Below are 57671 nucleotides of genomic sequence, written 5' to 3'. Positions count from 1 at the left end.
AGCCCTGGCGTTTGTCAGTGAGAAGGGGGAAACCTCCGTGGGCGAGCTGCCCGCTCCCGGCACGCTTTATCACCAGCGTTTTGGTGGTCTGAATATCACATAAGGAGAGGGTATGCCTGTTTATCAAATTGATGGTCTGACGCCGGTCGTGCCTGAAGAGAGCTATGTTCACCCGACCGCGGTGCTGATTGGCGACGTGATCCTCGGCAAAGGCGTTTACGTGGGTCCCAACGCCAGCCTGCGCGGTGATTTTGGCCGGATCGTGGTGAAAGACGGCGCGAACATCCAGGATAACTGCGTGATGCACGGTTTTCCGGAGCAGGACACGGTGGTGGAAGAGGACGGGCATATCGGCCACAGCGCGATCCTGCACGGCTGCATTATCCGCCGTAATGCGCTGGTGGGGATGAATGCGGTCGTGATGGACGGGGCGACGATCGGCGAAAACAGCATCGTTGGGGCGGCGGCGTTTGTGAAGGCCAAAGCGGAAATGCCTGCGAATCACTTAATTCTTGGCAGTCCGGCGAAAGCGATTCGTGAGCTAAGCGCGCAGGAAATAGAGTGGAAAAAGCAGGGCACGCGGGAGTATCAGGTGCTGGTGGACCGTTGTAAGCAGACGCTGCACCAGGTGGAGCCGCTGCGTGAAGAAGAGCCAGGACGCAAACGGCTGGTCTTCGATGAGAATTTACGGCCTAAGTCGGCTGGCCGGGATAAATAAGGCTGTTCGCTCCCGCACGTTGATCAAGGCGTGAAAATGAGCTCAATACGCATCCGGCAGGGGCCGGTCAATCGACACCAGCTTTCCGCGCTTCATGGTGATATATCCCCCGGCTTTAAGATCTGCCAGCACGCGAAAGACATGCGTTCGTGACAGGTTAGTGCGCTTGATGATAAACAGCGCCAGGCCCTCATTCTCTCCCGTGTGGGTCTCCTGCCGATAGAGATAGCGGTACAGCATTGGTTTGATGGTCTGGTAGCTGGTGACCTGCCTGCGTTCATTGTGCAGGTCGATGGTAAATATGGACATGTAGGTCAGTATGGTGGCCAGCGCCTGCATGCGCTCAGGCCCGCCCTGGAAAAATATCTGGTCGAAGTCGACCCAGGATATTCTCACCAGCTTCACCTTCGCACTGCTGCGATATTCATACTTCGCCAGTGGACAATACCTTTCCATTAACCCTATCGGCATATACTCGATAGTATTGCCAATATTAAGGCCATCATCAGGCATTAATATCGTCAGCGACCCTTCAGTGCAAAAATAGATATAGCCAGGCTCGACGGTGAGTTTTTTATTTGCGGCAACGGTTAAGGCCTCGCCTTTACAAAGCATGTGCGGAAAAAATTGCCCAATATTGAGTTGCTGATAATAGGTATGGATATCCTGAAAATTCACGCTAAGCCTCTCCCCGCAACGTTTGCCGTGGTAGCGAGTATAGCAGCAATAGGCCCCGAATTGCGAACCCATAAATAACCAGTCCCATATGGGACTATGATGGAAAGGTATTCTGTTTAGAATGGTCGTCAATGAGTTCGCATTAAAATTATCCGCCAACAGTAAATATCCAGGCGGCGCAATTAATCTATGAGGCCATTCAATGAAATTAACCCTAATTGCTAAACATCTGGCGCTTGCCGGTGTGTTGACGTCGCTGTCGCTTTCCGCGTTTGCGGAAGTGCAGCCGCAGGATGCCACTGCCACGACCCGGCAGGTAAATAACGCCCTGTATAACAAATTACCGTTTGCCGATAAAACCGACTTTGAGAACGCCCATAAAGGTTTTATCGCCCCGCTGCCACAAAACATGATTAAAGGCGAGCAGGGGAACGTTATCTGGAACCCGGCGAAATATGATTTCGTGAAAGAGGGTGAGAAAGCCCCGGATACGGTAAACCCGAGCCTGTGGCGTCAGTCACAGTTGATCAACATTGGCGGGCTGTTTAAGGTCACCGACGGCGTGTATCAGATCCGTAATCTCGATCTCTCCAACATGACCATCATTGAGGGCGAGAAGGGCATTACCGTTATCGACCCGCTGTTAAGCGCTGAACCGGCGAAAGAAGCGCTGGATCTCTACTATGCAAACCGCGGCAAGAAACCGGTCGTCGCTGTGGTGATCACCCACAGCCACGTTGACCACTATGGCGGCCTGCGCGGCGTGGTTGACGAAGCTGACGTCAAGTCTGGCAAAGTGAAAATCTACGCGCCGGATGGCTTTATGAAAGAGGCGGTTTCCGAAAACATTATGGCCGGAAACGCGATGAGCCGCCGTGCGAGCTATATGTACGGCAACCTGCTGAAGCCGAATGCAAAAGGCCAGGTGGGTGCAGGCCTTGGCACCACCACCTCTGCGGGTACTGTCACCCTCATCCCGCCGACCGACTACATTACCCATACCGGTCAGGAAGAAGTGATCGACGGTTTGACCTACGACTTTATGATGGCGCCGGGTTCAGAAGCTCCGTCGGAGATGCTGTGGTATGTCAAAGAGAAGAAAATGATCGAGGCCGCAGAGGACGTGACCCATACTCTGCACAACACCTACTCCCTGCGCGGCGCGAAAATCCGCGACCCGCTGGCCTGGTCTAAGTACATTAACGCCGCCATTGAGCGCTGGGGCGCGGACGCGGAAGTGATTATTGCGCAGCACCACTGGCCGACCTGGGGTAACGAGAATATCGTCAAGCTGATGAAAGGCCAGCGCGATATGTACCGCTACATCAACGACCAGACCCTTCGTATGGCAAACAAGGGGCTGACCCGCGACGAGATCGCCGCCGAGTTTAAACTGCCGGAATCGCTGGAAAAACAGTGGGCAAGCCGCGGTTACTACGGCTCCGTTAGCCACGACGTCAAAGCCACCTACGTGTTTTATCTCGGCTGGTTCGACGGCAACCCGGCAACCCTCGACGAGCTGCCGCCTGAACTGGCTGCGAAGAAGTTCGTGCAGTACATGGGCGGCGCTGATGCCATCATGCAGAAAGCCAAAGCGGATTATCAGCAGGGTAATTACCGTTGGGTTGCTCAGGTGGTAAGCAAAGTGGTCTTTGCCGATCCTAACAACCAGGCTGCCCGTAATCTGGAAGCCGACGCGCTGGAGCAGTTAGGTTACCAGGCGGAAGCGGGCACCTGGCGTAACTTCTACCTGACCGGCGCGCAAGAACTGCGTAATGGCGTGAAGAAGCTACCGACGCCGAACACCGCCAGCCCGGATACCGTGCGGGCGATGACCCCGGAAATGTTCTTCGACTACCTGGGTGTGCACATCAACGGGGTGCGGGCCGGTAACGCGAAGGCGGTCTTCAATGTCGATCTCGGTAAGGATGGCGGCAAATACAAGCTGGAGCTGGAAAACGGCGTGCTGAACCATACCGCCAACGCGCAGGCGAAGGATGCTGACGCAACCATCACGCTGGACCGTACCACGCTGAACAACATCATCCTTAAGAAAGAGACGCTGAAGCAGGCGATGGATAAGGGTGACGTGAAGGTGAGCGGAAACGGGGCGAAGCTGGAAGAGATGCTGAGCTACATGGACACATTTGACTTCTGGTTCAATATTGTGACGCCATAAGTTTAGCGTTCATCCTGGTTAATCCTGGCGCCTTGTTGCGATAAGGCGCCATTTTTTTATTCACGCATTGCCAGCGCGCTGGCGCTTGCCGGATCGAACAGCGAAATACTCTCGATCTGATCCAGCATGATCACTTTGCGAAAATCCATGGCGCTTTTGGGCTCTGAATCGAGCGTAATATCATGCTCGGCATACCATTTGCTGTAGTTATGTTCGATACAGAGCTGCATGTTTTTCCCGTCACGGTAGCCGCTCAGCATCGGAATAAGCACGATATTGGCCGTTTTTTCATACTCCAGCGTGGCGGTATGGATCATCCCAATATAGATCCGCCGCGATTTCAGCGTGACGTGCGCCAGTTCACCTTCCTCCATGCACTGATAGAGCAGCTGTTCAATCCCGCTCGATTGCGCCAGCCGCTTGTAGAGCTTTTTTCGGCCTTCGCCGTCCAGCCGCGCGCTCCCGGCCCAGTTCGAGCGGTAGAGACAGAACAGGATCGCGAAGGTCAGCATTTCCACCACCGGGGCCTGAATCCCCAGGAAGCTCCAGTTCATAAAATCAATTTGCCAGTCGGCATATTTTGCAGACGTGAAATGGAACGTGTTGTCGGCGGCGGAGAGGGCGAACAACAACAGCCAGAGCAGGCCGGTGGCGATCACGCCCTGTAAAACGAAAATGCAGCCATACAGCGCCACAAGGAAATAGACGTCCCAGCCGAATGAACGCTTAATTTTGAACCGGGTTGAGAGATCGCGGCTGGTGTACCAATAGCCGCATACCATCAATACCATGAATATTGCCGTACCCATTTCAGGCCCTCTTCAGCGCGTTGACATGGCGCAGAAAGTCCTGCCGCACCTCGTGGCTTTTGTAGTTAACCGAGGCGTTTCCATCCTGATCGATGATGATGCGGTCGCCATCCTCTACGGCTTCGATAATTTCCTGGTGACTCATGACCTGCAACAAGGATTCCGGGCTGGAAAAGAGCGTCATCAGTAAATGTTTCATCGCGTGACATCCTTATGAATTAAAAGGATAAGTCTGGAAGATAAATGGCACCTTTGCCTTAAGGTTATCCCTAAAAAAACGGCAGCCTGGCGGCGAAATTCAACTTTATGCTCAAAATGGTTGCGCGAGGTAACATTTCAGGTCTTTGAAAAATAATAAGAATAAAAAATATATCTGCGCAAACTTGGACAAATAACGTTAATTGTGTAAGTTTAAATTATGCGATTTCGCTACGTTGTTTACACCCAGGATGTGACCCATGAGCACGTTGCCGTCCGTCATCAGTCGGTTCGTTGAGTACTACGCCACGCTGGATACCCAGCCACCTTCGGCGCTGGCGGGGATTTATCGCGCCGATGCCACGCTTATCGATCCCTTTGGCGAACATAGCGGGGTGTTCGCGATCCAGCGCTATTTCACCCACTTGCTGGCTAACGTCCAGCACTGTCGCTTTACCGTTGATGCGCCGTTGCAGCAGGGCGATCGCTTTGTGGTCACCTGGATAATGCACTGGTCGCACCCGCGTATTGCCCGGGGTGCAGTGCGACAGCTGCCGGGCTGCTCCGTGGTAGACATGCGCGACGATCGCATTGTTCGCCAGCGGGATTACTACGATGCCGGAGAGATGATTTACGAACATCTCCCGATACTCGGCTGGGCCGTACGCGGCGTGAAGCGGAGAGTGAAATCATGAAAACGGTTCTGATCACCGGCGCAAGCTCGGGCATCGGGGCGGGGCTGGCGAAATCTTTTGCCGACGATGGTTACCGGGTGATTGCCTGCGGGCGCGATGCGCAACGTCTGGCCGCTGTGCATCAGCACAGCCCCAACATCACGGTGCGCCTGTTCGATATGACAGACAGGGACGCCTGTCGCCAGGCGCTGGCGGACTGTGCTGCCGACACGGTGATTCTCTGCGCCGGAACCTGCGAGTATCTCGACCGCGGCGAGGTGGATGCCGAGCTGGTGGCGCGGGTCATGACCACCAATTTCATGGGGCCGGTAAACTGCCTTGCGGCGTTGCAGCCGCAGCTGGTATCCGGCAACCGCGTGGTGCTGGTCAGTTCGATGGCGCACTGGCTTCACTTCCCGCGAGCCGAAGCCTATGGGGCCTCTAAAGCGGCATTAACCTGGTTTGCCGACACGCTGCGCCTCGACTGGGAACCGAAAGGGATTGCCGTCACGGTCGTTTCACCCGGTTTTGTCGACACGCCGCTGACCCGCAAAAACGATTTCCCGATGCCGGGCCGGGTCAGCGTGGGGGACGCCGTCCACGCCATTCGTCGCGGTCTGGCAAAAGGGAAGGATCACATCGCGTTTCCCGCCGGGTTCAGCCTGGCGCTGCGCCTGCTTTCCGGCCTGCCCGATGTACTTCAGCGCGCTTTGCTGCGCGGGATGGTGCGACCATGAAAATCGCAATTATCGGCAGCGGCATCGCCGGGTTAACCTGTGCCTGGCGGCTCGCCGGACATCATCAGATCACGGTGTTTGAGGCGCAGGCCACCCCGGGCGGCCATACCGCAACGGTGGATGTCGACACGCCCCAGGGCACCTTTGCCATCGATACCGGTTTTATCGTCTACAACGACCGCACCTATCCGCGCTTCATGGGGCTGCTCAGCGAACTGGGCATCAGCGGGCAAAAAACGCAGATGAGCTTTTCGGTGCACAACCCGCAGAGCGGGCTGGAGTATAACGGGCACACGCTGACGTCGCTGTTCGCCCAGCGTCGTAATCTGCTGAACCCTGCCTTCTGGACGCTACTGAAGGAGATAGTGCGCTTTAACCGGCTGGCGAAACAGACGCTCCGGGGCGAAGTCGATGGATCCGCCACGCTGGAAACATTCCTGCGCCAGCACCGCTTTACGCCCTTTTTTGCGCGCCACTACATCCTGCCAATGGGAGCGGCTATCTGGTCGTCGTCGCTACAGGAGATGAAACGCTTTCCGCTGCCGCTCTTTTTACGCTTTTTTGAAAACCACGGTCTGCTGGACATTACCCATCGTCCGCAGTGGTACGTCGTGCCAGGCGGCTCCCGGGAGTATATCCGCGCGATGATGGACATGCTTGGCGATCGCCTGACGCTGCACCTCAACGCGCCGGTTCAGAAGGTTGTTCGCCACGATCGTGGCGTCGATATTGAGCGGGAAGGCGTCACTCATACCTTCGATCAGGTGATCTTCGCCTGTCACTCTGCTCAGGCGCTGGCGATGCTCGCCAGCCCAACGCAGGCTGAACGTGAGGTGCTGGGTGATATCGGCTGGCAGCGTAACGAGGTGGTGCTTCACAGCGATCCGCGCTGGCTGCCGGTGCGCAAGCGCGCGTGGGCGAGCTGGAACTACCGCCTCAGCGAGCAGGATCGGGCTAGCGCCTGCGTCACCTACAACATGAATATCTTGCAGGGACTGCCGCCGGGTAGCCCGCTGTTTTGCGTCACCCTCAACCCGGAAACGCCGGTGGAGGAACGCTTTGTGCTGCGCCGCTTTGTCTATGAGCATCCGCTTTTTAACCCGCAAAGCTGGCAAGCCCAGGCCCGACGCGGAGAAATAAACGGTCGCCAGCGGAGCTGGTTCTGCGGCGCGTACTGGTACAACGGCTTCCACGAAGATGGCGTACGCAGTGCGCTGGATGTGGTAAACGCTATCGCGGCCGGGGAGGGCAACTGAGATGAACAGCTGCCTTTACCACGGTACATTGCGCCATCGTCGGCTTGCGCCGAAAGCGCACCATTTTACCTATAGCGTGTTTATGGCGTGGCTCGATCTCGATGAGCTGGACGCGCTGCCCTCTGTCGGCGTGCGTCGTAACCGCGTTGCGCCCGCGGCATTTTATGATGCGGACTACCCGCTGGGCACGCCGCTCAAAGAGCGCGTCCTTGAGCGTCTGGAAAAGCTGACCGGCGAGCGTCCGGCGGGGCGGGTCATGCTTCTGACTCAGCTGCGCTATTTCGGTTTTCATTTCAACCCGGTCAATTTTTACTACTGCTATGACGGCGAAGACACTCTGCGCTGGGTTCTCGCCGAAGTGCGTAACACGCCGTGGAATGAACGACATTACTACGCGGTAGCGGGGCGGGACGCCCCGCCGACGCAGAAAGCGTTTCACGTCTCGCCCTTTAATCCGATGGATATGGTTTACCACTGGCGCTTCAACAGCCCGGACAGCACGCTGCGCATGCATATCGAAAACCATCAGGAGACGAAGGTGTTTGATGCCACCCTGACGCTGCGCCGGGCGCCGCTGACGCGCGCAGCGCTGCGTTCGCTGCTGGCGCGGATCCCGTTGATGACCCTCAAAACCGTTTTCGCCATTTACTGGCAGGCGCTCAGGCTGTGGCTGAAGCGCGTGCCGCTGCATAACCATCCCCTCAGCAGGAGTGAACGCTCATGACCGATCCCGTCTTTGCGCTTGAACCCGATATCCCGCGCAACGTCCGCGTCGCGCGATGGTTGCTCTTCCGCCTGCTGAACGGTCTGCGCGGTGGCTCGCTGACGCTGCGTGAAGGCGCGCAGACGTTCCAGTTCGGCGACGCCTCCGCCGCGCTTCATGCTGAGGTGCAGGTACTTGCTCCGGGCGTCTACTGGCGCATTTTAACCGGGGGCAGCCTCGCCGCGGCACAAGCGTGGATGGATGGCGACTGGGAGACGCCCCACCTGACGCCGCTGCTGGAGCTGATTGCACGTAATAGCCAAATCCTCGGGCAACTGGAAAAAGGGTTTCGCCTGCTCGGGAAACCGGTGGAGCGGCTACGGCACTGGATGCGGCGCAACTCCCGCGCTCAGGCGCGTGAAAATATTGCCGCCCATTACGATCTGGGCAACGCCTTCTACGCCCATTTCCTTGATGAAGACCTGCTGTACTCCAGCGCGCTGTTTAACGGGGACGAGCAGGATTTGAACGCGGCTCAGCAGGCGAAAATGGCCAGGCTGTGCGACCAGCTGGCGCTCACGGCAAACGATCATCTGCTGGAGATTGGCACCGGCTGGGGGGCGATGGCGGAGTACGCCGCCCGTCACTACGGCTGTCGGGTGACCACCACCACGCTGTCGCAGGAGCAGTACCACTGGGCCACCGCGCGGATCGCCCGGGCAGGGTTGCAGGATCGCGTTGAGGTGCTGCTTTGCGACTACCGCGATCTGACCGGGGTTTACGACAAACTGGTCTCGGTTGAGATGATCGAAGCCGTCGGCCAACGCTACCTGCCAACGTTTTTCCGTACCTGTCAGGCGCGTCTGCGTCCAGGTGGGCGGATGGCGATTCAGGCCATCACCATTCAGGATCAGCGCTATCGCGACTACAGCAAAAGCGTCGATTTTATTCAGCGCTACATCTTCCCCGGCGGCTTTTTGCCCAGCATCACCGCCATGAATGAACTGATGACCCGCCATACCGATTTTGTGGTGCGTAACCTCTTCGATATGGGGCCGGACTACGCCCGCACGTTGGCGCACTGGCGTCAGCGTTTCGTTCACGCCTGGCAGGAGATTGAAAAGCTCGGGTTTGATGACCGTTTCCGGCGGATGTGGCTGTACTACCTCGGCTACTGTGAAGCCGGGTTTAATGCCCGCACCATCAGCGTGGTGCAGTTGACTGCGGAACGCGTATGAAGCGCTACGGGCAGGTATTTCTGTTGGCCATCGGTTTTGATCTCTACTGGACGCTGGTGGTGCTGTTTCGCGAGCAGGGGCTGGTCATCTGGATCGCGCTGGCGGTGCTTGCCTGGCTGTTATTACCGCCATCACACCGGGTATACGCCCTTGTGCTGGCGGCGTCGGGTGCGTTGCTGGACGCCCTCTGGGCGCTGACGGGGCTGATTGCGTTCACGGGCGCGTCCCTGATGCCGCTATGGATGGTGGCGCTGTGGCTAATGTTTGCCACCGTCTGGACGCACCTGACCCGCACGACCACCTTGCCAGGATGGTTGCTAACGGTGCTGGCGACTCTGGGCGGACCGGTAGCCTACCTGATCGGCGAGCATCTTGGGGCCATTACGTTTCAGGAGCCGACCTTTATCGTCGTCAGCTGGATGTTCCCCGGCTGGCTGGTGCTAATGCTGTTTTTCCACCTGTTGATGGGGAGACAACAATGAGAAATCTGGTACTGATGCTCGCGTTATCCGTCTTCACCTATACCGTGCAGGCGGCAGACTGGCTGAGCTGGCGCAAGGTGGGTGACGCCACCCTCACCTGGGGGCCGTTTACCGTCTATACCTCTCAGCTTCTGACGCCCGACGGCAGCTATACAGGATTAGACGGCGATAATGCGCTGATTATCACCTATGCCCGGGACATCGATGGTGACGACCTGGTCGAGGCGACCCGTGACCAATGGCAGGCGCAGGGCATTTTGCAGCAGGAGCCGCAGAGTGAAGCCTGGCTGCGGATGCTAAAAGCGCTCTGGCCCGACGTCACGCCCGGCACGCAGCTCGCGTTTGTGGTTAATAACGGCCAGGGACAATTCTGGTATCGCCCCACGGCGTCGCAGAAAAAATTTACGCCACTCGGGCCACGCCAGACGGCAGCGTTTAGCTCACGCTTTCTGGCGATATGGCTCGATCCCCGCACCGAATATCCTGAACTGCGTCAGCAGTTAACTGGAGGAGCACAATGAAACGTTTCCTGCTAGTGGCGCTTGCCCTGACGATGCTGGTGGCCGGATGTAGCACCGAGGTGACAGAGTATCGTCAGCAGCAGCCACGGCTTGATATTTTTACTTACTTCCAGGGGAAAACCGAGGCGTGGGGGATGGTGCAGGATCGCAGCGGTAAGCAGATCCGCCGTTTTCAAGTCGAGATCGCCGGGGATGTTATCGGCGATACGCTGACCCTGAACGAGCATTTTGTCTACGATGACGGCGAAAAGCAGCAGCGCGTCTGGCATATCCGCCGCGTTGGGCAGAATCGCTATGAAGGCACGGCGGGTGACATAGAAGGTGTCGCGACAGGCCAGGCGGCGGGCAATGCCCTTAACTGGCGCTACAGCATGAACGTGAAGGCGGACGGCAAAACCTGGCTGCTGCACTTTGATGACTGGATGTATTTGCAGGACAGCACCCGTCTGTTCAATAAAACGGAGATGAAGAAATTTGGCGTCACCGTCGCCACGGTGACGCTGTTCTTTACCCGCAAAGAGGGCGGTTAATCCTCTTCGGGCTGAGGTTTACTGCTTGAGTAGATGAAGAAGAGCGCAATACTCAGGCAGACGACGGCCCCGAAACGGCTCACTGAAAACGGAATGGCTTCATTGTTCAGCCAGCCAAAGTTATCAATTAGCATGCTCATGGCCAGCTGGCCCAGGATAACCGCTACTGTGGCAACAGCGGTCCCGATGCGCTGCACCGCGAGCACCATAATCACGATATAGGGCACGCCGCAGAGGGCGCCCAGAAGCTGCCATTTGGGTACATCCATCAGGCTGACCGCCTGTTTCGGCTCAAAAAAGAAGATCAGCAGGGCGGTCACCAGCGCGCCGACGGAAAACGTCAGAAACGCGCTTTTGAATACCCCCACGCTGCTGCCTAATTGCCCGTTAATGGCAGCCTGAATGCTCAGCGTTGCGCCGCCAATCACCGCCAGAATAATCATAATCACTGTCATAACGTTACCCCTGCGCCACGAGAATGAGCGCGGCGATGATAAATCCCAGCGCAATAATGCGTTTTGTATCGATCCTGCGGTGCGGCGTACCCAGCAGGCCATAGTGGTCAATAATCAGGCTTTTAAAAACCTGGCCTGCCAGAATGCCGATCATCGTCATGGCAATGCCGATCGCAGGCGTGGCAATGGTGAGAATGATGACATAAACCGGGCCGAGCACGCCGCCTAACAGGTGCCATGAAGGCTGCGCAAAAAATGAGGGACTGTTGCGGGGGCTGAAAAACAGCATCAGCAGAAACGTCAGCCCCGTTCCCACGCTGAATATGCTGAACGCCGCCCACAGGTCGCCCACCTCTGCGCCCAGCGGCCCCAGCAGCCCGGCTTCCACGGACAGCCCCATGCCACCGGCGATCACCAGTAAAATTAAAATAATGTGCATAACGCTTTTTCTCCTTTTTCCAGGCGGAGAAGATTACGTCTGAACATCATTGAGAAAAATGCCATAATGCAGAAAACACCTGTGCAGGAAATGCATTAATGATGGATGCCGGACATATCAGCATTCGCGCGCTGCTGATCTTCATCGACGTTTATGAAACGCAGAATTTCTCCGTGGTGGCGAGGCGGGAAGGGATTTCTGCGTCGCAGGTCTCACGCGTGATCCACCAGCTTGAGGACGCCCTCGGGCAACAGCTTTTCTACCGCAACACGCGGGCAATTATGCCCACAGAGAGCGGGCATCTTTTTGTGCGCTATGCCAGGGCGATGGCCGGGAATATGGAGGACGCGCGACGCGAGCTGGATGAACGCGCCCGCGAGCCGTCGGGCACGCTGCGTATCAATGGCCCGGTCTTTTTCGGACAGAGGCACATCGCGCCGGGCCTGCCGGGGCTTCTGGCGCGTTACCCGCGCCTCTCCATTGAACTGACCCTCACCGACGATTTTATCGATCCGCACCGTGACGCCGCGGACGTTATCTTCCGCATCGGCGCGCTGACGGACTCCTCGTTTCACGCCCGGGTGTTCGGGCAGCAGTTCTACCATCTGGCGGCCTCGCCGGACTATCTGCAAAAACATGGCGCGCCCGAGGGGCCGGACGATCTCAGCCGTCACCACTGTCTGGTTTACCGCGGCTCGTCCGGGCCTAACCGCTGGCTGATCCGACAGCCGGGCGAGGCGTGGGTTCACTATCCCATCGTACCGCTGATGACTTCCAATAACGCGGAAACGCTCCTGATTGCGGCGCTGGGCGGTATGGGCGTTGTGCTTTTCCCGGACTGGATGGTGAGCGAACGACTCAAAAGCGGTGAGCTGGTGGCACTGCTGCCGGAAATGGAGTGTTCAATTAATACGGAGCCATTGACGATTGCGGCGATTTACCCGAACGCGCGTCATCCGCCCCTGAACGTCAGGGCGGTGATTGATTACTATATTGAGCGATTCGGTACGCCGCTGTACTGGCAAACCTGAAGGTTAGCGGGCAAGCTCGCGACGGATAATGTCAGCCCCGGCGCTTAACGCCTTCAGCTTACCGTTGGCGACCTGGCGGGAAAGGGGAGCCATACCGCAGTTGGTGGACGGATAGAGCTTATCTGCATCAACAAACTGCAACGCCTTGCGCAGCGTATCGGCGACCTCTTCAGGCGTTTCGATGGTCTGGGTGGCGACGTCAATTGCCCCGACCATCACTTTTTTACCACGGATAAGCTCCAGCAGATCCATCGGCACGCGCGAGTTGTGGCACTCCAGCGAGATAATATCGATCTTTGAGGTCTGCAACTTAGGAAACGCCTCTTCATACTGGCGCCACTCGGAGCCGAGCGTCTTTTTCCAGTCCGTATTGGCTTTGATGCCGTACCCGTAACAGATATGTACCGCGGTTTCGCATTTCAGTCCTTCAATGGCGCGCTCCAGCGCGGCAATGCCCCAGTCATTCACCTCGTCGAAAAAGACGTTAAAGGCAGGTTCATCGAACTGAATAATGTCGACACCGGCCGCCTCCAGCTCGCGGGCTTCCTGATTAAGGATTTTTGCGAACTCCCAGGCCAGCTTTTCACGGCTTTTATAGTGAGCATCGTATAGCGTGTCGATCATGGTCATCGGGCCGGGCAGCGCCCACTTGATCGGCTTGTCCGTCAGCTGGCGCAGGTATTTCGCGTCGTCAACAAACACCGGTTTCTGACGCGCCACCGCGTCTACCACGGTCGGCACGCTCGCATCGTAACGGTTACGGATGCGTACCGTCTGACGGTTCTCAAAATCCACGCCGCTGAGATGTTCAATAAAGGTGGTGACGAAATGCTGGCGAGTTTGTTCCCCGTCGCTGACGATATCAATCCCGGCGCGAATCTGTTCATCCAGAGACAAACGTAGCGCATCCTGTTTCCCTGCAAGTAATTCCTCGTCCTGGAGTTTCCACGGCGACCAGAGCGTTTCCGGCTGCGCAAGCCAGGTGGGTTTCGGCAGGCTGCCAGCCGTCGATGTCGGGAGCAATGTTTTCATGAGAAGAACCTTTTATCCGTATTAAATGAAAGCGTGAAGTGATGAGACCACTGCTCAAGAAGGGTTTTGTAGGGTTTGATAAACCGCTCTTCGGTATATTTCCCCTGTTCAATGGCCAGCCGGCTGCGCTCTTCACGGTCATAGACGATTTTTGTTAATGAGTGATCCTGCTGATTCAGGTCGGGCTGATAGCACTGTCCCGCAGCGGAATTGGCATTGTAAATTTCCGGTCGATAGATCTTCTGGAACGTCTCCATGGTGCTGATGGTGCCGATCAGCTCCAGATTGGTGTAATCACGCAGTAAATCGCCGGTGAAGAAGAAGGCGAAAGGCGCGACGCTGTTTTCCGGCATGAAATAGCGAACCTTCAGGCCCATCTTCGCGAAGTACTGTTCCGTTAGCGACTCGCCGTCCGGCTGGTACTCATACCCCAGCACCGGGTGGTGGTTACCGGTACGACGATAGGTGTCTTTGCTGGAGACGCTCAGGCAGATCACCGGCGCTTTTTTGAAGTTCGCCTGATATTCCGCAGAATGAACAAAGCTTTTAAAGATATTGCCGTGCAGCTCGCCAAAATTCTCGGGGAGGGTAAAACGGGGTTGATCTTTATTATGCTCCAGCAGCAGGACGCTGAAATCATAGTCACGAACATACGATGAGAAGTTATTTCCGACGATGCCTTCGATGCGCTCGTGGGTTTTTTTATCCACGATTGTCGTTTGCAGAATTTCGATGGCCGGGAAAGTAAAATCGCCGCCGATATTCATATCGACTGAAATAATCTCCAGCTCGACGGCATAGCGGTCAGCTTTCGGGTTATCCCAGCTCGCCAGCGCGTTAAAGCGGTTGTTGATCATCACCAGCGTGTTGCGCAGGTTCTCCTGACGCTTCTCGCCACGCGCCAGGTTGGCGAAGTTGGTGGTGGTACGCGTGTTTTCTGACGGGTTATAATTTTCATCAAAGCAACTGCGCTTAAGGGTAAATGTGAAAGCCTGACTCATTTGGTTATGCATCCTAAGTTCATGTTGCCGGAACGTTATCAATGCATAATTTATGCCTGAGCCCCTGGCGCAGGGGAAGTGACTTAATTTCACTGCAACATGAGGGTTCTTCATGAACTGCGCGATTCAGGTATAATCCCCCGACATTTCCAACCGGTTTAAACGAACATGACAAAACTCACCCTACAAGAGCAGATGCTGAAAGCGGGCTTAGTCAGCAGTAAAAAGATGGCGAAGGTCCAGCGCACGGCGAAAAAATCCCGCGTCCAGGCTCGCGAGGCGAGAGAGGCTGTTGAAGAGAACAAGAAAGCCCAGCTGGAGCGTGATAAGCAGCTGAGCGAACAGCAAAAACAGGCGGTGCTGGCAAAAGAGTTCAGGGCGCAGGTGAAGCAGCTGATTGAGATGAACCGCATCACCGTGGCGAAGGGCAACATTACCTTTAACTTTACCGACGGCAACCTGATCAAAAAAATCGAGGTCGATAAGCAGACGCAAACCCAGCTGATCAACGGCCGTCTGGCGATTGCCCGACTGGTGATTAATGCGAAGGGCGACTGTGATTACGCGATTATCCCGGCGGTGGTGGCGGATAAAATTGCCCAGCGCGATGCGGACAGCATTGTGCTTAACAGCGCGCTGAGTCAGGAAGAGCAGGACGAAGACGATCCGTACGCAGACTTTAAAATCCCTGACGATTTAATGTGGTAATCCCCGCTCAGAATGGCGCGGCGTGACGGGCGTTTATCGTCTCGCCGCTCAGCGGATGAATAAAATTCAGAACGCTGGCATGCAGCATTAGCCGGGGCGTTTCTTCCGCGCCCGGCCATTCCAGACCACCATACAGATCGCACCCCAGAATAGGGTGGCCTAACTGCTGGCAGTGAATGCGCAGCTGGTGGGTGCGACCGGTCTCCGGGGTAAGCTCTACCCGCGTCAATGGCATTGTCGTATCCTGATAAATACGTTCCATCACCCGATAGCGAGAGCGAGCGGGCTTACCGGTGCGGGCACAGATCGTCATCAGCGGAAACAGTGCCGGATCTTTGGCAATCGGGGCATCCACGGTCCCTTCGTCCTGTTCCACATGTCCGCACAACAGGGCGGTGTAAACCTTGCTCACGGCGCGCTGGCTGAACTGGTGACAAAGCGCGGCGTTAATCGCCTTGTTACGCGCAATGACCATCAGGCCCGAGGTGCCAAAATCAAGGCGATGCACCAGCGTGCAGCCGGGAAAGGTTTGCACCAGACGATGGTGAACGGAATCACGGTTTTGCGGATTTTTTCCCGAGAGGCTAAGCAGGCCGGAAGGTTTGTTGATCAGCAGCAGATGCTCGTCCTGCCAGAGGATCTCAATGTCGTCGTGACAGGGTGGTGCAATAAACGTATCGATTATGACAGACATCAGGCCGCCCGGCTGGAGAGTGGGTGCGGATGATAACGAAATATGCAGGAAAAGAAAAACCCTCCCACCGGGCGGTGAGAGGGGGAGATCTTAGGCAGCGACCAGGCTGTCGATAGCGGCTTTCGCGTCGGACTGAGCTTTGGTAGCCACTTCCGGGCCGTAAGCGATACCTTCAGCGAACACAAAGTTCACGTCGGTAATGCCGATGAAGCCGAGGAACAGCGTCATGTACGGCGCCACCAGGTCGGTTGGGGTATCTTTGTGAATACCGCCGCGGCTGGTCAGGACGATAGCGCGTTTACCTTTTACCAGACCTTCCGGGCCGTTCTCGGTGTAACGGAAGGTTACGCCAGCGCGCGCCACCAGGTCGAAGTAGTTCTTCAGCTGGGTAGGAATGTTGAAGTTGTACATTGGGGCGTTGATCACGATAACGTCGTGCGCCTGCAACTCAGCAATCAGCTCGTCGGAGAGCGCCAGGGCTTCCTGCTGACGCGGGGTAAGAGGCGCATCGCTCGGACGCAGCGCGCCAACCAGCTCGCCGTCCAGCACAGGAATTGGGTTTGCCGCCAGGTCACGCACGGTGATTTCATCCGCGCTGTGCTGTTCACGCCACTGTTCAACGAAATAGTCAGACAGCTGACCAGACTGTGAATACCCTGCCAGAATACTGGATTTCAACACTAATACTTTGCTCATGGGAAATTCCTGTTTTGTATTTGATTGAGGGGGTTGCCCCGTTGCTTGTTGACACTTTATTCACAATCCTGCCACAGGGATAGCGCAATATATCGAAGCCTATGTTCGAATTTTTTGAATAAGGCGAGAAAAGCGCTGATGTGGTACTCTATAGCAATCATTAAAAAGAGATTTTATCCGGCAGTGCACTGCCCGTTAACGCTATGACAGAACACCAAAAATTGACCTTCTCCATGCTGATGCAAAAGCTTGATTCACTGATGCTGCGCGATAAACAGCGGTTTGCGCGCCGTCTGCATGGCGTTAAGAAGGTTAAAAATCCTGATGCACAACAGGCCATTTACCAGGAAATGGCCAAAGAGATTGAACAGGCGGCAGGGAAAGTTGTGCTGCGTGAAGCCGCACGTCCGGAGATTACCTATCCGGAAAACCTGCCCGTCAGCCAGAAGAAACAGGACATTCTTGAGGCCGTACGCGACCACCAGGTGGTGATCGTCGCGGGGGAAACCGGTTCAGGTAAAACCACCCAGCTGCCGAAAATCTGCATGGAGCTGGGCCGCGGGTTGAAAGGGCTGATCGGTCACACCCAGCCGCGTCGTCTGGCGGCGCGCACCGTGGCGAACCGTATTGCGGAAGAGCTGCAAACGGAGCCGGGCGGCTGCATCGGCTACAAGGTGCGATTCAGCGACCACGTCAGCGATAACACCATGGTTAAGCTGATGACCGACGGTATCCTGCTGGCGGAAATCCAGCAGGATCGTCTGCTGATGCAGTACGACACCATCATCATCGATGAAGCGCACGAGCGCAGCCTGAACATCGACTTCCTGCTCGGCTACCTGAAAGAGCTGCTGCCCCGGCGTCCGGATCTGAAAATCATCATCACCTCTGCGACCATTGACCCGGAGCGTTTCTCAAAACATTTCAACAATGCGCCGATTATTGAAGTCTCAGGCCGAACCTACCCGGTTGAAGTGCGCTATCGCCCGATTGTGGAAGAGGCGGACGATACCGAGCGCGACCAGCTTCAGGCCATCTTCGATGCCGTCGACGAGCTGGGCAACGAGAGTTCTGGCGACATTCTGATCTTCATGAGCGGCGAGCGCGAGATCCGCGATACCGCCGATGCGCTCAGCAAACGCGATCTGCGCCATACCGAGATCCTGCCGCTGTACGCGCGCCTGTCCAACAGTGAGCAGAACCGCGTGTTCCAGCCGCACAGCGGACGCCGCATCGTGCTGGCGACCAACGTGGCCGAAACCTCGCTCACCGTGCCGGGCATTAAATACGTGATCGACCCGGGTACGGCGCGCATCAGCCGCTACAGCTACCGAACCAAAGTTCAGCGCCTGCCGATTGAGCCGGTTTCCCAGGCGTCGGCTAATCAGCGTAAGGGCCGCTGCGGCCGCGTGTCGGAAGGGATCTGTATTCGTCTTTATTCGGAAGACGATTTCCTGTCGCGCCCGGAGTTTACCGATCCGGAAATTCTGCGGACCAACCTGGCATCCGTTATCCTGCAAATGACCGCGCTGGGGCTGGGCGATATCGCCGCCTTCCCGTTTGTGGAAGCGCCGGATAAACGCAATATTCAGGACGGGGTGCGCCTGCTGGAAGAGCTGGGGGCCATCACCACCGACGAGCAGGCGACGGCCTACAAGCTAACGCCATTGGGCCGCCAGCTTAGCCAGTTGCCGGTCGACCCGCGTCTGGCGCGCATGGTGCTGGAGGCGCAAAAACACGGCTGCGTGCGCGAGGCGATGATCATCACCTCGGCGCTCTCCATTCAGGATCCGCGCGAGCGCCCAATGGACAAGCAGCAGGCGTCGGATGAAAAACACCGTCGCTTCCACGATAAAGAGTCTGATTTTCTGGCCTTTGTGAATCTGTGGAACTACCTGGGCGAGCAGCAAAAAACGCTCTCTTCAAATCAGTTCCGCCGTCAGTGCCGGGTGGATTTCCTCAACTACCTGCGCGTGCGCGAGTGGCAGGATATCTACACCCAACTGCGCCAGGTGGTAAAAGAGCTGGGCATTCCGGTCAACAGTGAACCGGCGGAGTACCGCGAAATTCATATCGCCTTGCTGACCGGCCTGCTGTCCCATATCGGGATGAAGGATGCGGATAAACAGGAATTTACCGGCGCACGCAACGCGCGTTTCTCCATCTTCCCGGGCTCCGGGTTGTTTAAAAAGCCGCCGAAGTGGACCATGGTCGCCGAGCTGGTGGAAACCAGCCGTCTGTGGGGGCGTATCGCCGCGCGTATCGATCCGGAGTGGGTTGAACCGGTGGCGCAGCACCTGCTGAAACGCTCATACAGCGAGCCGCACTGGGAGCGCGGGCAGGGCGCGGTGATGGCGACGGAAAAAGTCACCGTCTATGGCCTGCCGGTGGTCGCTGCGCGTAAGGTTAACTACAGCCAGATCGATCCGGCGCTGAGTCGCGAGCTGTTTATCCGCCATGCGCTGGTGGAGGGCGACTGGCAGACGCGTCATGCGTTCTTCCGCGAAAACCTGAAGCTGCGCGCCGAGGTGGAAGAGCTTGAGCACAAGTCCCGCCGCCGCGACATTCTGGTGGACGACGAGACGCTGTTTGAGTTTTACGACCAGCGCATCAGCCACGATGTGATCTCGGCGCGCCATTTCGACAGCTGGTGGAAGAAAGCCAGCAAAGAGACCCCGGACCTGCTCAACTTCGAAAAGAGCATGCTGATCAAAGAGGGCGCGGAGTCGGTCAGCAAGCTCGACTACCCGAACTTCTGGCATCAGGGCAACCTCAAGCTGCGTCTGACCTATCAGTTTGAGCCAAGGGCCGACGCGGACGGCGTGACCGTTCATATTCCGCTGCCGCTGTTAAACCAGGTCGACGAGAGCGGGTTTGAGTGGCAAATTCCCGGCCTGCGCCGCGAGCTTGTCATTGCATTAATCAAATCCCTGCCTAAACCGGTGCGGCGTAACTTTGTGCCGGCGCCGAACTACGCCGAAGCGTTTTTGGGCCGCGTCACGCCGCTGGAGCTGCCGCTGCTGGACGCGCTGGAGCGTGAGTTCCGACGCATGACCGGGACCACCATCGACCGCGACGACTGGAACTGGGATCAGGTGCCCGATCACCTGAAAATCACCTTCCGCGTGGTGGACGATAAAAACAAAAAGCTGCTGGAAGGCCGCTCGCTTTCGGAACTGAAGGACGCCCTGAAGGGCAAAGTGCAGGAAACCCTGTCTGCCGTGGCGGACGACGGTATCGAGCAGAGCGGGCTGCACATCTGGAGCTTTGGTCAGCTTCCGGAAAGCTATGAGCAGAAGCGCGGGAACTATAAGGTCAAAGCCTGGCCCGCGCTGGTTGATGAGCGCGACAGCGTGGCGATTAAGCTCTTTGACAATCCGCAGGAACAACAGCAGATGATGTGGCGCGGGCTGCGTCGACTGCTTCTGCTTAACATCCCGTCGCCGATTAAGTATCTGCACGAGAAGCTGCCGAACAAAGCCAAGCTGGGGCTCTACTTTAACCCGTACGGTAAGGTGCTGGATCTGATCGACGACTGCATCTCCTGCGGTGTGGATAAGCTGATCCACGAGGCGGGCGGTCCGGTCTGGACGGAAGAGGGCTTTGCTCAGCTTCATGAAAAGGTGCGCGCGGAGCTGAACGACACCGTGGTGGAGATTGCCAAACAGGTCGAGCAGATCCTTACCGCCGTGTTCAATATCAACAAGCGCCTGAAGGGTCGGGTGGATATGACCATGGCCCTGGGGCTGTCGGACGTGAAGGCGCAGATGGCGGGGCTGGTGTATCGCGGCTTTGTCACCGGCAACGGCTTTAAGCGTCTGGGCGATACGCTGCGTTATTTGCAGGCGATTGAGAAGCGTCTGGAGAAAATGGCGGTCGATCCGCATCGCGATCGCGCGCAGATGCTGAAAGTCGAAAACGTGCAGCAGGCGTGGCAGCAGTGGCTCAACAAACTGCCGCCAGCGCGTCGCGATGACGACGACGTGCGGGAGATCCGCTGGATGATCGAGGAGCTGCGCGTCAGCTTCTTTGCCCAGCAGCTCGGTACGCCGTATCCGATTTCGGATAAGCGTATCTTGCAGGCGATGGAGCAGATCTCCGGCTAAAACCGTTGCCCGGTGGCGCTGCGCTTACCGGGCCTACGGGAGAGCATGTGGGCCGGGTAAGGCGCAGCGCCACCCGGCATGTTTTCACGCACTGCTCCAACCGCCGCCCAGCGCTTTATACAAATCAATTTGCGCCAGCAACAGGTTGTTTTTCACCTGTACCACGCTGGTCTGCACCGAGAACAGCGTGCGCTGCGCATCGAGCACATCCAGATAAGAAGAGTACCCGTTGCGGTAGCGGTTTTGCGCAATCCGCAGCGTCTCCTGCGCGACCGCCTGCTGTGCCAGCAGCTCGGTAAGCTGTTCCTGATAGCGGGTGATGGCATCAAGGCTGTCATTCACCTCAGCAAACGCGTTACGCACGGTTTTTTCGTAGCTATACAGAGCCTGATTCCGCTGGGACTGGGAGATATCCACCTGCGCATTCAGCGCCTGACGGTTCAGCAGCGGCGCAAGAATACTGCCGCCCACGCTCCAGAGCTGTAGGGGGTTATCCAGCAATCCCGACAGCGTGCGATCCTGCACCGATCCCGTGGCCGTGAGGTTGATCGACGGCAGCAGGCTGGCGCGCGATGCCGCCAGCGTCGCGTCTGCCGCAATCAGCTGACGTTCCGCCTGAACGATATCCGGGCGCCGGTTGAGTAGTGTCGACGGCAGCTGGGAGGGCAGTTTCAGCGGCGTCAGGGCATCAAAGCTTTCACCGCGCGCAACGTCACCCGGGTTGCTGCCCAGCAGCAGGCTAAGCGCATTTTCCTGCTGTGCAATCTGGTGCTGAAGCAGTGGAACCTGGGCGCGGGTGGCGCGCAGCTCAGAATCCGATTGCATCAGCTCAAGGCGAGAGCTGTATCCCGTCTCAAATTGTCGTTTGGCGAGATTGAACGCCTCTTCACGCGACTTCAGCGTGGATTGGGTAACGCGAAGCTGTTCATCCAGCGACAGCAGGGTGACATACCCGGAGGCCACCGATGATGCGACGGTAAGATCAGCCGCCGCTGCCGCCGCCTTTTGTGCCTCCAGCGATGCTTCAGCGGCACGGGAGGTGCTACGGTTTACGCCCCAGATATCCACGTCGTAGCTGGCGGTCAGGCTGCCTTTGTACAACGTACCGTATACCGGAAGCCCCGTGGCGGCGGACTGCGAGCGCGCGCGCGTCCCGGTCACGCCCGCGTCAAGCGACGGGAACAGACTGCCGTCGGCGGCGAACACCCGGGCCTGGTACTCGTTAATCCGCTCGCGTGCAATCAGCACGTCGCTGTTGTTCTTCAGCGCCTGATCCACATAGCGGTTCAGATTGCTGTCGTGAAAATTTCGCCACCAGAGCTGCTCTGTCGGGCTGGCTGGCCCCGACGTCGCGCGCCATTGGGCCGGTATGTGCAGGGACGATTTGGCGGGCTCAACGTCAACCGACTGGCATCCCGCCAGGATAGCCATCATCAGCAGGCCGGCTATCGGGCGAAGCGTCATTGTTTCGCCTCCCGCGTGTCGATGGTCACCTGCACCGACATGCCAGGGCGCAGCAGCCGGTACGCCTCCGGCTCACCGAGTACTTCAATGCGTACCGGGATGCGCTGGGCGATTTTAACAAAGTTGCCCGTGGCGTTATCCGGGGTGATAGCGCTGAACTCGACGCCTGTGGCCGGGGATATGCTCTCCACGCGGCCCTGATAGGCTTTATCGTTTAAGGCATCGACGGTGAATTTCACCGGCTGTCCGACGCGTAAATTCGCCAGCTGCGTCTCTTTGATATTGGCGATCACCCAGTGCTGCGGCGGGACCAGCGTGGTAAGGTGCGTCCCGGCGGCGACGTACGCCCCCAGACGCACTGCAATCTGCCCGAGCTGACCATCACGCGGCGCGACAATCCGGGTGTTTTGCAGATCGATCTGCGCCAGCTCCAGCGCGGCTTTCGCATTCTCAACGTCGGCCTCCAGCGAACCGCGATTGACGATAACCGTTTGTAAATCCTGACGCGACATCTCAAGCGTTGCTTTCGCCTGGTCGATATCGGCGCTCCCCTGGGCGGCACTGGCCAGTGCCGAATCGCGCTCGCGAATGGAAAGGGAGCCGTCCGCGGTCAGCTCTTTCACGCGTTTCAAATCCGCCTGGGTTTTCAGACTTTGGGCACGGGCGTTTTTCAGCGCCGCCTCGTTTTTGGCAATCACCGCTTCCGCGCTTCTGCGCTGTTGCAGGTTGTTATTAAGAGCTGCAATTTTCATTGCCAGCTGCGCCTCGGCCTGATGGACGCGCTGGCGATAGATACGGTCATCTATCTGCAACAGCAGTTCGCCTTTTTTAACCTGCGCGAAATCCTGAACATGGACCTCGGTAATGTAGCCGTTTACCTGAGGACTGATGAACGTAGTCTGGCCGCGCACGTAGGCGTTATCGGTAAACTGGGCATGACGCGTGAACGGGGGCAGCTGCCAGGCATAAAGGATCACCAGTACCCCGACAATGCCGATAGCCGCGGCGGTGAAAATGGACACGACGCGCACGTTTTTACGGGTGTTGGCCTGCTCTTTGGCGGCATCCTGCTGACTCATAACCTCTCCTGAAAAATAGTCATTACTTGTTGCCAGTGGCGTTCTTAAGGGCCATACGGGCGGTGATGCGCAGGCGCAGCAAGCGCCATAAAATCCAGACCAGCGTGGCAGTGGCAATGCTCGCCGTCAGGAGATAAGTATCGTTGTAAGCCAGAATGTTTGCCTCAAGCGCCGTCACCGTCTGGAGCTGGGTAATGGCCTGGGTTCCCAGCAGGGAACTGTCGCCAATCAGGCTTTTGTACATCTGGGTGTAAAGCTGAATACGTTCGTTCACCAGCGGGTTAAGGGTGGTGAGCTGGTCAGCCAGCAGGCTGGAATGGTACTTCTCGCGCCAGGTCTGGAAGGTGCCGAGGATCGCGGAACCCAGCAGGCCCCCAAGGTTCTGACTCATGCCAAACATCACGGAAAAGCTGACCAGGTTGCGCGGGTCGGCGATCACCCCGCCAATGGCGGCCAGCATCGCAGGCGCGAGGAAGAAAGCGCTGCCGAAGCCCAGCAGGAACTGGCTGAAAATAAGCTGATCCGGCCGGGTCAGGTTGTTGGACTGGCTGTCCAGCAGCGAGGCGACGATCATCAGCACCAGCGAGGTGATTATCGGCCAGGCCAGTTTAGTGGGCTTAATCGTCAGACAGCTGGTGACGATACCGCAGACGATCCCGGCGAAAATAGCCCACGCCAGATGGGTCATCTGTTCATTCTGTAGGCCCACATATTGCAGCCAGCCGATGACGCCCGTGTTCTGTTCCGCCAGTACGATGCGGATCAGCAGCATAATCAGCCCCAGGCGTACGATGCTGCCGCTGGACAGCCAACGGGTATTAAGCAGCGGGTTGCTGCGGTTATGTTCAAACACGATCGCAGAGACAATCAGCACCAGCGAGAGGGCCAGCGCCCAGCCGATCCACGGCGCTTCAAACCACCAGTCCAGACGCCCTAACGACAGAACCGCGCACAGCAGCGCCATGCCGGGCGCAAGCAAAAAAAAGGTAATGAAATCTTTCTTCTCGAAGACTTTGCGCCGATCGCCCGGCGGCAGCTTTAGCACCATCACGCAGGCCAGGGAGATCAGGGCCAGACCCAGCTCGAAGAAGTACAGCCCGCGCCACTCATCAAGCTGTAACAGCTCGGTGGAGAACAGCCGCGCCAGCGGGATCGCCAGCGACGACCCGGTAATGCCAATGGTCAGCGCCTTCAGTCGATGCTTTGCGGGCCAGGCCTGGATCTGGTAATAAATGCCGAGCGAGCTGAGCGCGGCGGCGACCATCCCGTGTGCCGCCCTTACCATCAGCGCCGAGCTAAGATCGTTCACAAACAGGTGGAAAAAGGTGACCAGCACATACAGCACCAGGAAGCCTTCCGTAAAGGCGCGCAAACCGTACTGCTGGCGAAACTTTACCAGCAGCAGGTTGATGGACACGTTGGTCATGACATAGACGGCAGGCAACCAGGCGATTTCAGTCGACCAGGCGCCAAAAGTGCCTTGCAGATTTTGCAGATTAGCGGTGACGACCGCGTTACCCAGCGCCCCGGTCAGACATACCAGCAGGCCGACCACGCCATAGGCGATCCGTTTTGGGGTTGGATGTTCCGGGGTGGAAGGGGAACCCAGCAGGGCGGGTTTCTCGTGTGGCTGCCACTCGCGAGGAGCATAAGGGTCGCGTTGGGGCAGGCGCATAACGTGGTTTACCTTTCAAAATGTTGAATTGTGAGCGGGCTAATGATTCTAAGGCTGACGCAAATCATAATTCAAGTGAATACGATTTTCTCAAGTTAATCAAATGTGAGTGCTTTTTGAGAACGTTCCAGCCCGTTTTTTCAGCATTCATGCCATAGCATGACGCGCAGAAAGGGGGATAATCGATGACTCTGTATGCTGTAAGGAGGTTACGATGACAATGGCACTTTTCCCCTGTCTGCCTGGCACAACACTCGACGCCGTGAATACCGTTGGGGCGTGGCTTGCTCAGGACGACTATCAGGACAATCAGTCCGTTGATCTGGTGATTCTGGCGGGTAATGCGGTGATCCCCGCGATTGATGCTGCCTGTAAAAACGCGGCTGAACAGGGTGTTCCTCTGATCATCAGCGGCGGGATCGGTCACTCGACGACCTTCCTCTACGCCGCGATTGCGAAACACCCCCGCTATAACAGGATACCCACCACCGGGCGGGCTGAGGCAGCTATTCTGGCCGACATCGCCCGTGAATTCTGGAACATTCCGGCTGAGCATCTTCACGTTGAGGATCAGTCGACCAACTGTGGTGAAAACGCCCGCTTCAGCCGGGCGTTGATGAAACAATCCGGACTGAACGCCGCCCGGGTGCTGGTGGTGCAGGACCCGACGATGCAGCGGCGCACAATGGCTACGTTTGCCCGCGTATGCCGCGACGAGGCCGCAGCGCCCGCATGGGTGAGTCATCCCGGCCTGACGCCCGTGCTGCAAAACAGCGACGACGGTCTGGTGTTTAGCGGCCCGGCCGAGGGGTTATGGCCGGTAGAACGTTACCTGTCGCTGGTGCTGGGTGAATTTCCGCGACTCAGGGACGACATCAACGGCTACGGTCCGGCGGGACGTGATTTCATTGCCCATGTCGATATCCCTGCCGACGTGGACGCCGCGTGGCAGATCCTGCGAAACGACGTCATTCTCACCGACGCGCTGGTGAGCCGTTCTCTGTTGTAATGCTCTTGCCCGTTTGCGCCATCTTTCACGCAAACGGGCAGCCTTTGTTGCCGATTTGTGATTTTGGAAACGGGCTGACCCGTATCTTTTATGAGATATCTCACAAAAACAGATTCATAGAGTAGGCAATTGCCCCGGTAATTATAGTTTTTAACAATAAGTTTACTTGTTAAAAACAGTGTGATTACAGGAGCAGGTTATGACAGTACCCGTACAACATCCTATGTATATTGATGGACAGTTTGTTGCCTGGCAGGGTGATGCATGGATTGACGTGATCAATCCGGCCACGGAAGAGGTCATTTCCCGTATTCCCGACGGCACCGCCGAGGACGCCCGCAAAGCCATTGACGCGGCAGAGCACGCGCAGGCTGGCTGGGAGGCGCTGCCAGCCATTGAACGCGCCAGCTGGCTACGCAAAATTTCCGCCGGGATCCGCGAGCGCGTCAGTGAAATCAGCGCGTTGATTGTGGCCGAAGGCGGCAAGATCCAGCAGCTGGCGGAAGTGGAAGTGAACTTTACCGCTGACTACATCGACTATATGGCCGAGTGGGCGCGCCGGTATGAAGGGGAAATCATTCAGAGCGACCGTCCGGGCGAGAATATTCTGGTGTTTAAGCGTGCCCTTGGCGTCACCACCGGCATTCTGCCGTGGAACTTTCCCTTCTTCCTGATTGCCCGTAAGCTTGCTCCCGCGCTGATCACCGGCAACACCATCGTTATCAAACCGAGCGAATTTACCCCAAACAACGCCATTGCGTTTGCCAAAATCGTCGATGAGATTGGCCTGCCGAAAGGCGTCTTTAACCTGGTGCTGGGCCGGGGTGAAACCGTCGGACAGGAGCTGGCCGGGAATCCGAAAGTGGCGATGGTCAGCATGACCGGCAGCGTCGGGGCAGGTGAAAAGATCATGGCTGCGGCTGCGAAAAACATCACCAAAGTGGGGCTGGAACTGGGCGGTAAAGCCCCGGCCATCGTGATGGACGATGCCGATCTTGAGCTGGCCGTGAAGGCCATTGTGGATTCACGCGTCATCAATACCGGGCAGGTGTGTAACTGCGCGGAACGTGTCTATGTCCAGAAGGGGATCTACGACCGCTTTGTGAATCGTCTGGGCGAGGCAATGAAAGCCGTCCAGTTTGGCAATCCGGCTGAGCGAACGGATATTGCCATGGGGCCGCTGATCAACGCCGCCGCGCTGGAGCGCGTGGAGCAGAAGGTGGCGCGCGCGGTGCAGGAGGGGGCCAAAGTGGTCCTTGGCGGTAAAGCGGCAGAAGGTAAAGGGTATTTTTATCCCCCAACGCTGCTGCTGGACGTGCGTCAGGATATGGCCATCATGCACGAAGAGACCTTTGGCCCGGTGCTGCCGGTGGTGGCTTTCGACACCCTGGAAGAGGCCCTGAACATGGCCAACGACAGCGACTACGGTTTAACCTCGTCTGTTTATACGCAGGACCTGAACGTCGCCATGAAAGCCATTAAGGGGCTTAAGTTCGGCGAGACCTACATTAACCGTGAAAACTTTGAAGCGATGCAGGGCTTCCATGCGGGCTGGCGGAAATCCGGTATCGGCGGGGCAGATGGTAAACACGGTCTGAATGAGTATTTGCAGACGCAGGTGGTCTATTTACAGTCGTAATCAGGAGCCCCCTCCATGCGAGGGGGTTCACATTTTCAGGAAAGGTGGTTATGTTGGCGCGATAATGGTTATTTATCGGGAAACAACATGCGCACAAAATATACGGGTCTGCAAATCAGCATTCACTGGCTGGTTTTTCTGTTAGTTATTATGGCCTATTGCGCCATGGAGTTCAGGGGATGGTTCCCGCGAAGCGATCGTCCGCTCATTAATATGATCCACGTTTCCTGCGGGATCAGCATCCTGGTGCTGATGGTGGCGCGCCTGCTTATCCGCCTCAAATTCCCGGCTCCGCCTATTCAACCGAAACCAAAAGCGATGATCACCGGGCTGTCCCATCTGGGGCATCTGGTTATCTACCTGCTGTTCATTGCGCTGCCGCTGATCGGCATGGTGATGATGTATAACCGGGGAAATGACTGGTTTGCGTTTGGCCTGACGATGCCGCATGCGGCGGAGGGGAATTTTGACCTGGTGGATACGCTAAAAGCGTGGCACGTGACGCTGGCGAATCTGGGATATTTCGTGATTGGTTTGCACGCCTTTGCCGCGCTGATGCATCACTATTTCTGGAAAGACAACACGCTGCTGCGGATGATGCCAAAAAAGCGTCAGTAACCGATAATGCCCTGCGAACCCGCAGGGCATTTTTTGCGGCTTATTGCAGTTGCGCGCGCTCCTGCGCCGTTAAGTCCAGTTCCTGAGTTGTACCCGTTTCTGAAGATTTTACCGCCGCTTCCAGCACCGCCATCACCGCCAGGGCTTCCACCGGCGGGACCGGGTTGTCAATCTTGCCGTTCAGGGCATCGCGCACGTTTATATAGTACTGCCGCTGGTCGCCTTTTGGCGCAGGGATAGCGCTGGCTTCACCCTGGGCATTAAGCAGCACCATAGCGTCGCTGTCTTCACCCCAGCGTTCACTACCCGGAATGACGCCTGCCAGCAGCTGGGCTTCCTGCTGATCGATGCGCGCTTTCACCACGCTAGCCTTGTCACCGTGAATGGTAAAGCGGGATACGCCGCCCGCCACCAGCATGCTGCAATGGAGGACCACTTTGTGTTCCGGATAATTCAGCACCACGTGCGCCCAGTCGTTAATCTCCGCGCCGTCACGCAGGGTGGCGATGTTGCCCTGTACCGACTGCGGCAGACCAAAAAGCTGTAGCGTCTGGTCAATCATGTGCGGGCCTAAGTCGAACCACAGGCCGCTGCCGGGAACGTTTTGCTCTCTCCAGCGCACGCGAACCTCCGGGCGGAAACGATCGATATGCGACTCAAAATGTTTCACCTTGCCGATGCTGCCTTGCGCAATCACCTGCTTAATGCCGAGAAAATCGCTGTCCCAGCGGCGGTTATGGAAGACAGAAAGCAGCAACTGTTTTTCTTCAGCCAGCGCAATCAGATCCCGCGCTTCCTGCATATCCAGCGTGAACGGCTTATCTACTACCACATGCTTGCCGGCATTGAGCGCCAGGATGGCCAGCGGCGCATGGGTCGCGTTAGGGGAGGCGATAACCACCAGATCGATATCCGGGTGCTGAATGGCCTCTTCCGGCGTGGCGACAACGAGCACGTCCGGCAGATCGCGTTTCACTTTCTCTTCATCCCGGGATGAGATCACCGCCAGCTTCAGGCCGTCAACGGACTGGATCAGCGGGGCATGGAACGTCTTACCCACAAAACCATACCCGATCAGCGCAATATTCATTGTCTTCACTTTATTCATGACCTTCTCCACGTTAATGTGCGCAAACGGTAACCTGCACGGCGCTATGGTCCCCGAGCTCTGCCCAGGGACGATCTAAAAACAGTTGATGAATCTCGGATAACCCTGACACCAGATACGGTTCGCACTGGTTGAGTTTTAGATGGTCGGCGACTACCCAGTGCGCCTGGCTTGCGGCCAGCATGGCACGCTTCACTTCGGCATCCGCCTCCTGACTGGCGCTCAATCCGAGTTCGGCATGGATGGCGCATGCGCCAAGGATGGCAATATCCGCCCGGTAGCGAGAGAGCAGTGAAAGGGTGGCGCTTCCGGCAAACAGGCGCTGTTTCTGATCCCACTTTCCACCGAGCAGGATCAGGTCGATACCTTCCCGATCGCTCACCTGTTGGGCGATATCAAGAGAAGGGGTGATGATGGTCAGCGGCCCATGAAGGAAAGAGGCAACGGCCAGCAGTGTGCTTCCGGCATCCAGAAACAGCGTCGAGCCCGCAGGCACGCATTGCGCAACCTGTTTACCCAGCCGCTGCTTGATTTCAGGCAGCAAGGTATTCCTGCTAACCCGGTTCATCGTCGAGAGATTCAGCGCGATGGCGCCACCATGGTTTTTTTGTGCCAGTCCCTGTTTTTCCAGGTCGGTCAGATCGCGACGGATAGTGTCCGCTGAAACCTGCAATCGATCTGCCAGCTCGGTAATGCTGGCCTGGCCTTGTTCAGTAATGATATCAAGCACATATTTCTGTCTGGCGGTTTTATGCATGGGCGCAGTATCCTGCAAAATGTCGCAATACTTCGCATTTTACAGCATTTTGCAGAAAAGGGAATCGGGACAGGCGCGGGATGTTATCCAAAAACAGTTTAATGGTGTGATTATTGATATCGCATTAATCAGTCATCAAAAACATGTATGTATCTTTTAGGTATGTTGTTATCGCTATGTTTTACTTATAAATTTGGCTTAAGCTGCCACATTCCAGCGCCTAATTGATATTTATAACTAATTTGTAATTATAAATTAGTGCATATATCTAACAATCTGTGTTTATAAAGTAAAATAATCCAGTTTTATTCGGTGGATTACTTAAGTTGACATTTCTTTGAAAATCTTTGTGTCTGATTCGGGGTGAAATTAACGCAAAAATGTACACCGGGGTATTTTAGAATTTTCTTTATATTACAGGGGGTTTATTTGTTTCATCTGAAAGGTCTTTTATAACGTTTTGTCCAGAAACCCCATCTTTTTTCTTATTTGTAACAACACATTAACATTGCGGGTGTGGTTGCTTATATCACATTTTGTTATGCTGCGAATCAATAAATATTTAAGTAAATTCTTAAAAGAAAAAAAGGATTGAACGGCTCTCGTCTCAATTGAAATGGGTTAGGGGAACTCTTGCCCGGAATTAATGGAGAAGGGGCAATGGATTACTGGCGAATTATTTGTACCTCTTCCTGGGTATTTATTTGGCTATCACCTGGAGTCGGGGGATATTATGAAGATGAAATGCAATAACAGGTTACTCAGATTATCTGCCTCCCTGACCTTAATTTCGTTGGTGGTGACTGCGGCTAATGCAAATAACGGCCAGGCGGGGATATCTCCCGTTGCGGCAATGACGATGAAAGAAAGTATTCTTTTCGCTCTCGATCGCGACCCCTCGGTGAGTCAGCAGGCGGCACAGCTGGGGATCGGCCAGGCACAAATAGACGAAGCGCGCAGTGGCTGGATGCCACAAATAGCCCTGAACGGGAGTACAGGTCACAGCCAGACCACCGATTCAAGCGGCTCGTTGCGAAATTCCGCAGCCTGGGGCCTGAGTCTGACGCAGCTGGTGTACGATTTTGGCAAGACCAACAACAGCATCAGCCAGTCTTCAGCTCAGCGTGACAGCTATCGCTACCAGCTGATGAGCACGATGTCTGCCGTCGCGGAAAAAACAGCCCTCAGCTATGTGGAAGTGAAACGCTACAGCGATCTGTTGCAGGCGGCAAAAGAGAACGTGCAGGCGCTTAAAAACGTTGAGCAGCTGGCAAAACTCCGCGCCGACGCTGGCGTAAGCTCCACCTCTGATGAGCTTCAGACCCGCACCCGTATTGCCGGGATGCAGGCGACGGTAGAGCAGTACAATGCGTCCCTGAACAGCGCCCGCGCGCGGCTGGCGGTATTAACTGGCATACAGGCTGAACGCTATTCACCGGTTCCGGGAGGTCTGGCCGTGGAGCCGGATTCTCTCAATCGGATTGATTATTACTGATCCCAACGGTGATGGCCGCGCAGAACATGGAGCGTTCAGCCCAGTACGGCGTAGAAACCGCGAAGTCTCAGCACTGGCCGACCTTAAGCCTGAAAGGGGGCCGCACCCGCTATGAGTCGGATAATCGCGCGTACTGGGATGATCAGATCCAGCTCAATATTGACGCACCGCTTTATCAGGGCGGCGCGGTCTCGGCGCGCGTCCGTCAGGCCGAGGGCGCAAGGGCAATGGCATCGTCTCAGGTCGATCAGGCCCGTTTTGATGTCCTGCAAAAAGCCTCCGTCGCACAGGCCGACTGGACCGGGGCGCGTGGACGAATGGAAGCCGGGAAACGTCAGCTGGAAAATGCGTTGCGCGCCCGCGATGTCTACAAAAATGAATATACCCTGAGCAAGCGCAGCATTAACGATCTGCTCAGCGTGGAGCAGGATGTCTGGTCTGCCACCTCCGCGAAAATAATGGCTGAATACGATGGCTGGAGTGCGGCGATTAATTACGCCTCTGCGGTGGATAATCTCATGCCGCTTATCGGAATAGAGAAAAACGCTGCCGCGAAATTACCTGATTTAAGTTAAAAAAGGCGCGCCTTTCTGCGCGAAATAAGTCAGACAATAATGGGTGATTTTTCCCAAGGATAGCTACATCCCTCTGGTGGACATATCCACAGGAATACGCGCACCTGCAAGGAGAAGAATATGAGTACCGCAAAAGTTGTTGATGTCATCATTCGCAAAACGGCAGAGAAGACGAAATTAACCGGTGAAGGGAATCTCTCGGTTTCTATTTCCTCACCGAGCGTGATTGAAATTCAGGGTTCTGCTCAGGACGTGGTGCGTTATGTCCGCCAGGGGAATGACCTCCTCATTTATATGAAAGATGGCAGCGTGATCCGCTGCAATAATTATTTTGTCGAAGACACGGAAACCCATAATCATTCCGAACTGGTATTTAACGATAACCAGGCGTTGACGCATATTTCATTTGCCGATGCCGGGGAAGCATCAGGCGTTGCCGCCACCGAATTAACCGCCCAGGCTGCACCCATTAGCAGCATTGAACCTTTCCTGGAGCAGGGAAGCGTATTAAGCGATGCGCCGTGGGGCTGGATTGCCGGTGCGGCGTTAGGGGGCGGTGCGATCGGCGCACTGCTGGCTCACGGCGGCGATGGCGAAACCAAAACGAAGGTTATTGATAATACAAAAGAAGTCGAAAGCGCCACGCCGACATTTTTGCTGACGGACAACGCGGGTGACAAGCAGGGCGTGCTGAGTGCAAAAGAGGTCACGGATGATAACACCCCCACCTTCAGCGGTACCGGGCAGCCGGGCGCGACCATTCAGGTTAAAGACGGCAGCGGCAGCACCATCGCCAGCACCATGGTCGCGAAGGACGGCACCTGGACGGTAACACTCCCGACCCAGGCGGACGGGGAACATACCTGGTCCGTCGTACAGATCGACGGCAGTAAAACGACCTCTGCGGGCAGTATTAACGTAACCGTTTCTACAGCGGATACCAGCGTGACGCTCGCCACCACGGCGGGTGATAACGTGATCAACGCCAGCGAACAGTCCGCGGGCTTTACGCTGTCCGGCACCAGCAAAAACCTGGCGCAGGGAACGGCGCTTACCGTCACGCTCAACGGTAGAACCTATACCGCAGAAGTGGGGGCAAACGGCGCATGGAGCGTGAAGGTCCCTGCTGCCGACGCACAGGCGCTGGGCGATGGTACCTGGACGGTCAACGTCAGCGGAAAAGACGCGGCGGGCAACACCGTGTCCGGCAGCCAGACGATTGGCGTGGATACCGCCTCGCCAGTGATCTCTGTCGACACGATCGCCCAGGACAACATCATCAACGCGGCTGAACATAATCAGCCGCTGACGCTGACGGGGAAAACCGATGCGGAAGCGGGCCAGATTGTGACGGTCACGCTGAACGGCAAAAATCACACGGCGACCGTGGGCAGCGACGGCAGCTGGTCCGTTACGCTTCCGGCCAGTGAAGTACAGACGCTGGCTAACGGCGAGCACACCCTGACGGTAAACGTCAGCGACAAAGCGGGTAATGGGTCCTCCATCACCGCCGATTTCACGGTCGATACCGCAGCGCCAGTGGTCACTATCAACACCGTCGCGGGCGACGACATTCTGAACACCAGCGAGCAGGGGCAGGCGCAGATTATTTCCGGCCAGGCGAACGGCGCGGCGGAGGGCGACGTTGTCACCGTGACCGTTGGCGGCAAGACCTTTACCGGTGTCGTCCAGGCGGACGGCAGCTGGAGCGTCGGCGTGCCTGCCTCCGTCATTGGCGCGCTGGGGGAAGGTAGCCACAGCATTTCGGTCGCCGTGACCGATGCGGCGGGCAACACCGGCAGCGCGACGCACGGCATTACGCTGAGCGGCAACCCGCCGGAATTTACCCTTGATCCCATCAGCCAGGATAACGTCCTGAATGCGCAGGAGGCCATGCAGCCCCTGAGCCTGAGCGGGACCAGTAATCTGCCGAACGGCAGCGCTGTCACCGTGACGCTGAACAACGTTAACTATCAGGCCACCGTTGAGAACGGTCGCTGGTCCGTTCAGGTGCCGGTTTCCGACGTGCTGGATCTGGCGAATACCCTTTACACCGTCAGCGTCAGCGGCACCGACAGCGTGGGTAACAGCGGCTCCGCCGAGGCGAATCTGCTGGTAGACACCGTGCTGCCGCAGGTGATCGTCAACACCTTTGCCGGGGATAACCTGGTCAATAACGCCGAAGCGGCGGTTGACCAAACCCTCAGTGGACGCGTCACCGGCGCGGCGGCGGGCGATACCGTCTCAGTCACCGTGGGCGGCAAGAGCTACACCGCGACGGTTGGCAGCGACCTGAAATGGAGCGTGACGATCCCATCGGCCGACCTCCAGGCGTTTGGCGACGGCGATTTAACCTTCAGCGCCTCTGTCACTAATGCGCACGGCAATACCGGCACCGGCGAACGTGATATCAACATCAACGCCGAACTGCCGGGCCTGCGCGTGAACACGATCTCTGGCGATGACGTGATTAACGCCATCGAGCAGCAGCAGGATCTGGCCGTCACCGGCTCCAGCACTCATCTGGCCGAAGGCACACAGATCACCGTTACCATCAATAATGTCGAATACGTCACCACGGTTAACGCCAGCGGCAGCTGGCAGATTGGCGTGCCGGCGGCGGACCTTCAGGCATGGACGGCGGGAGGCATCACCGTCAGCGTCAGCGCGGAAGATGCCTGGGGCAACACCGTGGCGGCTGAACACCCGATCGAGCTTGACCTGAATGCGGTGGCTGTCACCATCGATACCGTAACCACTGACGATATGCTCAACGCGGCAGAAAAAGGCGCGGATGTCACGCTTTCTGGTCAGACGCAGGGCGTGGAGGCCGGGCAGACCGTGGTGGTGAAATTCGCGGATCAAACCTTTACTGCACAGGTGCAGCAGGACGGCTCCTGGCACCTGACCGTTCCGGCGAGCGCGATGGAAACGCTGATCGACGGGCGTGCGCAGGTGAGCGTCAGCGTGACTAACGTCAACGGCAACAGCGCGGACGCCTCACGCGTGGTGATCGTCGATACGCAGCCGCCAGCCATTACGCTTGATAACCTGACCGACGACAACATCATTAATGCGGCAGAAGCGCAGCAGGATCTGGTGCTCAGCGGCAGCACAACCGCTGAAACGGGCCAGACGGTCACCGTGACGCTGAACGGTAAATCTTACCAGACCACGGTACAGGCGGACGGTCGCTGGCAGCTGAACGTGCCTGCCGCCGACGTGGGCGCGCTGACCGATGGCAATGTCACCGTGACGGCCACCGTCAGTGACGTGGCGGGCAACAGCAGCAGCGCGGACCGCGTTGGGCTGGTGGATGCTACCGTACCGCAGGTGACCATCAACGATTTCGTCACCGACACCAACACCGTTAACCAGCTGGCCCATGCTCAGGCGCAGATCCTGAGCGGCTCCGTCACCGGCGCGGCGGCGGGCGATTTGGTCACCATCACCATCAATAACGTGGACTACACCACCGTGGTGGATGCGGCAGGAAACTGGAGTCTCGGCCTGCCTGCGTCCGTCATTCAGGGGCTGACGGACGGCACCTGGACTATTAACGTCTCCGTGACCGATCGGTCCGGCAACACCGGCAGCAGTTCAGTGGATGTGGTGGTCAATACTGTGACGCCCGTTATCGGTATTAACACGCTGGCAGCGGATGACGTGATCAATGCGGCAGAGAAGGGCGAAGATCTGCTGCTTTCCGGTACCAGCAACCAGCCGGAAGGAACCACCATCACTGTTAATCTGAACGGTATCAACTACTCCGCCACCACCGACGCCAGCGGCAACTGGAGCGTTACCGTACCCGCCTCTGCGGTGAGCGCGCTGGGTGAAGCCAATTACACCGTAACGGCGAGCGTCACCGATAATGTGGGCAATAGCGCCGCTGCCACGCACGATGTGCTGGTGGACAGCTCGCTGCCGGTTGTTACCCTCAACAACTTTGCGGGCGACAATATCGTCAACGCGGCGGAAGTGGCCGCAGGGCAAACCCTGACCGGAAAGGTTTCTAACGCGGCATCGGGTGATACCGTCACGATTATCCTCGGCGGGCAGACATACACGGCTACCGTACAGGACGATCTCACCTGGAGCCTGCCGTTAACCCAGAGTCAGTTAACCGCGCTCGGCAACGGCGACCTGACCGTGTCGGCCAGCGTGACGAACGCGCACGGCAATACCGGATCGTCTTCCCTGGATGTCACCATTGACGCCGAGCTGCCCGGCCTGCGCATTGATACCGTCGCCGGTGACGACGTCATTAACATAATTGAACACGCGCAGAACCTGGTTATCTCCGGCACCAGCACCGACCTGGCGGCGGGTAGCACCGTCACCGTGAGCATCAACGGCAAGAGTTATTCCGCATCGGTACTGGCGGACGGCACATGGCAGGCTGCGGTTCCGGCCGCAGACGTCTCCCGGTGGGCGGACGGGTCGCTCACCATCAGCGCCAGCGCGCAGGATACCTCCGGCAACCCGGTGAACATCGGCACCGTGGTGGATGTCGATCTCGCCCCGGTGGCGATAAGCATTAACAACGTGACGGACGACAACGTGCTGAACGCGGCAGAAAAAGGCCAGGATCTGGTGCTGTCCGGCTCCTCCTCGAACGTTGAAGCGGGCCAGACCGTTACCATTATCTTTGCGGGTAAAACCTGGACCACGACGGTCGATTCCAACGGCGACTGGACCTGCACCGTACCGGCTGCCGATCTGAGCGGCCTGAAGGACGGCGACGCCAGCGTACAGGTCAGCGTAACCAACGTGAACGGCAATGCGGCCTCTTCCTCGCAGGCATTCAGCGTCGCTACCGCCGCGCCAGCGGTCACCATCAACACCATCAGCGGCGACAACATGCTAAATGCGGCAGAGGCGGCGCAGGATCTGACCCTGAGCGGGACGTCTACTGCCGAAGCAGGCCAGACGGTCACCGTGGCCTTCAACGGCAATCAGTACACCGCCCAGGTGCAGGCAAACGGCAGCTGGACGCTGGACGTACCGGCGGCGGATATGGCAGGCATCGCCGACGGCAGCGCGGCGGTCACGGTGACTGTGTCCGATAAAGCGGGCAACCCGGCCAGTGCAGGGGCGTCCGTGCTGGTCGACACTACCGTGCCGCAGATTACCTTCGACATTGTGGCGGGCGACGACATTGTTAATATTGCCGAGCACGGCCAGGCGCTGATTGTCACCGGCAAGGTGACGGGCGCGCAGGCGGGCGATGTGATTACCTTGACCCTGAACGGCAAAGACTACACAGCGATGCTGGACGGTGCCGGAAGCTGGAGCGTGGGCGTTCCGGCGGCAGACGTGGGCGCGCTGGCTAACGGCGATCAGACGATCTCCGCCACGGTCACCGATAAAGCGGGCAACAGCACCAGCGCGACGCACGCGTTTGACGTCTCCCTGACCGCGCCGGTGATTGCCATCAATACCCTGGCGGTTGACGACGTGATCAACGCGACCGAGAAAGGCCAGGACCTGTTGATCTCCGGTACCAGCAACCAGCCGGACGGGACCCGCATCACCGTAACCCTGAACGGTATCAGTTACGCCGCCACCACCGATGCCAGCGGTAACTGGAGCGTCACCGTTCCGGCGGCAAATGTCTCGGCATTGGGCGAAGCGAGCTATAGCGTGACGGCCAGCGTGACCGATACTGCGGGTAATAGTGCGAACACCAGCCATAGCGTGCTGGTCGACAGCGCGCTGCCGCAGGTCACCATTAATGCGGTTGCCACCGACGACGTCATTAACGCGGCGGAAGTGGCTTCCGGACAAACCCTGAGCGGGAAAGTGAGCGGTGCCGCGAGTGGTGACACTGTCACAATTTCGGTGGGTGGCAATACCTACACGACAACCGTGCAGGACGATTTAAGCTGGTCGGTTAACGTCGCGTCTGACGTGTTAACCGCCATCGGCAACCTGACCGTATCCGCCAGCGTCACTAACGGCCACGGTAATACCGGCTCCGGCGAGCGCGACATCACGATTGATGCCAACCTGCCTGGCCTGCGGGTCAATAAGGTGGCGGGTGACGACGTGATCAACAGCATCGAACACGGACAAAACCTGATTATCACCGGCTCCAGCGACGGTCTGGCAGCGGGTTCAGCATTGACGGTGACCGTTAACGGTAAAACCTACGCGGCCACCGTACTGGCAGACGGTACCTGGACGGCCGCCGTTCCGGCAGCAGACGTCGGCGCGCTGAGCGAAGGCACCGTCACCGTGACCGTTGAAGGCCAGAGCGCAGCGGGCAACCCGGTTTCTATCAGCCACGACGTGAAGGTCGACCTGGCGACGGTTGCTATCAGCATTGACGCTATCGCTACCGACGACGTAATCAATGCGGCAGAAAAAGGCGCAGATCTGGTGCTGTCGGGTGCCACCACCAACGTGGAAGAAAACCAGACCGTTACCATCACTTTCGGCGGTAAGACCTATAGCGCGACGGTGGATGCCAGCGGCAACTGGACGGCGACCGTACCGTCTGCCGATTTAGGTAGCCTGAAAGACGGCGACGCCAACGTGCAGGTCAGCGTCACCAACGTGAACGGCAACAGCGCCTCGGCGGGCCGCGAGTACAGCGTGGACGCCACCGCGCCGACGGTGTCCATCGAGATCGTCAGCGACAACAACATCATCAACGCGGCCGAAGCGCAGCAGGATCTGGTCGTTAACGGTGTCTCCAACGCCGAAGCGGGCCAGACCGTCACCGTGACGCTGAACGGCGTGGACTACACCACCACCGTACAGGCGAACGGCAGCTGGAGCGTCACCGTACCGTCTGCGGATATCGGCGCGATTACCGACGGCAGTTACACCATCACGGCAGCCGTCGCGGATAAGGCGGGTAACCCGGCCTTGGCGGACCGCGATGTGCTGGTGGATACCACGGTGCCACAGCTGACCATTAACACCGTTTCCGACGACGACGTGATCAACAGCGCCGAGCATGCGCAGGCGCTGATTGTCACCGGTTCCGTGACCGGTGCGGCGGCGGGCGACGTAGTGACCGTCACCATCAATAACAAAGATTACACGGCGACCCTGGACGCTTCCGGCAGGTGGAGCGTGGGCGTGCCTGCGGCGGACGTGAGTGCCCTGACCGCCGGGGATCACACCATCACCGCGGCACTGACCGATAAAGCCGGAAACAGCAACAGCACAACGCACGAGGTTGAAGTCAACCTCACTGCGCCGGTGCTGACCATTGACACCGTGTCCGGCGACGATGTGATCAACAGCAGTGAGAAAACGCAGGATCTGACCATCACAGGTACGGCTTCCGGGCTGGCCGCGGGCGCGGTGGTCACCGTGATGCTCAACGGCAAAGCGTACAGCGCCACGGTGGATACCAATGGCCAATGGACCACAACCGTTCCGGCGAGCGAGGTGGGGCAACTGGGTGAAGCGCTTTACACCGTGTCGGCCTCCGCAACGGACAGCGTCGGCAACAGCACCAGCACCTCGCACACCGTGAACGTGGAATCCGTGCTGCCTGGCGTCATCATTAACGCCGTGGCGGGCGACGACGTGATCAACGCGGCGGAGCTGGCAACCGGCCAGACCATTAGCGGCACAGTGGTGAATGCCGAAGCGGGCAACACCGTGACTGTGTCTGTTGGCGGCCATAACTACACCGCAACGGTGCAGAGCGATCTGACCTGGTCCGTCAGCGTACCGGAATCTGTGCTCACCGCGCTGGGCAATGGCGATCTGACCGTGACCGCCAGCGTCACGAACGGCGTGGGCAACAGCGGCAGCGGAGAGCGCGATATCACTATCGACGCGAATCTGCCGGGCCTGCGCGTGGACACCGTAGCGGGCGATGACGTGATTAACAGCATCGAACACGGGCAGAATCTGATTATCACGGGTTCAAGCGACGGCCTGACGGCGGGCACAGCGCTGACCGTCACCGTAAACGGTAAAACCTATGCAGCCACCGTGCTGGCAGACGGCACCTGGAGCGCGGCGATCCCTTCTGCGGACGTGAGTGCCCTTGCCGCAGGCGCGGTCACCGTGAACGTTGAAGGCCAGAGCAGCGCGGGCAATCCGGTGACTATCAACCATGATGTGACGGTGGATCTGGCAAACGTCGCGATCAGCATTGACGCCATCGCTTCCGACGACGTGATCAACGCCGCCGAGAGGGGTGCGGATCTGGTGCTCTCCGGCACCACCGCGAATGTAGAGGAAAATCAAACCGTCACCATCACCTTCGGCGGCAAGAGCTACACCGCCACGGTGGACGCTGAGGGTAAATGGACCGCCACGGTGCCGTCTGCGGATCTGACTGGTCTGAAAGACGGTGATGCCAGCGTGCAGGTGAGCGTCACCAACGTGAACGGCAACAGCGCGTCTGCGGGCCGCGAGTACAGCGTGGATGCTACCGCGCCGTCCGTGACCATCAACACGATTGCCACCGACGATATCCTCAACGCCTCAGAAGCACAGTCCGACCTGGCAATCTCCGGCACCAGCACCGCCGAAGCAGGCCAGACGGTGATCGTATCGCTGAACGGCAAAGATTACACCACAACCGTCAGCGCGAACGGCAGCTGGACGCTGAACGTGCCGGCAGCTGACCTTGCAGGATTAACCGACGGCAGCGTCACCGTAACCGCGAGCGTGAGCGACAAGGCGGGTAACCCGGCGTCGGTTGACCACGCCCTGACGGTGGACGTCACCGTACCTGCGGTGACCATCCACACCGTGGCAGGCGACGACGTGATTAACGTGGCTGAACACAATCAGGCGCAGATTATCAGCGGCTCCGCCACCGGCGCGGCGGCGGGCGATAAGGTCACCGTCACGATCGGCGGCCAGACTTATACCACCGTGCTGGATGCGGCGGGTAACTGGAGCGTGGGCGTTCCGGCGAATGTGATTTCAGGCCTCAGCGACGGCACCGTGACCGTCTCTGTGTCAGTCACCGACGCGGCGGGCAATACCGGCAGCGGCACGCATAATGTGACCGTCGATACCGGTCTGCCATCGGTCAGCTTCAACGCCATCAGTGATGACAACGTCCTGAACGCCGTTGAAAAAGGCCAGGATCTGAGCGTCAGCGGCACCAGCGCCAACCTGGCGGAAGGCACCCAGGTCACCGTGACCCTGAACGGTAAAAACTACACGGCGACAACTGCGGCAGACGGCACCTGGAGCCTGACGGTTCCGGCTGCGGATCTGGCCGGTCTCGGTCAGGCCAGTTACACCCTGAACGCGACGGCCACCAACGGCGTGGGCAACAGCGTGAGCAATTCTGCGAACCTGCTTGTCGACACCGCGCTGCCAACCGTCACCATCAACACCGTGGCGGGCGACAACGTCATCAACGCGGCGGAAGTGGCCGCGGGTCAGACCCTGAGCGGCACCGTGGCGAATGCCGAAGCGGGCAACACCGTGACCGTAACTATCGGCGGCCACAGCTACACCGCAACGGTGCAGAATAATCTGTCCTGGTCCGTCAACGTGCCGTCTGACGTGCTGACCGCACTCGGCAACGGCAGCCTGAGCGTAACCGCGACCGTCACCAACGGCCACGGCAACACCGGCACCGGCGAACGCGAGATCGCTATCGACGCTAACCTGCCGGGGCTGCGCGTCGATACCGTGGCGGGTGACGACGTGGTCAACACCATCGAGCACGCGCAGAATATGATTGTTTCAGGCACCAGCGACGGGCTGGCGCCGGGCACGGCGCTGACGGTTACCGTCAACGGTAAAGATTACGCGGCAACGGTGCTGGCAGACGGCACCTGGCGCGCGGCGATCCCGTCCACCGACGTGAGCGCGTGGCCGGAAGGCACCGTGAAAATCAGCGTTACCGGTGACAGCGCGGCGGGTAATCCGATCATCATCAGCCACGACGTGACCGTTGATCTGGCTACCGTTGCCATCAGCATCAATGCGCTTGCCACCGACGACGTGATTAACGCGGCGGAGAAGGGCGCGGATCTGGTGCTGTCCGGTGTGACCACCAACGTGGAAGCCGGGCAGACCGTGACCATTAGTCTGAACGGCAGGATCTACACCACCACCGTGGACGACAGCGGCAACTGGACTTACACCGTGCCGTCAGCGGATCTGGCTGGCCTGAAGGATGGTGACGCCAGCGTACAGGTGAGCGTCACCAATGTGAACGGCAACAGCGCCTCGGCGGGCCGTGAGTACAGCGTGGATGCTACCGCGCCGTCCGTGACCATCAACACCATTGCCACCGACGATATCCTCAACGCCTCAGAAGCGCAGTCCGACCTGGCAATCTCCGGCACCAGCACCGCCGAAGCGGGCCAGACGGTGACCGTATCGCTGAACGGCAAAGATTACACCACAACCGTCAGCGCGAACGGCAGCTGGACGCTGAACGTTCCGGCGGCGGATCTGGCAGGATTAAGCGACGGCAGCGTCACCGTGACCGCGAGCGTGAGCGACAAGGCGGGTAACCCGGCGTCGGCGGACCACAACCTTACGGTGGACGTCACCGTTCCGGCAGTGACCATCCACACCGTGGCAGGCGACGACGTGATTAACGTGGCTGAACACAATCAGGCGCAGATTATCAGCGGCTCCGCCACCGGCGCGGCGGCGGGCGATAAGGTCACCGTCACGATCGGCGGCCAGACTTATACCACCGTGCTGGACGCGGCGGGTAACTGGAGCGTGGGCGTTCCGGCGAATGTGATTTCAGGCCTCAGCGACGGCACCGCGACCGTCTCTGTGTCAGTCACCGACGCGGCGGGCAATACCGGCAGCGGCACGCATAATGTGACCGTCGATACCGGTCTGCCATCGGTCAGCTTCAACGCCATCAGCGATGACAACGTCCTGAACGCCGTTGAAAAAGGCCAGGATCTGAGCGTCAGCGGCACCAGCGCCAACCTGGCGGAAGGCACCCTGGTCACCGTGACCCTGAACGGTAAAAACTACACGGCGACAACTGCGGCAGACGGCACCTGGAGCCTGACGGTTCCGGCTGCGGATCTGACCGGTCTCGGTCAGGCCAGTTACACCCTGAACGCGACGGCCACCAACGGCGTGGGCAACAGCGTGAGCAACACCGCGAACCTGCTGGTAGATACCGCGTTGCCAACCGTCACCATCAACACCATTGCGGGCGATAACGTCATCAACGCGGCGGAAGTGGCCGCGGGTCAGACCCTCAGCGGCAAGGTAGCGAACGCGGAGGCGGGCAATACCGTCACCGTGACCATTGGCGGCAACACGTACACCGCAACAGTGCAGAGCGATCTGACCTGGTCCGTGAACGTGCCGGAAACCGTCCTGACGGCGCTGGGCAACGGCGACCTGACGGTGTCTGCGACTGTGACCAACGGCCACGGCAACACGGGAACGGGCGAGCGCGAAGTCGTTATAGACGCCAGCCTGCCGGGCCTGCGCGTCGATACGGTAGCGGGCGACGATGTGATCAACAGCATCGAACATACTCAAAACCTGATCGTCTCCGGCACCAGCGACGGGCTGGCGGCAGGCACAACGCTCACCGTGACCGTCAATGGCAAAACCTATGCGGCCTCCATGTTGGCAGACGGCTCCTGGAACGCGGCGATCCCGGCGGCAGACGTCGCGGCCTTCGCAGCAGGTACCGTCACCGTGACCGTGGCAGGCCAGAGCGCGGCGGGCAACCCGGTGACCATCAGCCATGACGTGACCGTCGATCTGGCGGCGGTGGCTATCAGCATTGATGCGATTGCCACCGACGACGTGATTAACGCGGCGGAGAAAGGCGTGGATCTGGTGCTCTCCGGCAGCACCTCGAACGTGGAGGAAAACCAGACCGTTACCGTTACCTTCGGCGGCAAGACGTACACCGCGAAGGTGGATGCTGACGGTAACTGGACGGCCACCGTGCCTTCCGCCGATCTCGCGGGCCTGAAGGACGGTGACGCCAGCGTGCAGGTGAGCGTCACCAACGCGCACGGCAACAGCGCCTCGGCGGGCCGCGAATACAGCGTGGACGCGACTGCGCCAACCGTGACCATTGATACGGTAGCCGGCGACAACGTGATCAACGGCAGCGAAGCGGCTGCGGGCGTGGCCATTTCCGGCACCACCACGGCTGAAGTCGGTCAGACGGTCACCGTGACGCTGGGCGGAAACAGCTACACCGCACAGGTTCAGCAGGGCGGCGTCTGGAGCATGAACGTGCCGGGCACAGACCTTTCCGCACTGGCGGATAACGGTTACACCGTGCAGGCCAGCGTGAGTGACGCCGCGGGTAATCCGGGCAGCGCGGGGAAAGCGATTACGCTTGATACCACGCCGCCGACCGTCAGCTTTAACGTTGTGGCGGGCGATGACGTCATCAACAGCGTGGAGCACGGGCAGGCGCAGATCGTCAGCGGCACCGCAACCGGCGCCAGCGTCGGCGATAAGGTGGTCATCACCATCGGTTCGAACCAGTACACCACCACCGTTGACGCCAGCGGCAAATGGAGCGTGGGCGTTCCGGCCAGCGTGATTTCCGCGCTGACCGACGGCACCGTGACCCTTAGCGCGACTATCACCGACAGTGCGGGTAACAGCAGCACCCAGACCCACGACGTGGTGGTAAATACCGCATCGGTCGCGCTGACCGTCAACACCCTCAGCGGTGATGACGTGATCAATGCGGCAGAAGCGGGCGTGTCGCTGGTCATCAACGGCTCCAGCGCGCAGTTCGCCAGCGGTACGCAGGTCACTATCACCCTGAATTGTAAGAGCTATACGGCCACTATCCAGAGCGATGGCTCCTGGACAACCACCGTACCGGCCGCCGACGTGGGCACCCTGGCCGACGGCGCGAGCTACCAGGTTTCTGTTTCGGCGCAGGACAGCGCCGGGAACAGCGCCTCGGCGACGCACACCATCAGCGTGGACACCACCGCGCCGGTGATTAGCGTGAACACGTTGTCGGGCGACGATGTGCTGAATGCGGCGGAAGCCCAGCAGGCGCTCACCGTACAAGGCTCTTCCAGCGCGGAAGCAGGCCAGACGGTGACCGTCACGCTGGGCGGCAAAACCTACACTGCGCTTGTGGCAAACGACGGGACGTGGACGCTGGATGTTCCGGCAGTCGATCTGGCTGCACTGAGCCAGGGGGCGCTGACGGTGACCGCCTCGGTCAACGATAAAGCCGGTAACAGCGGCCAGACGACGCATACCTTAACGGTCGATACCATCGCGCCAGCCGTCACCATTAGCACCGTGGCTGATGACGATATCGTCAACAACGCCGAGCAGCTGGCGGGACAGACCATCAGCGGGACCACCACCGCGGAACAGGGCCAGACGGTGACCGTCTCCTTCAACGGCCACAGCTATCAGGCGACCGTGGCGGCTAACGGCTCCTGGTCGGTCTTCGTGCCGGGGCGTGATTTCCTTGGCCTGAGCGACGGGGATTACACCATTACGGCTACGGTGAGCGATAAGGCAGGTAACCCGGGCAGCGCAACGCACGACGTGACGCTTAACGGCGACGTGCCGACCATCGCCATTAACACCTTTGCGCAGGACGATATCGTAAATGCCGCCGAACATGGCACGCCACTGGTTATCAGCGGCACCACCGATGCGCCAGCGGGCCAGACGGTGACAATTACGCTTAACGGTAAAACCTACACGGCTACCGTTCAAAATGACGGCACCTGGAGCTATACGGTCGGCAGCGCAGACGTGACCGCGCTGGCGGACGGCGGTTCGTACGTGATTAACGCGCAGGTGAGCAACGCCATCGGCAACAGCGTCAGCGATAACCACACCGTAACCGTGGATCTCACCGCACCGTCGATGGGGATCAGCATTGATTCCCTGCAAAACGATACCGGCCTCAGCGCGAATGACTTCATCACCAACGACAGCCAGGTGGTGGTGAATGGTTCCCTGACCGCGCAGCTCGGCAATAACGAGAAGGCGCAGATCAGCCTTGACGGCGGCGTCACCTGGATCGACCTGACCGTCACCGGCACCACCTGGCGCTACACTGATGGCCGCACCCTGACGGACGGTACGTATCAGTACCAGGTGCGCGTGATTGATAACGCGGGCAACGTTGGGGCAACGGACAGCCAGGACGTGGTAATCGATCTGACGAAGCCTGCGGCGGCGACCATTACCGTGGATTCCGTCTCGCAGGATACCGGCCTGTCCGACAGCGACTTCATTACCAGCGACAACCAGATCAGCCTGAAAGGGACGCTCGGCGCGGCCCTGGGCAGCGGCGACCACGCCCAGATCAGCCTGGACGGTGGCGCGACCTGGACTGACGTGAGCGTTAGCGGCCTGAGCTGGACGTATATTGATGGCCGTACGCTGACCGACGGGGATTACAACTACCAGCTGCGCGTGATTGACGACGCGGGGAATATCAGCGCCACCACCAGCCAGGTGGTGACCATTGATACCGTCGCGCCGGACGCCAGCAAAACGATCGCTATCGACAGCATCAGCGACGATACCGGCCTGAGCAGCAGCGACTTTATCACTCGCGACACGTCCCTGACCCTGCACGGCTCACTCGGCGCGACGCTGGCCGACGGCGAATATGCCCAGATCAGCATCGACGGCGGCGTCACCTGGCAGAACGTGATCGTCACCGGCAACAGTTGGTACTACGTGGACGGCCGCACGCTGGGTAACCAGACCTATGACTACTACGTTCGCGTAGTGGATGCGGCGGGCAACGTGGGTGCCAGCGCTCATCAGCAGGTGACGGTCGATACGGTCGCGCCGGATGCGGCGATTACGGTGACCGTGGATAACATCACCGTCGATACCGGTTTCGATAACAATGACTTCCTGACCAGTTCGACCTCGTACACGCTCAACGGGACGCTCGGGGCCGAACTCGGGGCGGGTGAGTATGTGCAGGTGAGCATGGATGGCGGCACCACCTGGGTTTACGCCACGGTAAGCGGTACCCAGTGGCGCTATACCGACGCGCGCACCCTGGCCGACGGCGACTACCGCTATCAGGTGCGGGTTGTCGATCAGGCGGGCAACGTCGGGGCCACCACCACGCAGGACGTGACGGTGGATACCCAGGCGCCGCAGTACGGCATCACCATTGACAGCATCAGCGAAGATACCGGGCAGTCCGGAAGTGATTTCATCACCATGGACACCTCGCTGACAATCAACGGTTCGTTGGGCAGCGCGCTGGCCAGCGACGAGCGCGTACAGATTAGCCTCGACGGCGGCAATACCTGGATTGACGCTACCGTCACTAACCAGCGCTGGAGCTATACGGACACCCGCGATCTGGCGGACGGGGATTACAACTACCAGGTGCGGATCATCGACCAGGCGGGCAACGTCGGCTCAACCACTTCGCAGGTGGTAACGGTTGATACCACGCCGCCTGATACGGTGGGAACGGTGGTCAGCTATACCGACGGGGAAGGCGAACGTCAGGGCAGCTTCGGCGCTTCGGTGGCAACAGATGACAACTCTCCAGTGATTAACGGGACGCTTAACCGTGCGCCGGACAATGGCGAGATCGTGCAACTGTATCGTGACGGTGTGCTGCTGGGACAGGTGACGATGAACGGCGCCGCCAGCTGGTATTTCCAGGACAGTGGTCTGAATGACGGTAATCACGTCTATATGCTGCGTGTTACCGATCTGGCAGGTAACTTCACCGACTCAGATGATTTCGTGCTGAAAGTGGATACGAGCATCCCGACCACCACCGTGACCATTAACCCTCAGACGACGACAGATAGCACCCCGATTCTGAGTGGACTTGTATCGGCGGGACTGACCAACGGCGAGTACGTGGTTATCACCGTGAACGATAAAACCTACACCTCAGAGACTGGCGGTGCGGTCGTGGTCGATCCGGAGAACAACACATGGTATTTGCAGCTCCCTGACGGCGATGCGCTGAGCGTGAAGAATTATGATGTTACGGCACAGGTGAAAAGCAGCGCCGGCAACGGTAATACCGCTGGGTTGACTACCGGTAGCCTGATTGTAGGGAGTGAAGAATCATTGACGCCGGCCTGGTCATTTACCGCCGCGAACTACTCCTATTCTGCCAGCTATATGCTGGATTCGGATGGGCTGTGGACGATTATGGCCAACCAGCAATTCGCATCCGCCAATACCAGTAGCCGTAACGCTTACACCGTTTCAGGCAATTTCTCAATGACGGGGAGTTACACAACCGGTACTTACGCGGATATCAACCGCGACGGGCTGGCTGACGTGCTGGCGGAAGGGACAAGTTACTCGTACATGGTGCAGCTGATTAACAATGGAGACGGTACATACACCTCCAGTACGCTGACCAATATGGGGGCTGCGGTGTGGTATGGCGCGGTGGTCGCCATTGACATCAAGGGCGATGGTTACACTGACTTTGTCATCGGCGATGCTGGCGGGCCTGATTCCAGCACCGTCATGCTCAATAACAACGGCACGCTGACGGGCAGTTCGAAGTCCGGTACGTACTCCAGTTTCGTATCGGGATCAACGGTAGGTAACTACAACAGTCTGATTGAAACGTCCGGTGTGGATTTGAACAACGACGGGAAAGTGGATATTGCCCAGCATACGACCAACGGGGGCAACAACTATGCCCTGTCGACCATGTTTAACCAGGGCAATGGCTCATTTACGTGGGGGCAAAACTTCACCAATACCATGTACAGCGGCTATGGTTCCGCCGCAGCGTCCAATGCCGTGAGTATGACCTGGGCCGACTTTAACGGTGATGGTTACATGGACCTGTATATGAGCATGTCCCGTACCTCCAGCGGAACCAGTCAGGGCGGGGTGTTAATGCTGAACGACGGTAGCGGCAACCTTCTGGCCGGCACCGCGGTTGGAACGGCGACCACGGATAAGTTTGTGGGTAACGTCAGCGTGGCGGTGGACTGGAACCTCGACGGTCACACGGACATCATCAAGCTGGCGAATAGCGGGCAGTCTTATCTTTACACCAATGATGGACTGGCAGGTACTGCAAGCTTTACTGCTTCGAAATTCAGTACCGCTACGTCAACTCGGGTATCCGGCGCGGCTCTGCTTGATTACGACTGGGATGGCGCACAGGATCTGCTCATTTTCCGTCAAAACGGTACGGTTTTACTGGAGCGGAATACCAATACGGTCGCACCAGGTACGGCCTTGCATCTGAAGATTGTCGACAGCGAAGGGATTAACGCCTTCTTTGGCAACACTGTCCAGCTGTACAACGCGGCAGGCCAGCTGGTCGCCAGTGAAATCATCAATGCCCAGTCCGGGATTGGCATTAACGATTCCTCGTCGCTCATCAGTTTTTACGGCCTGGATCCCAGCGAGACGTATCACGCGGTGCTGGTTCGTGCCGTTAACGGTGTTTCGAGTAACGTAACCTGGGACGGGCTGACGGCAGGAGACGGTAAAGAAAGTTACGCCCTGACGGCTGAAGCTGCTACGGGCGGTCACCAGGGCACCCTGACAGGTACCGGCTACAACGATACCTTTATCGCTGAAGCAGGGACGTATACCTACAACGGTTCCGGTGGTTGGACGACGACCTCTGAACACGACACGTGGAGCAGTACGGGCGGCATGGATGTCGTGGATTATCGCAACGCCACTTCCGGCGTCACCATCGATTTAGGACGCTCTACGGCGCAGAGTACCGGATTCGATACCGCGACACTGGTGAATATTGAAGGCATCAACGGCTCCGACTATGACGACGTGATCACCGGCAACAGCGGTGATAACCAGTTCGAAGGCCGGGGCGGGAACGACACCTTCAACATCGGCAGCGGCGGTCACGATACGTTGCTCTATAAGCTGATCAACGCGTCTGACGCGACGGGCGGCAACGGCAGCGATGTGGTGAACGGCTTTACCGTCGGCACCTGGGAAGGGACGGCGGATACGGACCGTATCGACCTGCGCGACCTGCTTTCCGACAGCGGTTATACCGGCACCGGCTCGGCGAGCTACGTCAACGGCGTGGCGACGCTGGACAGCAGCGCGGGCAACATCGCCGACTACATCCGCGTGGTGCAGAACGGCAGCAACACCGAGATCCAGGTTGACCTGGACGGCACCGGCGGTCAGTTCTCGCCCACCACGCTGGTGACGCTGAACGGGGTGCAGACAGATCTGGCGACGCTGCTGGCGAACCACCAGCTGTTAATTGCGTAAAACACTGCCGCGGGGAGCGATCCTCGCGGCTTTTTGCGTTTCTTTACACGAATAGCCATAACCCTATATTTCACAAGATTATTTTGCGGGCTCGTTTAGACAGTGTTCGATTTCTAATCATCCCGGAAAGGTATCATTTCAGTGCGAAATCATCGCCCTGAACAGGACGTAGCATTATGAAGACACATCCACAGTACGAACCCTGGTTGCAGGGCATGCTCATCATCGCGAAATATTATCGGCTGGATTTTTCGGCGGAGCATGTTCGGGTCACGATTAACCATGAAAGCCAGTCGCCACGCCAGCTGGTGCTGGAGGAGATGGCGCGCCAGCTTGGGCTGGGGATGCGGTGGGTGGCGGCGGAAGCCCTATCGCTCGATCCCTGGCGTTTACCGCTGCTGGCGGAGTTTACCGGCGGGCAAATTGCGGTCATCAACCGTATGGACAACGATGGGAACGTCAGCGTGCAGTTTAGCGGCGACGGCGGCCTGGAGACAACGCTGACGCGGGACGAGCTCGGTTCGCGGTTAAAGGGGCTGATGGTGCTGCGTCCCCTGGAGTCCACGCCGGATGCGCGCGTGGATGATTACATCAAACCCTATGAGAAAAACTGGTTCTGGCAGCTGGCGCTGAAAGACTGGCGTCGTTACAGCGATATTATGCTGGTGGCGCTGGTCGCCAACGTGCTGGCGCTTTCCGGCATGGTCTTCTCCATGCAGGTCTACGACAGGGTGGTACCGTCGCAGTCAGAAGCCACGCTGTGGGTGCTGTTTGGCGGCGTGATGATTGCCATCGTGTTCGAATTCATCATGCGCATGCTGCGCGTGCACATTTCTGACGTGGTGGGGAAGCGCGCCGATCTGCGCATCTCTGAACGCGTCTTTGCCCACGCGCTGCGGATTAAAAACGGCGCACGCTCGAAATCAACCGGATCGTTTATCGCGCAGATCCGCGAGCTGGAATCGGTGCGGGAGCTGATCACCTCCACCACCATTGCCGCTATCTCCGATCTGCCGTTCTTCCTGCTGTTCGTCTTCATCCTGTGGATGATAGGCGGCCCGCTGGTGCTGGTGGTGCTGCTGGCCGTACCGCTGCTGCTCATTCCCGGCCTGCTGGTGCAGCGCCCGCTGGGGAAACTCTCCAGCGAAGGGATGCGTGAATCGGCGATTCGCAACGCCACGCTGGTGGAAGCGGTGCAGGGGCTTGAGGACATCAAGCTGATGCGCGCTGAGCAGCGGTTCCAGAACCAGTGGAATAACACCAATGACGTTGCCGCCAGCGTCGGCATGAAGCAGCGCTGGCTGACGGGGCTGCTGCTAACCTGGACCCAGGAGGTGCAATCTATCGTCTACGCCGTGGTGCTGCTGGTGGGGTGTTACCTGGTCATCAGCGGTGACATGACCACCGGTGCGCTGGTGGGCACCTCGATTCTGGCGTCCCGGACCATTGCGCCGCTGTCGCAAATTTCTGGCGTGCTTTCCCGCTGGCAGTCAGCAAAGGTGGCCCGCAAGGGACTGGATGACCTGATGCAGCGCCCGATTGACGATCCCCAGCACGGAAAGAAGGTGCATAAAGCCCACCTGCGCGGTGATTATCTGCTGGACGACGTGGGGTTTTATTACGACGAAGAAGAGAAGCTCACCGTGCTGAATATCAGCAAACTACGCATTCGCGCCGGGGAGCGCGTGGCGGTGCTCGGGCGGAATGGTTCGGGGAAAAGCACCTTGCTGCACCTCCTCGCGGGAATGCAGGAGCCGCAGCAGGGCAGCATTTTGCTGGACGATATTGCTCTCAATCATCTTGACCCGGCCGACGTGCGCCGCGATATGCAGTTGCTCAGCCAGCAGGCGCGGCTGTTCTTCGGCTCCGTACGCGACAACATCCTGATGGGTAATCCGCTGGCGACAGACGAGGAAATCCATCAGGCGCTGGTCAACAGCGGCGCGCTGGAGTATGTGCGCAAGCAGAAAATGGGGCTAAACACCATCATCAACGAGGGCGGAACGGGGCTTTCCGGCGGGCAACGTCAGGCGCTGCTGCTGGCGCGCGCGCTGATCACCTCGCCGAATATTCTGCTGCTGGATGAACCCACCGCCTGGCTGGATGAGGTCAGCGAGAAGCAGTTTATCCAGCATCTGCACCAGTGGCTCGGTAAGCGCCGGACGCTGGTGGTGGCGACGCATCGCCTGCCGATTCTGGACCTGGTTGACCGCATCATCGTCCTGGAAAACGGCAAAGTGGTGATGGATGGCCCTCGTGATGCCATTTTACGCCAGCACGGAATGGCCCCGCATCAGGCGCCGCAGCGTACGGTTAAACTGAAAACGGAGGGCGTGGCATGAATGATTTCTCCCGCTTTAATAGCCGACTGAAGGAGCCCCGCCTGCCGCGTTCGTCGCTGGTGGCATGGTCGCTGTTTGCCCTGCTGGTGGTGTTTATTACCTGGGCCAGCCTGTTCCAGCTGGATGAGGTCACGACGGGCAGTGGCAAGGTGATCCCGTCCTCCCACGAGCAGGTGATCCAGTCCCTGGAAGGGGGGATTATTCACAGTCTGATGGTGCGCGAAGGCGACATCGTCGAGCGTGGTCAACAGCTTGCCCAACTGGACCGGACGAAAACCGAGTCCAGCGTGCTGGAGAGCGAGTCTCGATTAAACGCTGCAATGGCGACGGCCGCGCGTCTGAATGCTGAGGTGAACGACACCGGGCTGACATTCCCGGCAGAGCTGGATGACGACGTTGAGCTGGTCAAACAGGAAACGGCGCTTTATCAGTCACGTCGCGAAAGCCTTGAAAAAGGGCTGGCGGGTTTACGCCAGGGAGCGGATCTCGTGCAGCGTGAACTGGCATTAACGCGCCCGCTGGTGACGCAGGGGGCGGCCAGTAAGGTCGAAGTCTTACGCCTTGAACGCCAAAAAAATGAGCTGGAGAGCAAAATCACCGAGATGAAAAACCAGTACTACGTTCGCGCCCGCGAAGAACTGGCGAAAGCGAACGCAGAAATAGAGGCGCAGCGTTCGGTCATGAAAGGACGCGAAGATTCACTCACCCGCTTAACGTTTAATGCGCCGGTGCGTGGCATCGTGAAGGATATTGACGTGACGACGGTGGGCGGGGTGATCCCGCCGAACGGCAAACTGATGAGCCTGGTACCGCTTGATGACCAGATGGTGATAGAAGCGAAAATCTCGCCGCGCGATGTCGCGTTTATCCATCCCGGGCAAAAAGCGCTGGTGAAAATCACCGCCTATGATTACTCGATCTACGGCGGGCTGGAAGGGGAGGTGACGATGATTTCCCCGGATACCCTTCAGGACGAGGTGAAACGGGATGTTTATTATTATCGCGTTTATATTCGTACAGACAGTAACCATCTGACCAACAGGCAGGGCAAGGCGTTCCCGGGCATGATAGCCACAGTTGATATCAAAACCGGCAGTAAATCCGTCATTGATTATCTGCTGAAACCGTTGAATAAGGCAAAAGAGGCGCTGCGCGAGCGGTAAAAAAGGCGTTCAGCAAACCGAACGCCCGTCAGATCAGAGTGTAGGCGTCATGTTGACAGCATGGCGTCGTTCTTTTGGTACCACATTGATGTAATGTGTGACATACGCAAAATATAATCCGGCATAATTTTCGACAAGCTCGATAAAGGCCGGATAAATTGACATCCGGCCATCGCCGCGATCTTTAAGATAACCTGCCTCCTGCGCCGATTTGATAATGCGGTTGACGTGAATACGCGAGACGAAAAATTCTTTTGCCAGCGTGCTGGCTGAATACGCTATTATGGCACCGTGTGCTGTTTTGTTTTTAATGGCCTGCAAATAGAGATAGAGCATAATCATTCGTCCACCATCCTTATCAATAAATAAACCCACCTCCGGAAGCACTTTCCTGAATGTTAATCCGCGGAAAAGGTACTCTGCGGCGCGCCGGAAAAAGTTGTGCCTCAGAATGTCATTGTCGAGAAGGTTAACATTAATGTTGAATGCCGGATAAAGAATGCTGACAGGCGTAAACGCCCCGGACATATAGCGTTTAAGCTCATCGAGTCCTTTTTCCGTCGGCGCAATTTTTGTTTTTCGGCGATCTTCACTACAGCGCCAGGTCTTTATTCGCCCGGTAGTTTTAAGTATGGTAATGATCGCGATAACACTGTTAGGGCTGGCGATATTGTAACGGGTGCATAGCGCCTTAATCTCTGAAACTGACTCAGCCTGATTGCCAAAAACAAAACAACACATGGACAATATTATGTTGAAGCGTGATTCCTGAAGCATCGTTTTGTAGAACAAGGGTTGTTTTTTATAAATGACATCATTAATTCTGTAGTGTTCTGTTATAGCTTCACCAAATCGCGGGTTGTTTTTAATGACATCCCTTCGATGTAGCAAAGCCCTGGATGAGATGTGATTATCCATAGCATTTTCTCTTTTTGTCTGGGCCGATAAGATGAAGTGTCCGGTCTTCTTTTTCGGAATTTTCATTATACCTCGAGAAATGCATATTTACTGTCGTTATATGAAAAGAAAGTAATATTTATGCTGCATATGGATGAGTCGGTTGATTAACGCAAAAATGTTCCTGTGCATAACATTGATAACGGTTTATTAACCAAACAGGGTGCGGTAAAATTATTCAATGCGACAAAGAGTATTGGCTTTAATTACAGATGGGAATACTATTTGCATTCTCAGGAGCAGGTTATGTCTCAAAATTTACCTTTTATACAAGGTACGTGCTACAAGCAACGGTTTGTTATTTCAGCCTGCGGTTTCACCTTCGAGGGGTATAGCCTGCTTCTGAAGTCACGTGGCGTAAACGCCACGCGGCTCCATTTTGAAGAGGATGAAGTTTGCTCAGGTGATGTTCATAAAATGATGCAAAATCAACCACCTGAAGTTGCTGTTTTTCTTGGTCGCGACGTCGCTGCCTTTCTTGAAAGCCTGAAGCAGTTGGTATCGGTGCTGAATGCGCTGCCGGTTATTTGTAGCGTGACGCTGTATGGCGCAATACCAGAGAGATGGCTTTATGCCACGTTGTGTAGTCTCGTTAATAATACCAAATCGTTATCGATGATCAGGATAGCGAATATTTCAGACGTAATGGACTGTGCAGACAACATTTATGACGTGCATACCGATTCGTCACGCATATTGCGTGATGGACCCGAGAAAGAAGGTAAAGAAAGTCTGAATGGTTTAACAAAGCGCGAATTAACCGTATTGCTGAATTTTTATCGGGGTATTTCGATAAAAGAGCAGTCTGCGAGGTTAGGGTTGTCAGATAAAACCATTTATACCCATAGAAAAGTGGGGTTGGATAAATTATATCTTATCAGGGTGTGGTTTAGCGATGCACGTGTTTTCAGAGATGAAGTCTGTGCAGTAAAAAATAATCCGCAGGGGTTTTCGGATGCGGAAATTGATATTTTGCAGGCGTTACATAAGCGGGAAATCTTTGCGGCTTATCAAATTATTACCGATGGCGATAAAAAAGGAGTAGGCTTTGAAATTCTGCTGCGCTGGCATAAAAACGGTCAGGTTCTGAAGGCTGCCCAATTTCTGGGTGGGGTGAAAAATGGCGAAATATGGCTCAAGCTGACGGCGTTAGTCATCCACGCGGCCGTGTCAGGTATCAACAGATACAATGGGAAATATTATTTTTCGGTTAATATTCCGCCTCCACTGGCTACCGGGAACGCGCTGCCGGGAATGGCGAAAAAAGCCGTTGAGATGTTACTGAAGCCGCAGTGGGCCGGGAAACTTGTCTTTGAATTAGCTGAAGCGATTGATGTGACAAAGGATCCAAATATTCCTGTCACTCTTCAGCGTTTACGCGCCGAGGGGTGTCGGCTGTTTCTGGATGATTGCTTTTCCAGAGATTACGCTATGTTACCCATCCGACAGATTAATGTTGACGGATTGAAGCTTGACCGCGATATAGTTGAGCACTTTGTTGCTAACGACAATGACTATAGCATTATTAAAGCGATACAGATATACAGCGACATGACGGGAAGGGAATGCGTTGCGGAAGGCGTCGATAGCGAAGAAAAATTTGAAAAACTTGTCGCGTTAGGTGTTAAACGCTTTCAGGGATATTATCTTTCCCGGGCGGTTAAAGAAGAAGAGCTTGATCGAATGGTACGGCTATTTAGTTAATGGGTTCACTATGCTGGTGGTACGACAGAGAAACTTTTCTACCACCAGCAAAAACAGTTACTCACCAGCGCAATAATCTGTTATCAGATATCATCGCGCGTAAAACCGACAACAATTTCAAGCGTATTTCGAATGACATCGCAGGCTTCGGGCTCCTCGGTAATTTCGAGGGCGTGAATCAGTTGCAGGATAATCTCTTTATTAGAGAGATTGTCACCGGTCAGCATAATACAGCGTATTGCCGAGCCCAACACTTCAACCTCACCACTGAGATGTTTTCCTGCATTAAGAAAATGTTCCGCCAGTCCTTTATCGTGCAAGGCTTCAAAATTATACGTCTGCTGCATAATCGCTTTACTCATGGTGGTCACCGTTTCGGTTAAAATTAGTGTTTCTTGTCTGGGGTCAAAAGCGTGTTGTGAGTAAAGAGAGATCGCATGCGACCCATGTCATAATTGCCCATCACTCTTCCCCGGTCGTGCGAGACGCCGGTTACACGCTGGCGCACTTCATCTTCAGCGGCAATCAATGCATTTTTACGTTCATCATTTGATTCAACGTTAGCCATCGCCCGCAGGCGATTAGCAAGAGACACAAAGGTAATAGGTCCGTTCTCTTTCAGTATGGATAATACGGCCTCACCGATAAGGTCATCCTTAAGTCGTTCAAATTTAGTTCTATGCATACCTTCAATCTCACTCTGCTACACGCGGCAGGCTGTAGCATGGGGTTAGTCATCGCATTCAGAAGCTCTATTCTCACTCAGCATGACTAACTTAGTAAGTTAAAAAACAGTGTTCAGGTTAACGCTCGAAGAAGAGGGCTATCAAACCGTTGTAGTGCGCTTTCTCAACGTCAGACGTGGATTCTTCAATTCTGCGCAACAGCTTTGTACAAATTGTCATTCTGCTCAGTTGTACATTTTCTTTGATGATCTCACTGACGATGGCACCAAGGGTTTCCTGCTGTGTTGGGACGTTATCCTTGTTAAAATACAAGGTTATAGCGCTTTCTGCTGTAGAGGGAGCATGGT

General features: G+C 57.3%; 39 protein-coding genes and 1 pseudogene (2 of these 40 running past the window's edge). 22 read left to right on the top strand and 18 right to left on the bottom strand.

Annotation, left to right across the window (positions count from 1 at the left end; translation table 11 throughout):
- Together paaX and paaY are read left to right on the top strand one after the other, a co-directional pair.
- Window positions 1-103: the 3' end of a phenylacetic acid degradation operon negative regulatory protein PaaX gene (gene paaX / locus AM329_RS06765; RefSeq protein ID WP_032609129.1), read on the top strand. It extends 833 nt beyond the left edge of the window; the window shows 103 of its 936 coding nt (coding positions 834-936); its start codon lies off the left edge, out of view; the stop codon is at window positions 101-103.
- Between the two features lie 9 nt (window positions 104-112).
- Window positions 113-718 (top strand): phenylacetic acid degradation protein PaaY, encoded by a 606-nt coding sequence (gene paaY / locus AM329_RS06760; RefSeq protein WP_006810541.1) that lies wholly within the window; start codon window positions 113-115, stop codon window positions 716-718.
- A gap of 42 nt (window positions 719-760) precedes the next feature.
- Here the strand turns inward: paaY and AM329_RS06755 are convergent, their stop codons facing one another.
- Window positions 761-1396: a helix-turn-helix domain-containing protein gene (locus tag AM329_RS06755; RefSeq protein ID WP_003857323.1), complete on the bottom strand. Its 636-nt coding sequence runs from the start codon at window positions 1394-1396 to the stop codon at window positions 761-763.
- A gap of 202 nt (window positions 1397-1598) precedes the next feature.
- Here AM329_RS06755 and AM329_RS06750 point away from each other — a divergent pair, with 202 nt between their 5' ends.
- Window positions 1599-3575: an alkyl/aryl-sulfatase gene (locus AM329_RS06750; RefSeq protein ID WP_032609131.1), complete on the top strand. Its 1977-nt coding sequence runs from the start codon at window positions 1599-1601 to the stop codon at window positions 3573-3575.
- A gap of 56 nt (window positions 3576-3631) precedes the next feature.
- On the opposite strand, the gene AM329_RS06745 is transcribed toward AM329_RS06750, so the two are convergent.
- Window positions 3632-4384 carry a hypothetical protein gene (locus AM329_RS06745; protein ID WP_039264646.1) on the bottom strand — a complete coding sequence of 251 codons (753 nt, stop codon included), beginning with the start codon at window positions 4382-4384 and terminating at the stop codon, window positions 3632-3634.
- Between the two features lies 1 nt (window position 4385).
- Window positions 4386-4583, bottom strand: a complete 198-nt coding sequence (locus AM329_RS06740; RefSeq protein ID WP_003857318.1) for a hypothetical protein — start codon at window positions 4581-4583, stop codon at window positions 4386-4388.
- Between the two features lie 259 nt (window positions 4584-4842).
- Here AM329_RS06740 and AM329_RS06735 point away from each other — a divergent pair, with 259 nt between their 5' ends.
- From AM329_RS06735 to AM329_RS06700, 8 genes are read left to right on the top strand one after another with little or no spacing between them, the layout of a single operon-like run.
- Complete coding sequence (locus AM329_RS06735; protein ID WP_032609132.1) at window positions 4843-5277, top strand: nuclear transport factor 2 family protein; 435 nt, start codon at window positions 4843-4845, stop codon at window positions 5275-5277.
- Window positions 5274-5993 carry an SDR family NAD(P)-dependent oxidoreductase gene (locus AM329_RS06730; RefSeq protein WP_032609134.1) on the top strand — a complete coding sequence of 240 codons (720 nt, stop codon included), beginning with the start codon at window positions 5274-5276 and terminating at the stop codon, window positions 5991-5993. Before AM329_RS06735 ends, AM329_RS06730 begins: the two co-directional genes overlap by 4 nt.
- The gene (locus tag AM329_RS06725; protein WP_032609135.1) at window positions 5990-7249 is read left to right on the top strand and encodes an NAD(P)/FAD-dependent oxidoreductase; all 1260 of its coding nucleotides are present in this window, start codon (window positions 5990-5992) and stop codon (window positions 7247-7249) included. The genes AM329_RS06730 and AM329_RS06725 overlap by 4 nt, the downstream gene beginning before the upstream one ends.
- A 1-nt stretch (window position 7250) precedes the next feature.
- Window positions 7251-7973: a DUF1365 domain-containing protein gene (locus AM329_RS06720; RefSeq protein ID WP_032609137.1), complete on the top strand. Its 723-nt coding sequence runs from the start codon at window positions 7251-7253 to the stop codon at window positions 7971-7973.
- A complete protein-coding gene (locus AM329_RS06715; RefSeq protein WP_003857310.1) occupies window positions 7970-9190 on the top strand; it encodes a cyclopropane-fatty-acyl-phospholipid synthase family protein in 1221 nt (406 codons plus the stop codon). The genes AM329_RS06720 and AM329_RS06715 overlap by 4 nt, the downstream gene beginning before the upstream one ends.
- Window positions 9187-9672, top strand: coding sequence for a DUF2878 domain-containing protein (locus tag AM329_RS06710; protein WP_003857308.1), 486 nt, complete (start codon window positions 9187-9189; stop codon window positions 9670-9672). Before AM329_RS06715 ends, AM329_RS06710 begins: the two co-directional genes overlap by 4 nt.
- The gene (locus tag AM329_RS06705; protein WP_032609139.1) at window positions 9669-10193 is read left to right on the top strand and encodes a hypothetical protein; all 525 of its coding nucleotides are present in this window, start codon (window positions 9669-9671) and stop codon (window positions 10191-10193) included. The genes AM329_RS06710 and AM329_RS06705 overlap by 4 nt, the downstream gene beginning before the upstream one ends.
- Window positions 10190-10723, top strand: a complete 534-nt coding sequence (locus tag AM329_RS06700) for a DUF3833 domain-containing protein (protein ID WP_032609140.1) — start codon at window positions 10190-10192, stop codon at window positions 10721-10723. Before AM329_RS06705 ends, AM329_RS06700 begins: the two co-directional genes overlap by 4 nt.
- On the opposite strand, the gene AM329_RS06695 is transcribed toward AM329_RS06700, so the two are convergent.
- Complete coding sequence (locus tag AM329_RS06695; RefSeq protein WP_003857305.1) at window positions 10720-11178, bottom strand: DMT family transporter; 459 nt, start codon at window positions 11176-11178, stop codon at window positions 10720-10722. The genes AM329_RS06700 and AM329_RS06695 overlap by 4 nt on opposite strands.
- A 4-nt stretch (window positions 11179-11182) precedes the next feature.
- Complete coding sequence (locus AM329_RS06690; RefSeq protein ID WP_003857304.1) at window positions 11183-11617, bottom strand: DMT family transporter; 435 nt, start codon at window positions 11615-11617, stop codon at window positions 11183-11185.
- A gap of 98 nt (window positions 11618-11715) precedes the next feature.
- Here AM329_RS06690 and AM329_RS06685 point away from each other — a divergent pair, with 98 nt between their 5' ends.
- On the top strand, window positions 11716-12648 hold the full coding sequence (locus AM329_RS06685) for a LysR family transcriptional regulator (RefSeq protein ID WP_023303693.1): 933 nt from the start codon (window positions 11716-11718) through the stop codon (window positions 12646-12648).
- Window positions 12649-12651: 3 nt separating this feature from the next.
- On the opposite strand, the gene AM329_RS06680 is transcribed toward AM329_RS06685, so the two are convergent.
- Both AM329_RS06680 and AM329_RS06675 read right to left on the bottom strand, forming a co-directional pair.
- Complete coding sequence (locus AM329_RS06680; protein WP_003857302.1) at window positions 12652-13680, bottom strand: methionine synthase; 1029 nt, start codon at window positions 13678-13680, stop codon at window positions 12652-12654.
- Window positions 13677-14681 carry a DUF1852 domain-containing protein gene (locus AM329_RS06675; protein WP_032610219.1) on the bottom strand — a complete coding sequence of 335 codons (1005 nt, stop codon included), beginning with the start codon at window positions 14679-14681 and terminating at the stop codon, window positions 13677-13679. The genes AM329_RS06680 and AM329_RS06675 overlap by 4 nt, the downstream gene beginning before the upstream one ends.
- A gap of 168 nt (window positions 14682-14849) precedes the next feature.
- Here AM329_RS06675 and AM329_RS06670 point away from each other — a divergent pair, with 168 nt between their 5' ends.
- On the top strand, window positions 14850-15389 hold the full coding sequence (locus AM329_RS06670; protein WP_003857300.1) for a DUF2058 domain-containing protein: 540 nt from the start codon (window positions 14850-14852) through the stop codon (window positions 15387-15389).
- 7 nt (window positions 15390-15396) lie between these two features.
- Here AM329_RS06670 and AM329_RS06665 read toward each other — a convergent pair whose 3' ends face one another.
- Window positions 15397-16083, bottom strand: coding sequence for an RluA family pseudouridine synthase (locus AM329_RS06665; RefSeq protein WP_023324611.1), 687 nt, complete (start codon window positions 16081-16083; stop codon window positions 15397-15399).
- A 90-nt stretch (window positions 16084-16173) separates the two neighbouring features.
- Window positions 16174-16779: an FMN-dependent NADH-azoreductase gene (gene azoR / locus AM329_RS06660; RefSeq protein ID WP_023324612.1), complete on the bottom strand. Its 606-nt coding sequence runs from the start codon at window positions 16777-16779 to the stop codon at window positions 16174-16176.
- A gap of 203 nt (window positions 16780-16982) precedes the next feature.
- On the opposite strand from azoR, the gene hrpA reads away from it, so the two are divergent.
- On the top strand, window positions 16983-20885 hold the full coding sequence (gene hrpA / locus AM329_RS06655; protein WP_032609144.1) for an ATP-dependent RNA helicase HrpA: 3903 nt from the start codon (window positions 16983-16985) through the stop codon (window positions 20883-20885).
- A gap of 84 nt (window positions 20886-20969) precedes the next feature.
- On the opposite strand, the gene AM329_RS06650 is transcribed toward hrpA, so the two are convergent.
- Genes AM329_RS06650 through AM329_RS06640 form a run of 3 tightly spaced genes read right to left on the bottom strand, consistent with a single transcriptional unit; the run spans window position 20970 to window position 25103 of the window.
- Window positions 20970-22349, bottom strand: a complete 1380-nt coding sequence (locus tag AM329_RS06650; protein WP_023324614.1) for an efflux transporter outer membrane subunit — start codon at window positions 22347-22349, stop codon at window positions 20970-20972.
- A complete protein-coding gene (locus AM329_RS06645) occupies window positions 22346-23428 on the bottom strand; it encodes an HlyD family secretion protein (protein WP_003857294.1) in 1083 nt (360 codons plus the stop codon). The genes AM329_RS06650 and AM329_RS06645 overlap by 4 nt, the downstream gene beginning before the upstream one ends.
- 22 nt (window positions 23429-23450) lie before the next feature.
- On the bottom strand, window positions 23451-25103 hold the full coding sequence (locus AM329_RS06640; protein WP_003857293.1) for an MFS transporter: 1653 nt from the start codon (window positions 25101-25103) through the stop codon (window positions 23451-23453).
- A gap of 214 nt (window positions 25104-25317) precedes the next feature.
- Between AM329_RS06640 and AM329_RS06635 the strand changes: the two genes are divergently transcribed.
- The 3 genes from AM329_RS06635 (at window position 25318) to cybB (ending at window position 28369) form a co-directional block, all read left to right on the top strand.
- Window positions 25318-26112: a YdcF family protein gene (locus AM329_RS06635; RefSeq protein WP_057979989.1), complete on the top strand. Its 795-nt coding sequence runs from the start codon at window positions 25318-25320 to the stop codon at window positions 26110-26112.
- Window positions 26113-26311: 199 nt separating this feature from the next.
- Window positions 26312-27751 (top strand): aldehyde dehydrogenase, encoded by a 1440-nt coding sequence (gene aldA, locus AM329_RS06630; protein ID WP_032609145.1) that lies wholly within the window; start codon window positions 26312-26314, stop codon window positions 27749-27751.
- 87 nt (window positions 27752-27838) lie between these two features.
- A complete protein-coding gene (gene cybB / locus AM329_RS06625) occupies window positions 27839-28369 on the top strand; it encodes a cytochrome b561 (protein ID WP_003857288.1) in 531 nt (176 codons plus the stop codon).
- 40 nt (window positions 28370-28409) lie between these two features.
- Here cybB and AM329_RS06620 read toward each other — a convergent pair whose 3' ends face one another.
- Window positions 28410-29477 (bottom strand): oxidoreductase, encoded by a 1068-nt coding sequence (locus AM329_RS06620; RefSeq protein ID WP_032609147.1) that lies wholly within the window; start codon window positions 29475-29477, stop codon window positions 28410-28412.
- Between the two features lie 13 nt (window positions 29478-29490).
- Window positions 29491-30234: a DeoR/GlpR family DNA-binding transcription regulator gene (locus tag AM329_RS06615; protein WP_022651161.1), complete on the bottom strand. Its 744-nt coding sequence runs from the start codon at window positions 30232-30234 to the stop codon at window positions 29491-29493.
- A 733-nt stretch (window positions 30235-30967) separates the two neighbouring features.
- On the opposite strand from AM329_RS06615, the pseudogene AM329_RS06610 reads away from it, so the two are divergent.
- From AM329_RS06610 to AM329_RS06595, 4 genes and pseudogenes are all read left to right on the top strand, one after another.
- Window positions 30968-32304: pseudogene (locus AM329_RS06610) on the top strand (TolC family outer membrane protein).
- A 120-nt stretch (window positions 32305-32424) separates the two neighbouring features.
- Window positions 32425-50472, top strand: coding sequence for an Ig-like domain-containing protein (locus AM329_RS06605; protein WP_039264916.1), 18048 nt, complete (start codon window positions 32425-32427; stop codon window positions 50470-50472).
- A gap of 176 nt (window positions 50473-50648) precedes the next feature.
- Complete coding sequence (locus AM329_RS06600; protein ID WP_032609150.1) at window positions 50649-52814, top strand: type I secretion system permease/ATPase; 2166 nt, start codon at window positions 50649-50651, stop codon at window positions 52812-52814.
- Window positions 52811-53977, top strand: a complete 1167-nt coding sequence (locus AM329_RS06595; protein ID WP_032609152.1) for an HlyD family efflux transporter periplasmic adaptor subunit — start codon at window positions 52811-52813, stop codon at window positions 53975-53977. Before AM329_RS06600 ends, AM329_RS06595 begins: the two co-directional genes overlap by 4 nt.
- 33 nt (window positions 53978-54010) lie before the next feature.
- Here AM329_RS06595 and AM329_RS06590 read toward each other — a convergent pair whose 3' ends face one another.
- Entirely contained in the window at window positions 54011-54895 is an 885-nt protein-coding gene (locus tag AM329_RS06590; RefSeq protein WP_032610223.1) for a hypothetical protein, read from the bottom strand.
- 285 nt (window positions 54896-55180) lie between these two features.
- Between AM329_RS06590 and AM329_RS06585 the strand changes: the two genes are divergently transcribed.
- Entirely contained in the window at window positions 55181-56638 is a 1458-nt protein-coding gene (locus AM329_RS06585; RefSeq protein ID WP_032609154.1) for an EAL domain-containing protein, read from the top strand.
- Window positions 56639-56721: 83 nt separating this feature from the next.
- Here the strand turns inward: AM329_RS06585 and AM329_RS06580 are convergent, their stop codons facing one another.
- From AM329_RS06580 to ycgZ, 3 genes are all read right to left on the bottom strand, one after another.
- Window positions 56722-57000, bottom strand: coding sequence for a biofilm development regulator YmgB/AriR family protein (locus tag AM329_RS06580; protein WP_044596271.1), 279 nt, complete (start codon window positions 56998-57000; stop codon window positions 56722-56724).
- 23 nt (window positions 57001-57023) lie between these two features.
- Entirely contained in the window at window positions 57024-57323 is a 300-nt protein-coding gene (locus AM329_RS06575) for a hypothetical protein (protein ID WP_003857266.1), read from the bottom strand.
- 118 nt (window positions 57324-57441) lie between these two features.
- A protein-coding gene (gene ycgZ / locus AM329_RS06570) for a regulatory protein YcgZ (protein WP_003857265.1) crosses the window boundary here: on the bottom strand, window positions 57442-57671 show its 3' portion. 10 nt of this gene lie beyond the right edge of the window; 230 of the gene's 240 nt are visible here — the last part of the coding sequence; its start codon lies beyond the right edge, outside the window; its stop codon occupies window positions 57442-57444.

The organism is Enterobacter cloacae complex sp. AR_0002 (assembly GCF_001922365.1).
Classification (GTDB): Bacteria; Pseudomonadota; Gammaproteobacteria; order Enterobacterales; family Enterobacteriaceae; genus Enterobacter; species Enterobacter hormaechei_C.
Note: the sequence above shows the minus strand (reverse complement) of the source record. Positions and strands in the feature narration are given on the sequence as shown.

What these genes read in the sequence shown, in the direction of transcription:
- AM329_RS06645 (WP_003857294.1), bottom strand. Translation starts at nt 23,428, where the DNA reads ATGAGTCAGCAGGATGCCGCCAAAGAGCAGGCCAACACCCGTAAAAAC.
- AM329_RS06745 (WP_039264646.1), bottom strand. Translation starts at nt 4,384, where the DNA reads ATGGGTACGGCAATATTCATGGTATTGATGGTATGCGGCTATTGGTAC.
- AM329_RS06595 (WP_032609152.1), top strand. Translation starts at nt 52,811, where the DNA reads ATGAATGATTTCTCCCGCTTTAATAGCCGACTGAAGGAGCCCCGCCTG.
- AM329_RS06575 (WP_003857266.1), bottom strand. Translation starts at nt 57,323, where the DNA reads ATGCATAGAACTAAATTTGAACGACTTAAGGATGACCTTATCGGTGAG.
- AM329_RS06650 (WP_023324614.1), bottom strand. Translation starts at nt 22,349, where the DNA reads ATGACGCTTCGCCCGATAGCCGGCCTGCTGATGATGGCTATCCTGGCG.
- AM329_RS06615 (WP_022651161.1), bottom strand. Translation starts at nt 30,234, where the DNA reads ATGCATAAAACCGCCAGACAGAAATATGTGCTTGATATCATTACTGAA.
- AM329_RS06585 (WP_032609154.1), top strand. Translation starts at nt 55,181, where the DNA reads ATGTCTCAAAATTTACCTTTTATACAAGGTACGTGCTACAAGCAACGG.
- AM329_RS06590 (WP_032610223.1), bottom strand. Translation starts at nt 54,895, where the DNA reads ATGGATAATCACATCTCATCCAGGGCTTTGCTACATCGAAGGGATGTC.
- AM329_RS06680 (WP_003857302.1), bottom strand. Translation starts at nt 13,680, where the DNA reads ATGAAAACATTGCTCCCGACATCGACGGCTGGCAGCCTGCCGAAACCC.
- hrpA (WP_032609144.1), top strand. Translation starts at nt 16,983, where the DNA reads ATGACAGAACACCAAAAATTGACCTTCTCCATGCTGATGCAAAAGCTT.
- AM329_RS06735 (WP_032609132.1), top strand. Translation starts at nt 4,843, where the DNA reads ATGAGCACGTTGCCGTCCGTCATCAGTCGGTTCGTTGAGTACTACGCC.
- AM329_RS06730 (WP_032609134.1), top strand. Translation starts at nt 5,274, where the DNA reads ATGAAAACGGTTCTGATCACCGGCGCAAGCTCGGGCATCGGGGCGGGG.
- AM329_RS06720 (WP_032609137.1), top strand. Translation starts at nt 7,251, where the DNA reads ATGAACAGCTGCCTTTACCACGGTACATTGCGCCATCGTCGGCTTGCG.
- AM329_RS06665 (WP_023324611.1), bottom strand. Translation starts at nt 16,083, where the DNA reads ATGTCTGTCATAATCGATACGTTTATTGCACCACCCTGTCACGACGAC.
- AM329_RS06600 (WP_032609150.1), top strand. Translation starts at nt 50,649, where the DNA reads ATGAAGACACATCCACAGTACGAACCCTGGTTGCAGGGCATGCTCATC.
- AM329_RS06675 (WP_032610219.1), bottom strand. Translation starts at nt 14,681, where the DNA reads ATGAGTCAGGCTTTCACATTTACCCTTAAGCGCAGTTGCTTTGATGAA.
- AM329_RS06620 (WP_032609147.1), bottom strand. Translation starts at nt 29,477, where the DNA reads ATGAATAAAGTGAAGACAATGAATATTGCGCTGATCGGGTATGGTTTT.
- AM329_RS06700 (WP_032609140.1), top strand. Translation starts at nt 10,190, where the DNA reads ATGAAACGTTTCCTGCTAGTGGCGCTTGCCCTGACGATGCTGGTGGCC.
- paaY (WP_006810541.1), top strand. Translation starts at nt 113, where the DNA reads ATGCCTGTTTATCAAATTGATGGTCTGACGCCGGTCGTGCCTGAAGAG.
- AM329_RS06640 (WP_003857293.1), bottom strand. Translation starts at nt 25,103, where the DNA reads ATGCGCCTGCCCCAACGCGACCCTTATGCTCCTCGCGAGTGGCAGCCA.
- AM329_RS06715 (WP_003857310.1), top strand. Translation starts at nt 7,970, where the DNA reads ATGACCGATCCCGTCTTTGCGCTTGAACCCGATATCCCGCGCAACGTC.
- azoR (WP_023324612.1), bottom strand. Translation starts at nt 16,779, where the DNA reads ATGAGCAAAGTATTAGTGTTGAAATCCAGTATTCTGGCAGGGTATTCA.
- aldA (WP_032609145.1), top strand. Translation starts at nt 26,312, where the DNA reads ATGACAGTACCCGTACAACATCCTATGTATATTGATGGACAGTTTGTT.
- AM329_RS06605 (WP_039264916.1), top strand. Translation starts at nt 32,425, where the DNA reads ATGAGTACCGCAAAAGTTGTTGATGTCATCATTCGCAAAACGGCAGAG.
- AM329_RS06740 (WP_003857318.1), bottom strand. Translation starts at nt 4,583, where the DNA reads ATGAAACATTTACTGATGACGCTCTTTTCCAGCCCGGAATCCTTGTTG.
- AM329_RS06695 (WP_003857305.1), bottom strand. Translation starts at nt 11,178, where the DNA reads ATGACAGTGATTATGATTATTCTGGCGGTGATTGGCGGCGCAACGCTG.
- AM329_RS06670 (WP_003857300.1), top strand. Translation starts at nt 14,850, where the DNA reads ATGACAAAACTCACCCTACAAGAGCAGATGCTGAAAGCGGGCTTAGTC.
- AM329_RS06635 (WP_057979989.1), top strand. Translation starts at nt 25,318, where the DNA reads ATGACAATGGCACTTTTCCCCTGTCTGCCTGGCACAACACTCGACGCC.
- cybB (WP_003857288.1), top strand. Translation starts at nt 27,839, where the DNA reads ATGCGCACAAAATATACGGGTCTGCAAATCAGCATTCACTGGCTGGTT.
- AM329_RS06725 (WP_032609135.1), top strand. Translation starts at nt 5,990, where the DNA reads ATGAAAATCGCAATTATCGGCAGCGGCATCGCCGGGTTAACCTGTGCC.
- AM329_RS06685 (WP_023303693.1), top strand. Translation starts at nt 11,716, where the DNA reads ATGATGGATGCCGGACATATCAGCATTCGCGCGCTGCTGATCTTCATC.
- AM329_RS06710 (WP_003857308.1), top strand. Translation starts at nt 9,187, where the DNA reads ATGAAGCGCTACGGGCAGGTATTTCTGTTGGCCATCGGTTTTGATCTC.
- AM329_RS06750 (WP_032609131.1), top strand. Translation starts at nt 1,599, where the DNA reads ATGAAATTAACCCTAATTGCTAAACATCTGGCGCTTGCCGGTGTGTTG.
- AM329_RS06580 (WP_044596271.1), bottom strand. Translation starts at nt 57,000, where the DNA reads ATGAGTAAAGCGATTATGCAGCAGACGTATAATTTTGAAGCCTTGCAC.
- AM329_RS06705 (WP_032609139.1), top strand. Translation starts at nt 9,669, where the DNA reads ATGAGAAATCTGGTACTGATGCTCGCGTTATCCGTCTTCACCTATACC.
- AM329_RS06690 (WP_003857304.1), bottom strand. Translation starts at nt 11,617, where the DNA reads ATGCACATTATTTTAATTTTACTGGTGATCGCCGGTGGCATGGGGCTG.